The sequence below is a fragment of the Methanobacterium subterraneum genome (assembly GCF_002813695.1).
Lineage (GTDB): Archaea > Methanobacteriota > Methanobacteria > Methanobacteriales > Methanobacteriaceae > Methanobacterium > Methanobacterium subterraneum.
Window position 1 is genome coordinate 576,716 of sequence record NZ_CP017768.1, and the last position, 57,671, is coordinate 634,386.

The following is a 57,671-nucleotide window of genomic DNA, read 5'->3' on the forward strand; positions in this document are numbered from 1 at the left end:
AAGATTGTGTTTTGGTTTTTAAAGAAATCTAAAAAAATAAAAAATCGCATATTCAAGATATGCGGAATTGAATCAAATATCTATTTCATTAGAATCTCATCAGGCCTACAAATTGAAATTCCTTTGTTTTCGCCCAATTCTTCGATCTGGATTATCCAATTTGTGTTTTCATCATGATATCGGAGGTTATCATGATATTGGAGTTTTAATCCATTGCATAATTCCGTGCATATTCTGCTGGTGATTTTTTCTGGGAATTTTATACCCCTTAATTTGCTTCCATTCGAACTTAATCTTAGTGTGAAAGATTCTTCTTTATTTATTTTCACTGATGCTAGTTCTAGGATGGTGGTAATCAAATCATCACTAGCTGATGATACCACAGAATCAAGGGGAATTATTCTTTTAATGGCCGTAGTTGGAGTTTGCCTGAATTGTTTTATGACTGGCAATGGTTTTTCATCCATTTCAACAGTAACTGTATCATAAAACTCAGATTCCATAATATAAAACCATATTCCCATAGCTTCCATCACTTTTTTTAACTCTTTTTTTCCTTTGATTTCTGGATTAATTTCTTTAAATCCATTGTTTTCAAATTTCTCATTGTTTTCAAATTTTACCAGTATAACAGACTTATTTTCTCTTTTTTCTATCTTCTGATTTTCTTTCATATGAACCCCCTTCCCACACTACGTGGGATAAGTCATGGGATAAGTATTAATAAGAGTATGATATTAATAAGTTTATGGGTTCAACTATTACTGGTGATCAGATAGCAACAGTTAGCATCGATTTTGTGATCTCCATGTTCCTCCTCATGGTCATATTAGTCAGCATCTTAAGCCTTGCTGAGGGTCGGTTAGAAACTGTGGGAAAAGCTGAAGAAATGGTACAGGCCCGATCCATATCTGAAAAAGTTGCTTCGGCCATTGAAGAAACTTATTCGGGAGGCGAAGGTCACGAAGTGGAGATCCAAATGCCTTTGGATATTAAAGGGTCTTATTACCAAGTCTATGTTAATCAATCTGGTGTTATGGTGGAAGTTGGGGGTTGGAATGCTCATTCATATTCCTTTCAAAAAAAGATATCTAACTATAGCTCCAATCAGTCGAAAGTTACTATGTTGCCCAATAGAACTTACATTATTCGAAATGTCAAGGAAGAATGCAGAAATATGGTGGTAATATTCGGAATTGGTTAATCTTTATCAGGTTTATCATTTTCAATCCACTATTAATCATTAGTAATTTCAAGGTTGAGACATGGATAAACATCTCCCAATTAATTATAATTTGATTATCATTATTGTTTAATTATATTCTGTTAAATTTGGATTGGGTGTAAAACATATGGATGTTAAAGGTCAGCTCCCTATTGAATTTTTAATGATTATGGGGGTAAGCATTGTGTTTTTAATCCCTTTTGTTATGGGCTTAACCAATGCTAATGAACTCAATCAGGCCATGAGTGCAGCAAGAACCGGGGCATTACAAGGCGCAATTTCTGACAGTTTAGCTGTGTATCCTCATGAGTCTTTCCAAGATTATTCCACTGAACACCCGACACTACTCCATTCTTCAGGAGTTAAAATTACTGGGGTCAGCTACTTAAACCAGGGATTTCATCAGGGATATCAGAAAACCAAGATTCAGCTACGAATACATGCATCATCACCATCAGTCACTGGAAAAACAGATAGGAACCGTTTGGGTGATCGGATCAATTTTAATGCTCGGAAAAAGATAACTGAATCATTCAATACAGAAAATATTACAAATAAACTCTATAATCCTGCATTTTCTGATAAATATGTATTCACCACTGCAGATGTTTATTGGGACTGATTTATCCATTTTTTACAATTAGAAATAAAAATAACTTCCATCTATAAAATTGTTAATAACCTATTTTGGGTAGTATTTCACAATTTAGAAATTAGACTATACACTAATATTACCAAATTGATATATCCAAACTTTAATAGGTGTAACTCCATGTCAATTATTAATTCATATTAGAAAATATAAAACCAATTGAAGAACAAATTAATTAATAGGATTTTAGTAACTGGATCCAAAATGAAAAATGATATTTATTCAGGGGTGGTGATGATTGTTCATACCGGGATGGTGTGGGAATGAATATTTTTGAGTTTAATATAACTATAAATAAACAATTCGTGATTTAAATTGTACGGCCTAACTAGAGTGTAGAGCCGAAACAATATGGGGGAAATAAATGGCTAAAACTAAAAAGGAAGAACTGGATGATGTCTTAACAACCCTTATGCAGGTGGGGCAGATAAAGGCATGTGGTATAGTTTCCAAAGAAGGACTGTTAATTAACTCCCGAACCCCTCCGGATGTTGATGCTAGAATTTTCTCTGCATTGTGTTCCACCATTATGGGAGCCGCAGAAGCCGCGTCTGGCCAGATGACTACCGGTGCAGTTAGTCAAATATCAGTTAAAACAGAAAAAGGAACAATAATTTTAATTCCAGCAGGTCAAAAGGCTATATTGACTGCCTTAACAGAAACAGAAGCCCAATTGGGATTGATATTCTTTGAAATGGAGTCAATTGCCCAGGAAGTAATCCAGATCATGGGTGGGATGTAGATGAAAAAAACTCACATTCCCAAATTGGATGATTTTCTGGGAGGTGGGGTACCTCCCGGATCATCGGTGTTATTCTATGCCGATCCAGGAGTTGAATGCGAGGCTTTTGGTTATCAAACCCTCCAGGGCAGACTGGAGGAGGGAGATCAGGGGTTTATATTCACCAACGTTACTGAACCTAGTTCTATAATTTATGAATTTGAGAAATTCGGATGGGATCTTGAAAAGAGTATGAATGAGGGAAAGGCATTCTTTGTAGATGGCAGCTCTTATTTCATTGGAGCTCCAGTAACTGGTAAATATGGGATAGAAGATTACTCCCAAATTGAAGAAGTTGTTCTAAAGGCTATCGCCGATGTTCCTGATGGTTTAGGAGTTATAAATAATCTTTCAACGCTCATCGATTATATGGATGATGAAGAGACAATTCGTATCATAAATAAATGGAACCAATTTGCTAAAGAGCAGGACACTATTTTACTCTATATATTTACGGAGTGGGATTATGAGGAGGATTTGATTGAAAAAATCAAGAACTCCATGGACTGTTTAATTAACCTTAACACCATTGAAGAAAGGGTTATTATTGGACAGGGCTTCATGGTTACCGGAGCTTCTTGGGTGACACCATCGGATAATATGGTTCTTTTTAATATTCAACGTCCTGGTGGAGTGAAGATATTCATTCCAAAAATCCTGGTCACTGGACCATTTAATGCCGGTAAATCAAGTTTTGTTAAAAATATCACCACAGATTCTGTTTCTGTAGATCGAATGGCCCTGGGTCAGGTTCCCACCACTATTGCCATGGATATTGGCCACATGGAATATAAAGGTTTTACTGCCGATGTTTTCGGAACACCAGGCCAGGAACGTTTCGACCTCATACTGGATGTATTATCCAAAGAGGCTGTGGGAGCATTTATACTGGTTGACTCCACCGCCCCCAAGACATTCCCTCGGGCCAAGGAAATGATGAAAAAATGTAAAGCTGAGGCCATACCTCGTGTTATAGTGGCTAATAAACAGGATCTCCCGGATTCACTTTCACCAGAAGAGATAAGAAAGGTTATGAATATGGGTCAGAACATACCTATAATTCCTGTGAGTTTAATGCGTAATGAAGGAATTGAAGAAGCACTGGATGCTCTTTTAGAAATATTGTATAGGTGACTTTATGATCGTTCGTATTGCTTCTGGAATAACTGGATTTGATAGTCTGACCACGGCTGGAGATGATCTTGGTTTGGGGTTAGGAGGAATCCCCGAGAATACAGTCACCCTTATTTATGGCCCTCCAGAGGTGGGCAAATCCAATTTTTGTTATGGTTTTGCTTACTATGGGTTAACACAGGATGAACCTTGCCTTTACCTGACTACAGATATGGGGATAAATGAAATTTCACAAAATTTTAAGGACATGGAACTAGTTTTAGATGAATATCTGGAAAATAAAATGTTATATGTTGTTGATGCTGTTTCTAATGACGATGAATCAGCCCCATATGATTGGCATCAGTCCGTTTCAGTCCGAAATCCTACTGATATATTGGTTAAGGTAACCAGTGGAGCACGTTCTATATCTCAAAAAAACCCTAGGTTAAGGGGAGTTATAGATTCTTTAACCACCATTTTAGAATCAAACAATGAAATGTTGATAGTAAGAGTCTTAAAGACCTATATTTTACGGTTAAAGGAAGCCGGGGCCACTGCTGTAATCACCTACACTGAAGGTTCATCTGATCCAAGAACAGAGATACTTATTAAATCAATGGTCGACAATATCATTAGATTAAATGGTAAAAAAATAACTATTGAAGCCATGAAAGGTATAGGTAGAAAAGAAGCTCATTACCAGATAACTGAAAGGGGAATTGTTATTGATGGTAATGATGATTAAATAGTTAATAAACCGTTAAGGGTAAAATAATCTCTTTAACGACTTAGTACTTTAAGAAAGTGTGATAAGATGAGTATTGAATCAGGCATACCTGGATTGGATGAATTTTTGGCATCTGCAGGATTTACGGATGGTTTCCCGGAGAATACCACCACTTTAATATACGGACCGCCAAAGGTGGGTAAATCCATTTTTTGTTATCAGTTTGCTTATCATGGGATGAGTATTAATGAACCTTGTCTCTATGTTACGGCTGATGAGGGGATGAAACAATTACAACAAAACATGATCGATTTCGGATGGTTTTTGCAAAGTTTCATGGATGAAGAGCTTCTTTATATTATCGACTCAATATCTTCACTTTCTGGAGTCCCCATTGAAAATACTAGTACCTATACTTTATCCAAAATCAATGACCCCACAGATTTAATGGTTAAAATTGGCCTGGGGACTCGGTTTGTATTTAAAAAATCAAACGAATTTCGTTCTGTTTTTGACTCATTAACTACACTATTTGCCTTTAATCCCGAACCAATGGTTATCCGGTTTTTGAAGACATATCTGCGCAGGTTAAAGGAAGCCGGGGCAACAGTCATCGTCACTTATACTGAAGGAGTTACTGATGAACGCACTGAAAAAACCCTTAAGTCAATAGTTGATAATCTTATAATGTTTGATGGTAATTATATGACATATAAATCCAATTTAGGTTTTATAGGAACTGTTGAGTATGAAATCACTGATCAAGGTCTGGTTTTAGGTAAAGGGGAGATCCTGTGATCATTTTTCCAATGGTGGGGAAATAAATGGGAATTTTTAGTGGTGAAAAGGACTACAGTACTTCCCTGAAAGAGCTTCTAGAGCAACTATGGGAATATCAGGAAGCCGAAGCCAGTTTAATGGTGGATATTGCAACCCTTCAATACGAGAATGGAGATATAAATGATGCATTAGGATTTTTAGAAAAATCTGTGAAAATTTATCATGAGTTGGGGTTTGCTGAAGATGAAGCAATCATTTTAGATTTAATTGGGGATGTATACATTGGCACTGATGATATTCCAAATGCCCTTGATTATTATAATAGGTCTTTAAAACTTTGTTTATCTTTGAATATGCCATTAAAGGCAGAAGTTACTGATAAAATTAAAAAATATGGTGAATATCTTCAAATAAATGAAGATGGGGTAAATAAGGGAAAACTTGGTTTTGATGATGAATCATTTCTATCTCCTGATGTTGATGTGGATTATTCTATTGATTATGTAAATATTGGAAAAAAACTTGATGATATCATCAGCCTTCTGGATGAATCTGCTGTATACAGCACGTATCAGGAATTTAGAAACCCGATGGCTCAGTTAGAGGAAGCTTATGAAATGGCTCATAGTATTGGGGATGAGAATGGTGAGGGCGCTATACTTCTCATCATGGGGGACTTATCTCTAAAAGACGAAAAAACAAAAAAATCTCTGGAGTTTTTTAAAAGATCTTTGAATTCATATCGAAAAATAGGGGATATGAAAGGACAGGCCATATCTAAATTGATGATTGGCACTGCATTATTTTTATTGGGTGAAACAGAAGAAGGTTCTGATTATCTGCGTAAATCAATGGATATAATTAAAGATTTAGAAGATGTGAACATTGAAAAAGCTGCTTTAGCACTTTTAAAATCTATCTACGGCGATTAATCTCCTAAATATCTTTTTTTAATTTTATAAATTCATTTTAGAAAAATTTTAAAGATACGTAGTGTATATAAGATATGCTCCATTTTTGTAGTATTAATAAGATTTTTTCTTGGATATACAGATTAATAAAATTTATTGTTATATCAGTATAACAAAATTTTGTTATATTGGTATGAAAATAAAGATAAATATGGGTTAATTAAAACATCCTGGCTTTTAAAATATAAGCCAGTATTATTCCTACCGCTCCGAAGAATATTCCAATGAGCCACACAATTATTACCACATTTTTTTCTTCCATGGGACGTTTTAATATCCACCGTATAAGGGAATTAAAGCCGGTTTCAGGGGCCATCAGTTTTCCATCTACCCCTACTTGTGTGGGTTGGTGTTGTTGTCTTTCCATTACACCGGCACTGTATAGCTTAAGGATCATATCTATTATATTGGGTATTAGTACGATAAGGGCAATGATCCTCACCCTACCAATAAAGGCCACAACCACAATTGTAGCCCCGATGATCAGTGTTCCCACATCTCCTGGGAATACATTGGATGGATGGCGGTTGTAGTAAAGGAAGGCCAGTAATGCTCCTAACATGCACATGCTGATTACCGCTACATCGTACTTGCCCATGATGATGCAGGCAATACTTAGGGATGTCATGGCAATGGCACCTAAACCTGATTCAATTCCATTTAATCCAGCTAGCATGTTGGTTAGGTTAGCTGCGATGGAAACCGCGATTGGAACCATTAAAATGTAAATTAGGTCTACGTTGGGTGGTGCAATCCATATGAGTGGTAAGCCTGCCAGCCAGAGTAGTATGAGTTTTTCCTTGGATGATAACATAACCAGATCATCTACCATCCCCACTATTCCCACCAGGAGGATTACCAGTAAGGTGATGGTGAGCTGGAATTGAAGTTCAGGATAGAAATAGATACCCAGGAATATTCCGATGATGAATCCAAAAAGGATACCAATACCACCCATTTCTGCCACTGCGGGTTTGGATGGTTTGTGAATATCTCTTCCAACTATATCTGCGTCTTCCAGTTTTTTAATAAGACGAGGCATACTCAGGAAGGTTACCAAAAAGGCCACCAGGGCGCAGATGGCCGAGGTTAAAAACAGGTTTTGGTAGGGAAGTATAAGGTTAGGTTCCATTTTTTATCACCGTTTCAGAAGGGAGTAAACAGTTCTAAGGGGGATTTTCAAGTCTCTGGATATGTCCTTAGCTGGAACTCCATCTGTATAAAGATTTTTAACTTTTTTAACTTTCTGGGTGTTGTATTTCATCTTTCGCCCACGTTTAAGGGGGGAATCTTTAAGATAATAAACTGTTTTTAGGGGTATTCCAATGGTTTCTGAAATTTCCCGTGGAGATGTACCTGTTTTTATTAGATGTTGAATTCTCTGTGTATCATTTTCATTATATTTTTTTGGACGTCCTTTCTTTTCCACTGATACAACAGTCACTCCCAGTTCATTCAGGGCCTCAAGATACTTTGGAGAAATTCGCGAATATAAACTGGGGGGGCAGCTTATCTTCTTCAGATCAGGGTACTGGTCCAGGAGTTCCATGATACGGCTGAATGATAATGGTTTGTTCACATATATTTCATTGGCCACAGTAACCACCCTCAGAAATAATTTTGATATATTTGTTTGACACTTTAAATTTAATTCACATATCTTATCTTAAGAGGTTAATTCATTAAATTTTTCTCTACATAACGAATTTTCAACCTTCTTATTATTTACAAATCTTTTTAATTCTAATTTCCACAAATCTAACCACTGCAAATACCCCATCACTTTCCCTATAGGCTACCTACTTCTTCATCATGGCCATAAACTGCCTTGCCTTGGAGCTAGCAGGTTTTTGAAGTGTTTCAAGGGTTTCCTTCTCCTTTTGAACTGCTTTAGGGGTAATGGAGAATAATTCAGCAGTTTCCTCAACGGTTAAATTTCCTTCAATGGCAACTATGGCGGCACCCAGGGCCGATCCCATTTGCAAGTGAAGACCTTTCATCTTCTTTTCAACTGAGAATTTACTGAATAAAACTTTGCCCATGCCAGGTATAAATCCTATCTTCTCACAGAGGTGCTCCTGTATGATTTCCAATACATCCTTTTTAAAGTCCTGAAAAGCTTTGATCTGATTTGAATCCAAACCCGGGCGGAGGTAAGGGAATGGCCCCGAATGTTTATTCCTACGATCGTAGGAAGTGGTTAAGTAATAGCGTAAGAGATCCCACAAAATGTATATACGGGGGATTTCCTGGAAAAGATTTTTTTCAATCAATTCTTTATTTTTCAGGTCTTGTTGGATGGTTTCATTGAGATTCCCCTCTTCATCCACAATATCCTTTTCTTTTAGTTCCTTTTTTAAGAAGAACTTCTTAAGGTCGTCCTGATCATCACCATCATCATACTTATTGGCTTTTCTCTCGGCGACTTCCAGGGATTCCTGGTATTCTTTCACTTTCCCGAAATCATGGAGAGATTTTTCCAGTAAAGCTGGTAAAAACTGGAGTATCTGGGTTTCTGCGTACTTAACATACCCCAGTGAAAGTGCGGTTTGCACCTGTTTGTCGTTGATAATGGAAGGTTTCTTCCGATGAAACTGCATCATCTCGATACGGGCATTGGAACCATACTGACTGCGAATCTCCTTTTCATAGTTAGCTTCATCCTGGGCATCAATGGTAACTCTCTTCCTTACCCATCGACCATCTTCCATAACCTTGATCACCAGGGACACAGTTTTAACAATTCCCCTTTTTTCCTGTTTTAAAATCCGAACAATACTACGAAAAGCCTGTCGACTCCTGGGACTCAGTTCTGAGAGTTTAACCATGTAATCCCCTGAGAGGGGAAGGAAGGGAATGATTTCAAGGCGATAAACTCCCTCGGTGTTCACATGTAATTTCAAACTCCCCCCACATTGACATTTGTTCAACTTAATGAGGGCTATTTCATGACCCTTATATTTCCGTTGGCAGCAAGTGCATTCTAAGGTTGCGAACTCCTCCAAGTGTCCAATGGCAATACGATGGGAGCTCATGGCAGATTTAACACGATCCAGAATGTTCTTTTTAGCAGCAGCATTCATCCGGAAGTACTGGGTGTGACGGCTGACATCATACATATCTTCAGCTTTGGTTTCACCGGTTAGTGGGCGGCCGTACTTGTTTATAGAACGATAGGGGGCAGTGTAACCTTTAATTTCCATGGTTTCCCGCATATCCTGCAGAGTATCCATGTTCTGTTTTAAATAATTGTAAAGTGTGAGGAACTTTTCCGGGCTTTCAATATCACTTAATGAAATATCATTCCTCTTTATCTGGTCCAGAAAACGTTCTGATTTTCCAATGAGTACCGATTCGTTCATTGTATTCCTTCGTTAAAGTGTGTATATTTTTTTAGCCCGGTTATGATGGAATAAGGGTTTTGGTATCTTTTTATTATCCTATTACTCCACCCTTCCAATAATTCTATTTCTCATCATTCCAGTTTCATTATTAAATTTTACCTAACTATCTTATGCCTTCACCTACACCGGCATCAGGAGCTGTTAGAATACAGGAACTATCCCCAGCAGCCAGCACCATACCCTCAGACTTTATTCCGAAGAGCTTGGCAGGTTTAAGGTTAACCAGGATGATAACCTTCTGATTGAGCAAAGCCTCTGATGAATATTTAGTGGCTAAACCGGCTACAACCTGTAACTGTTTGTCCTTAACATCCACCATTAACTTCAGTAACTTTTCAGAGCCTTTAACTTTCTCTGCGCCTATAATTTTACCAACACGTAAATCTAGTTTAGCGAAATCTTCAATACTGATTAGATTATCCATAGTTTCTGTCTCCTCTAAATTTGTATAAAGTGCATTTTTCTCTTTTTCAATAGTTTCATCATCAATTTTAGCAAATAATGGTTTAGCTTTAAGTAGGGAAGTACCGGCTGGTATGAATTGGGTGGAATCTTCCCATTTCAGAATATCATTTTTATCATGACTTAAACCAAGAATTTCTCTCATCTCACCAGCTTTAACTGGGAGGTAGGGACTTATAATAACACTGATCACTTTTGCCAGCTGATTACACAGATAAAGAGTAGTAGCTGACCGATCTCCTTCTTCTTTAACAGTTTTCCATGGTTCCTGGTCATTGAAGTATTTGTTTCCCAGTTTGGCCAGTTTTATTATCTCCTTCAGACCTTCCCGGAAATCAAAGCTCTCTATATATTCACCAACCCTCTTCGGGGTGGCTATTATCTCGTCTTTAACTTCCTGATCATAGTCATTGAAGGAACCCGGCTGGGGTATTTCGCCCTGGAAGAAACGGTGGGTGAAGGAGAAGGTACGGTGTAGGAAATTCCCCACCACATCGGCCAGTTCATCATTGACTCTCCTCTGGAAGTCATCCCATGAAAAGTCAGTGTCCCTGGTGAGGGGTGCATTGGCCACCAGGTAGTACCTCAATAAATCAGAGTCGAATTTCTCCATAAAATCAGCTGCCCAGATCACCCAGTTCTTACTGGTTGACATTTTAAGGCCCTCAAGGGACAGGTATTCCCCGGCTACGATGTTGTAGGGTAATTTACAGCCGTAAGCCATGAGCATGGCTTGCCAGAATATGCTGTGGTGGTAGATGATGTCTTTTCCAATGAAGTGCACTGCCCGGTCATCCCAGTAAGGCTCCCATGGAGTGTTTTCACGGCGGGCCCACTGTGCTGCTGATGAAATGTAACCCAGGAATGCTTCACCCCACACATAGATGATCTTACCCTCAGCATCATCCAGGGGTACTGGTATACCCCAATCCATATCCCGGGTTAAAATCCAATCCTTCAATCCCTCATTAATCCATTGCATTGTATAATTACGGACATTGGCGGGTAATTCAGGGTTATCCTGAATACATTCCTTTAATTGTTCCTGGAAATGGCTTAAACGGAAATAGTACTGATTGGACTCCCTAATCTCCGGGTTTGACTGGCAGATTAGACATTTTGGTTCCATCAGCTGCACTGGTTCCAGGTGCCGGCCACAGGTCTCGCAATGATCACCACGGGCACCTTCTCCACTACAATGGGGGCAGGTTCCCTCCACGTAACGGTCCGGGAGGAACCGGTCACAATCACCACAGTATAGCTGCTGGATGGTCTTGGGATAAATACAGTTCTTCTGGTAGAGATCCAAAAAGAAGTTCTGAGAGATCTCATAATGAAGTGGATCAGTGGTTCTGGAGAAGTTATCAAATGAAATATCTGATAATTCCAGATCCTTACGGATCAACTCGTAATTACGAGTGGCAATATCCATGGGAGATATTCCTTCCTTTTCTGCCTGAACAGCTATTGGTGTTCCGTGTTCATCAGTGGCACACACAAACAGTACATCAGTACCTTTCATCCGATGGTAACGGGCATAGATATCAGCCGGTATGTAAGTGGAACGCAGATGTCCCAGATGGCAGGGGCCATTGGCGTAGGGTAGGGCGCAGGTGATAAATAATTTACTCGAATCTTTATTCAATGATATTCCTCCTATAATAACCTTGTTGAGAATGATATTCCTTATCTGGACTTAGATATCTATTTTTAAATATTTATTAACCATCATAGGGTAAAAACTCACTTGGAGTTAATGATAAACAATAATATCTTTTTTTATCTAATTTCTATATAAGATTTATCCATTTGATCAATCCCCCTCCAATAATCAACAAAAACCAAATGGTCTTAAAATCATCATTAAACCGATTATTGGAAAGATTTGAGAAAGATATAATAAGTTAATTAAGTCCAGTAGTATATCAATTATCTGAATAGCTCATCAATAAATTTTTTTAAGCGGATATACAACAGTTAAACTATGGTTTCCATCTCTTTTTTAAACCCACTATCACCTGAGGGAAAAGACATAGTAAGGGAACTGGGTAGCTTTGAAGGCATATCCCAAGATATCCCTGAACTTAGAAGAATAGTTACTCGTAACCCTTCCCAGGAAATTACGGATGATAAGGAAATACCCTCTAACTATTTGGAACTGGCCCTTAAAAGGATGGAATGGTATATAAAGAAAAAACATGACCGGGAATTTAACATCCGGAGATATTCATTTCTATCTGATCAGGCCATAACTCGTTATGATATTATCTCATTCTATCTTTTATGCCAGGCTATTGGAGTTAAATTTGGACCCAACTCACGGGAAACCCGGGTCATGGTTGAAGCCCAGGGAGATTTGATTCAGGAGAGACTGGGAAAACTACATACTGAGGAAAGAAGATTAATAGTAGATGAAGCTCTGCAAATGTTAATTAAAGGTGATAGGGTTCACTGGACATTTTTCCAGGAATTATTAGGTACTCGTAAGATACGTCTAACTGACCTGGTGCTGGATAAAGGGGAATTAATCCTGGAACGTGAGGATTTCATTGATCGATTTGGCCCTCGGATAAATCACCGGAATCCCAACAGCATGTACCAGTTGTTGATTGGTGATGAACTGAAGGAACTAATCATGGTTAAGATGATCATGCAGGAAACCGAGGATTACATTAAACAAGTCCATGAAAAGGCTCGTATCATGGTGGAACCCAACCCTGTACTCCTTGAACTGGCCGATGAGGTGGCTGAGGTACTGGCCGAACAAATGCAACACTATGGTTATGGAACTGGTCGGGGTGGTGGCGGACCCATGAAATCCGGACCACTGAACCATCTGGCATTCCCACCCTGCGCGAAGAAAGCATTGGAAGGAATAAAATCAGGGGGAAGGAATGATGCCATTGTACTATTCATGACTCCATTTGTATCCTATGCCCGACTTTACCCGGATGTTTTCCGAATGAACATCTCCAAGCGAGTATCTGATCAGGACCCCCAACTGGAGATCACTGAAAACGAGGTCCTGCCATTGATCTACGAGGCTGCCCAACGATGTGTTCCTCCATTATTCGATGACCAGCCCCAGGAAAAGGTTAATATCAATGCCAAACTTGGTTTCGGAATGCACTCTACCCTGAAAATGGAACACGAAGGTGAAACCACCTGGTACACCCCTATGAGTTGTGAGAAGATCAAGCTGCACCTACCCCATCTTTGTCGACCTGATGATACCTGTAAAAAGATAGGAAATCCTCTGAGTTATTATAACCGGATGATATGGGAAGTACGGAATTTGAATCAGGAAGATTCTAATTCTACTGATTCAGGCACAGTTAATGAACATTCTAATGTACCAGTTGAAGGTAAAAATTCTAATACGGTTAACTGTGCAGAGAATATAGAAGATGAAAGTATGGTTCCAGAGAAAAGCGGCAAATCTAATGATGATAGTTCAGAGGAGGTCTGATTTACTGTGGATCTAAAACCAGCCACCCCCAATGAACGCCGCAAGTACTACCGGGAAGAATGGAATGTAAAAGATATACCAGATTTCATTCTGAACACTCTAGCCCAGAGGGAATTTGGATTTGACCATATGGGCAGAGGGCCCAATGACCGTTATCGTGTATTCCAGAATCAAGATTATCTAAGAAAGTTCATGCGATACCGCACACCCTTTGCTGCCTACTCTTCAGTGGCATTTTATCAGAAACCTCGGCGCAGGGATGGATGGATAAAGGCAGAGCTGGTCTTTGATGTTGATGCCAAGGACATACCTATAAGAACATGCGGATGTGAAAATGTCTGTGAGATATGTTTGAATCAGGCCAAGGACATCGTCCATGGACTGATAGACACCTTAAAAGGTGATCTGGGTCTTTCTGATATTCGTGTGGTTTACTCTGGCCGAGGTTATCACATCCGAGTGCTGGATGATGGAGTGATGGGTATGGGTAGTGATGTACGTAGCCAAGTCGTTAAATATATAGTGGGTTCTGAAGTGCCACGAAGTGAATACTCCAGCCACGGGATGAAATACAAACTGGAACACTTCACCATCCCCTTTGCCTATCCTCAGGTATTCACCGAACGGGTGAAACAGGCTCTTTTTGCAGTAAACCTGGACACTGAAATTGATGATGTGAGTAGGGATATAAAGAAAGCAGTGATTAAGCACCGGGAATTATTAACCAATGATCAATGGGGATTATTCCGAAAAGAAATAGGGCCAATGAGGTATGCCAGACTGGTTAAAGGTATAGCATCCCTAAATCTGACTTTAGTGGATGCCAAGGTCTCCATTGACCTTAAAAGGATATTAAGATTACCATCATCCTTACATTCAGGTGTTAGTATGAAATCCACCCTAATTAAAAACCTGGAAACATTCGATCCCTTCCAGGAAGCAGTTCCTAAATTCGTCTACGAAAGAACGGATTAACCATTTGGAAATATTTCAATTTAGTATCCCTAAAGACAGTAATAAAAAGAAAAATAAAATTCAAATTGAATGCAATAAGAACCAGTGAAGAGAGTTTTATGGTTTGAAAACCTTAATCACGAATTAATAGTTCATTTTTGTGCAGATAAAAGTGTAAGAATTTAAGTATATCTTCATCTACATCCCTGGCAACTAAAAGGTCCAGAACATCCACTAAATTATATTTTTCCAGGATTTTCTTCTTCAGATGTTTTCCCACTCTGAGGTTTTTGATCCCCCCTGGAGTGAGTGTTCCCTGGATCAGGGACTCTGCATCCGGATACTGGCGGGGAATCAGGGTTACCCACTGATCACCTTCTATCCAAGATTCAGGGTGTTTATCGTGGAATCTTTCACTGTTTTCATGGTCCCATGCTGTTGGCCCAGAATGTTTTTTAAAGGGAATAAGATGCCAGGTGTCCAATTCTAAGAGTATTAATCCTCTTTTATTTTCATCACTCCAGTAATCACTCCCCATAACCTTAAAGTCATCATTTTCCAGGATTTTCACCAGTGATTTTTCAGTTTTCTGGATCTGGGGGTGCAGGGCATCGGCAGGAATATTCGGTGTGGGGAAGGCCAGCATAACTAGATGGGTTTTCCTTTTTTTAAATTTATCTCTCAAGGCCTCCCGATTATATTGGATTTTTTTGGGGTAAAAGTATGATTTTTTCGGATTTTTCAGGAAATTACCCGCAGCAACACGAAATTCTGCCATTTTTTGTAGTGTTAAGGCTGCAGAAACATTCCGGTTTCCATCAGTAGGATCCACCACTACCAGGGGATCCTTGAAAAGGTGTGCTGTACTGTAATTCATGAGATCGATCTGGTAGCCGGGTTTCCACTGGTGGAATGCTCCTTTAAGAACATCCAGAAAGGAACCATAATGAATTACCAGTAATTCACACAGATATCCGGAGAAACCACCCACTTTGAATTCAGATCCATAGGTTCCCACCATCTTCATGAAACGCTTCAGAAGACGTACTTCCTGGGCCTGGCTTGGTTTCAAGTTGGTTAATATATACTGAGTGTGGAGAAGGGTGCGATCCACTGCTGATTTCAGTTCACTGGAATCTTTAATATCATAACAGGGAACAAAATCAACAGGATAACCTTCAATATCACCGGTTAGGTAGGGATGTGATGCGTAACGCTCTTCATAGGCACCATTCATAGTTTTTATACATTTTTTGGCTAATTCCAGACCCTGATTCTTCAGATCATCCAGGGAGGTGGTTAGTGGAAATTTGATGAAAATATCAATGTCCAAATCTTCCTTATCTCCGGTGGAAATCCAAGTATTTTTGGCCACAGAACCAAGGAGGACAGCTTCAGCATCAATACCCTCCTCTTGAGCATCATGGTTAATAATTTCAATTAATTTTAAAGACAGATCATGAACTTTATGTTCCTCTTCCTCGGAGGGTTCTATGTCATTTAGGATAGGCTGAAAATCAATCACTTATAATACCTCAAAATATTTTAATAGATTTTTTTTTTTTTAAGTTCAATAATTTTAATATTCAAATGAATTATTTCATGTATAATTTTAATTGGTCTTGAATCATATTTAATTCCCATTCATCTTCATTCATAGCTCCATTTTTTATTCATATTGGACCTTACTATCTTTATTTATCTTTAGATCTGCGTAAATATATGAATTTAGAGGGTTTTGAATGAAATTCCTTACCTTAGATGAAAAATTCCTTAACATCAGTGTAGATGGGGCCCACCGGGGTGAGTTCACTCTTTTTTAGGACCAGTTTTTCCACGGTCATATGACCAATTTCTATTTCCTGCATTTTTTTAATGGTCTCTGCCAGTATTTCCTTGTTCTGGGGACCTTTAACCCGGGCTATGGTAAGGTGGGGGATGTAACTTCTCTCCTTTTTAAACCCCATTTTCACGAATTCCTGATCAAGATCCATTTGAAGTCTAGAAAAACATTGCGGATCTTCAATTCCCAACCAGATAACCCTCATATATCCCATGTGAGGGAACACACCAGTTCCTTTGATGTGCAAGGGGAATGATTGGTAATTTTCCAGTTTATCCTGAATAATACTGGTGATAACATTGGCTTGGGAGGGAGAAATATCGCCGAAAAATTTCAAGGTGAAATGCAAGTTATCAGGTTCAACTATTTTCAATGGTGCATCTGTTTTTTTAAGCTCCCTTTGAACTTCCTGAATTTTACGGGATAATCTGCTATCTAAATCAACTGCCATAAATGCTCTCACAAGAATCACCTGTAAATTTTGTTATATTCAATTTAAATCCAGAATAATCATTTTGCTCGATTGAATCAATAAATTAATTCTGATTTTACAGTTCTGGATTTATTTTTCCCCTTCTTGGTCTATTTCATGATTATGAAATATATTTTGAATCATTTAATCTCAATATTAAATAATTAATCTTAACAGTTTTAAATTATCTATTATTTATCGTATTATCAAATAACAAGATTTTTTATCCTTCTCAAACTTTCCAGGGGAGTTTCAATGGTGTTTAATAGATAAACATCTACTGTCTGAAATAAATTCTGGAAGAAGGTCTTTCTAATGTGAAGTTTCCGCTGGTCCCTAACCAATTGGTGTGGATTGCAGAAATCATTCTCCACCATAAAATTAAGAGCTTCAACCGGGTCCAGTTTCCGGAAGGGAGGATTAGAATTATTTCTTTCCAGTAGAACCACACTTTTTAGGGTGCTGGTTTCCCGAACCCTTCCCTTGAAGAGGGTGTTAACATCGGCGATTCCCCGTCCCTTGTTATCCAGCTTCACACGATTAACTTCTTCTGAAAACTTCTCCCAGACTTGGGCCAGGTCGTCACGGATGTATGAATTCTTTTCTGAAGAATATATGACAGCACCATTGTTGAATAAGCGGGTGAAGAACCAGTCATCGGATATGTAATTAAAGTCATCATACTGGAGGAGTCCGTAGGTCAGGGTGGTTTTACCAGTTCCAGATGGTCCGATGATGGCCAGGGAATGACCACCACAGTCAACTGCAGATCCATGGGTAGAATAACGTCGGTGTTCAGAGTGATATTCCTCAAAAAAGTCAGAAATAGCTGCCAACGCTATGCTTTTTATCCAACCATAATAATCACAGTTTTTAATAATGCAGGTTTTGGATATGGGTTCGTATAACACCTGTAGTTGGCCATCATCCTCAACTGAGAAGATCTTGGCATGGGGTCGTATATCTTCATTCATGAACTTGAAATTATCTTCCCATTCCTCTTTATAATCTTCATTATCAGTTAGGAGTTTAACACAAGCACCATGGATATTGGCCTTTCTTTCGAACTTAACTTTACTCTTAAGTTTATTGAACATCTCATCCTTAATATAAGGTGTCACTAATTCCACTTTGTAAGTTGACATTCAGTTAACCCCGTTATTATCCTAATATTTTAATAACCGTTATATATTATGGTGTTAATGGGTCTTTTAACTTTCTCTGATTTTCTTTAAATAAATTACATGTTTGTAGAAGTTATATAAGAAAATATTTTTATTATTGATGGGACAGGGGGGGTTATTGTTCTAACTGGTTGATCACGTTTTGAAGTTGGGTTTTCAAGTTTTCCATGGCAATGTTATATTGTCTCAAATTGTGGGTCAGCTTTCTCAAGTCTTCGGCATATGCTTTGGTATCTCCCTTTTCAAAATCAGTGTACAATTTCTGATTTATAGCCTCGGTTTCATTATTCAAGCGGGAAATTTCCTCATGGGTACTGGTGATATTCTTTATCTGGCTGGAGATATCTCCACGTAAAGCAAGATCATAGGCCCAAATCCTATTACTGTAAGATTTATTATATTCAACCATATTCTGATTTATAAATACCATGGGTATTGTATTACCCATCCTCATTGAGTTTGCCACTTCAGTTCTCTCTTTCTGAGAGACATAACTCAGTGCAGATGTTCTTTCCATATCAGCTGCTGCAATTTCCAGTTCCGCAATGCTGGATTCATTGTTCATCGGGACTTGTAAAGTATTCAATTCTGCTTTAAATGCATTGGCATCCATGGGCATTAAAACAGTTGTAACCGCAGCATAAAACAGGCCATAAACTCCAACAATAGCTATTAAAAAAATAAACAATCCTAAAATCTTTTTATTAATCTTTTAGCCCCCATTATATTGATTATTAATTACATACTTCTTGTAACGGATATGTAAGAAAGTAATATTTAAAATTTTAGTTTAGATGGGGTTTTCTATGTGTCTAAAATCTTAATTTACCAGATCCACTAATTAAGAAGGTGATTAAGTATTAAATAATGATTTGAGAAGATAATATAATTATTATTTCTAAAAAAGTTATAAATTTTCAATTTAAGCTCTTAAAATTAATTATTTTAAATAACTTTTGGTGTTTTGGGGGATGAAAACAAAAATTTAAGAGATAAAATTTTAGAGTTTTATTTTATCTCCTCTTAGGGTCATGTATTATTTTTCAATTATACTCTCTTCAATGGCCATTCCAAAGTGCCGGGCATTGGGGTCCAGGTAAATCATAATTTTATCCCCAACTTTCAAATCAGCTACAGAAATAGGTTTTCCATCCTCACTAACCAGTCGAATGGTTTCAGCGTTTTGGAGGAGGGTGCGAAGTACCACGCCTTCGTATTCTCCTTCAACCAGCATCAATGGACGTTTTTCGATTTTAACCCGTCCCACTATGGCTACTTTGCTATTACCTTCCTTGTCCACAGTTAAGACTTCATCCCCAGTTTCCAGTTCCGAGAGATATTTGGTCTTGTTACCAGGGGTCATGACGTAGGCGTGCACTGGGCCTGCGTTAACCCGGAAGGGTCGTGAAGCAACATATTCACTTTCCATGGACTCGCTGTGCACCAGGAACAGTCCCTGGGAGTAGGATCCAACCAGCATGCCTTCACCCAGTTGCATCATGGAGCAGGTGTCCACACACACCCGGTCTCCAATACCCACTGGTTCTACCTTGGAAATGGTGGCTGCTTTAAGCTCATAATTTTCGCTCTGTATCTTCTCCATTAACTCGGCCACCTTTTTTATCTGACTTATTTCATGGGGGCAGAGGAGCACACCATCGGTTCCATGTTCCATGGTTTCCAGGGCCAGCTTAGCCTCATCATAATCTGCGACTGCGGCAATGATCTTGACTTTCTCACCCTGCAATCCAGCGATTATGTTTTCCAGAGGGATGACTTTCCAGTCACGCCCCAATAAGATCAGGTAATCCGCATCTTTCCCCAGTAATGCGGCCAGTTCTTCGTGTTTTTTGGATAGGATCTCCACGTAGGCTGCTACCTTTTTATCCCTTCTTTTCAACCTATTTACAGCTGCAAGATCCTTGGATTCTCTGAGATCATCCGGTATGATGAGAGTTCCATCTCCTTCACTGTTTCGACCCACCAGCACCACATCAGAGCCTTCAATGTCAGAGATGAGTTTTAGGTTACCAAGTTTGCGAATGTTGTCCACATCGGTAAAATCAACAATGTGATCTATTCCTGATTCCAGTGCAGTGGTAATGAATTGCTTTTTTTTATCCCATACATTCCCTTCGGCCATTATCCATGCAAATTTCATAGGTTTAACCTTCTAAATGGATTGATAATTCTGTTAATTACTAAAGTAGTTTTTTTAGTATTTGGGTTTTTATTTGCCATTGAGAATCTTCAGAGCTTCATCAATATCCAGGTCATTGTGTACAATCTCTGCTATGGCCCGGGTTGTTTTCTGTGGTGATCTGGCCTGGAATATGTTCCTACCTATGGCCACACCGGCTCCACCCATATCAACCGCGTTTTTCACCATTTCCAGTAGTTCTCGGTCAGTTTCAACCCTGGGGCCTCCGGCAATTACTAGGGGCACTGGGCATCCATCGATGACTTCTTTGAAGGTGTCCGGGTCTCCAGTGTAGTTGGTTTTAATGATATCCGCTCCCAGTTCAGCACCGGCACGAGCTGCCAGTTTCACCACTTCAGCATCGTGTTCATTGTCGATTTTTTTGCCTCTAGGATACATCATGGCAATAAGTGGCATCCCCCAATCATCACAGATCTCGGAAATACTTCCCAGGTGCATTAACATCTCGGGCTCCATCTCGGATCCAACGTTTACATGCACTGATACTGCGTCTGCTCCCAGTTGGATGGCTTTTTCTACTGAGGTCACCAGTACTTTATGATCTGGGTCTGGTCCCAGGGCAGTACTGGCCGATAAATGAATAATCAGTCCGATGTCTCTTCCATATCCATGGTGTCCTGTGCCGACCATTCCCTTATGCATTATTACAGCGTTGGCTCCACCACTGGCGACTTCATCAATGGTTTCTGCCATTTTAATTATTCCCTCCACCGGTCCTATGGAAACACCGTGGTCCATGGGTACAATAACGCTTCTCCCAGTTTTTCGGTTGATTATCCTTTCAATCCTGATTTTCTTTCCTATCATAAATACCCTCCATTTTATAGTTTAGGAGACCAGAGTTTAAGTTCTTTTAATCGCGGTGGGATGCCATCATCCCCACAGGACTCCAACCACCCATGATTGGATCTGATGATCTCAGAACTGGTTGATGAGTGAATGAAATCTAAAAGACCTCTATTTCTAATTATAGTTTCCCGAGGTTTTAAAGTTGATGACCAAATGAAGAAAACTTTAAAGGTAGTGTCGGGATGATAACCCCCACCCAGATCCACCGATAAAACATCACACCCACCTAACTCATCCACTTTTTTGGCCACTTCTTCCAGGGTTTCATGAAGACGCACATCACTTTGGATAAATTCAATGGGGGTTGTGACTTCTTTTTTCAGTTCATCTAGTTTCTCATTGGATTCAGTGCCTTTATCCAGTGCTATTATTTTTCCATCAGGTGCCAATTGGGATATGATTCGGGTGGAATTGCCTATATGACAGCCCAGTTCCACCACCACATCATCCTCTTTAATGATATCTTTTAGAACCTGTCTATAAACTTTAATATCGTATACTACATTGATCATGGGTAATCAGTCCTTTTTTTAGGATAATCAATGATTTGCATCTAAAAATTAATATATGGCAATTACTATAATATCTTTAGTTAAGGCAATTACCACAAATATCCATAGAAATATGGGGTTTGGGGATGCAGTGAACTTAATTAAAAGTCATAGGTGGGGATTTATTATGGCTTCTGAAGAAGTAAAAGAGTTGGAAAAAACTGTTGATGAATTGAATCAACAACAAGTTGATCTGGAAAATGAGATCAACAATTTAAATCTCCTGAAGATCGAGAAATTAAAATCCATTAATGATGAACTTGAAATCAAGATTGAATGGATGGATAAAGAAAGAATAAAGGCTACTAAAGAAAGGGATAACCTCCTACGTAAGGTTAGGCATTCCAATGAAAAAAGCTGGAAGAATGCCTTGAAAATGATTGGTATTTTGGGATTTTTGGATCTGGTGGTGGTACCAGCCATAATCATAGTACTGTCCATACCCCTGCAGTGGATATTTGTATCCCTGGGCCTGGTTACCTTCCTGGGTATGATGCTCATTGTAAATTACATGTCAGGAACATCACCCTTCAACACCGGTGAAATCCGGAAGGCCATAACCGTATCACTTATAACAGTGTACTTGGCCTTCGCTCCTTTAATGGCCTTTGGTCTGGTGGTATTCCCCATGGGAAGTTCAGCACAAACCATTGTAACCAACTTTACCTGGCTCATTGGCGCAGTAATTGTACTCTATTTTGGCACTCGGCCGGTAGAAGAGTATATTAAGAATAGAAAGGAAGGGTAAAAGGAGAATTAGATTTTTTAAATTTATTTTCGCTCATCTCCCGGAAAGTGTACAAAGGTATATGTAGTTTGCAGTTCAAATAATAATGTATGAAAGATCGAAGTTTAGCATGCGAGTTGTCGGTTCCGGACGATGATAAAGCTTTACAGGTTTTCAGATGCATAAGATGGTCTGATGGGGTTTATTGTCCGAAATGCAAGTCTTTTGAAGTGTACAATCGCGGATATTTGAATAAAACTCACATTAAGCGATATTCTTGTAAGACTTGCGGGAAAAATTTCACTGACTTTACTGGAACCATTTTTTCCAACAAAAAATTACCTCTGGGTGATATGTTCTACATAATCCTGAACTTAGATAAAAAAAGCATTAAACGTTTAGCTGATGAATCAGGACATAAATGGGACAGCGTTTATAGATTAGCTCAGGAGTTCAGGGAATGTTTGGTTGATGAAGCCAAAGATCCAGTTTTGTCAGGGGAAATTGAATTTGATGAAATGTACCAATCAGCAGGCACCAAAGGTTTAAAAAAAACATCCGAGAACTAGAGGACTTAAACAACGTGGAAGAGGCACTTATGATAAAGATAAGCCCCCAATAATCTCCATGATTGAAAGAGGAAGTCGAAACACCATTTTGGTTGTTGAAAAGAACCTTTCCAAGGTTTTAATACATAGAAAGATAGAAACTCACTGTAATGGGTCCATTAAGGCCTTTACGGATGACTATACAATTTACAGTGGACTAGAAGAACATCCGCAGGTCATAGAACACCATATAATCAACCATTCTGCAAAAGAATATGCTGATGGTGACAATCACGTGAACAACTGTGAAAACCGACATTCACTAATAAGGCCCTATTTGAACATTTTTAGAGGCATATCCAAGAAAAAGCTAAACACCTATGTAAAATTTTATCAATTCACTTTCAACAATGGAATAAACTGGTTTCAAAAAGCACTTGCAACCATTTTATAAAAATGTACACTTACAGGGAGATGAGCGTTTATTTTTAATGCGAATTATGTTAGTTTCTATTTTTAATTAGAATTAGATCTAGCTTCTATTTTTAAGTGTTGATGCTCGGCTGCCAGCAACATATCCGGTTGAAAAAGCCTGTTGAAGGTTATAACCTCCCCTTCGACCACATCCTGCTATTATTTCCCCTGCAAAATATAATCCATCAACCAGTTTTGATTCCATAGTTTGGGGATTTATTTCTTTTTTCGTCACACCACCACAGGTGACCAGGGCTTTGTTCAGAGGAAGATGTCCATTTATGGTTAAAGGGAGGGCTTTTAATGTTTCCTGTAGGTGTAATCTCTCTTTTTTAGTGATCTGATTCAACTTTTTATGAGGATCAACTGAAATGGTTTTTAAGATGGGGTCAATGGTGCTGTTAGGAAGGTAGTTCTTCAAATAAGTTTTCAAACTCTTTTTACTGTTATTCTGGAAATCCTCCATCAACTGCCCTCCCAATCCATCCTGTTTGATTTCTGGTAGAAAATCAATGTATAGCTTCAGATCCCCATGTTTATCCATTAGTTCCACAATCATATGGCTCATATCCAGGATAACTGGTCCAGAAACACCGAAATGGGTTAAAAGAAGGTTTCCTTGGGGAAATGCTATTTTTTTCCCTCCGTATCCTATCCTTAATCCCACATTTTCCAGAGTAACTCCCTTTAATTGATGCACCCATTCCTCTCGCACCCGTAGTGGAACACCCCCTGGTTTTAATTCGGTTATATGGTGACCTAATAATTTTGCAATGTCCAGTCCATCTCCAGTGGAACCTGTAAATTTATAGGTAACTCCACCAGTTGCAATTATAACTTTATGGGCAGTAATTAACTCATGAGCCGCTGAAGATAGTTTAAAAACTTTAGATATCTTTTGTAATTGTTTCATACGATAATTATAAAGAATTTTAACTCTGTATTCATCCAGTACCTTTTCTAAAACATCCACTACTGATTTGGCATTTTCGGTAACAGGGAATACACGTCCTTCTTCTTCCACTTTCAATTCAAGTCCATTGCTTTTGAAGAAATCCATAAGATCTTGGTTGGAAAACTTAGTGAAGGCGTCTCGGTAAAATGCACCTTTTTTTCCAAATTTTTCCAGGAAAACTTTCAGATTAGCAGTATTGGTAAGGTTGCATCTGCCATTACCAGTTAAAAGTAGTTTATGGCCTATTTTTTCATTCCTTTCCAGTAAAATTACTTTATTGCCCATTTGCGCCCCCTGAATAGCAGCCATACACCCTGCAGGTCCTGCTCCGATGACCGCAATGTCGTAGATTTTCATTATTATCATTTCCAGATATTTCTGAATTGAATGTGAGTGTTCCAGTTATAATTATCCGTAATGGACTTCAGTAATGTTTACATTTTTAAGAAGTTACATTAAAGATAAATCTTTAATTTATAATTAATTTTAATCATTCATGTTATTATTTTAAAGATAGGTTAAAAACAGGGAAAATTAAAAAAAATATGGATAAACTTTTTATCAACCTTACTAAAAGGTTGGATTATGGGGCCAACCTTCTTCTGTCCCTGGGGAATAATACAGTTTCTCGGATGTTTTTCATTCCGGTGATGCACATGGTGAACCTTTCTGCTCCTAGGCCCCATCCTGCATGTGGTGGCATTCCGTACTCGAATGCAGCCAGGTAATGCTGGAATGAATCAGGGTTAAGACCCTGCTTTTTGATCCGTTCTACCAGGAGGTCATGCTGGTGTACCCTGGTTGCCCCGGAAGATATCTCCAGGTCCCGGTACATCAGGTCAAAGGCGTAACTTTTTTCAGGTGCATCCTCGTGGGGTTGGACATAGAATGGTTTTATGTCACTGGGCCAGTTGGTTATGAAGTAGTAACCTTCCATTACTTCTCCCAGTGCCTTTTCAGCAGCCCGTGAAAGGTCTTCCCCGTGACTGAGGGGCACTCCCTTGGAGTTAACAATGTCAATAACTTCATCGTATTCTAAACGGGGGAATGGTAGTTCAGGTACTTCCAGTTCCACACCAAGGTCTTCCAGTTCTGCCTGGCAGTTTTCCTTCACTTCTTTAATGGCATTGTGTACTAGTTTTTCCAGGAGGGTCATGGCGTCTTCCTGGTTAGCAAAGGCCAGTTCCGTGTCAATGGAGATAACCTCGTTCAGGTGGCGGAGAGTGTCATGTTCTTCCGCCCGGAAGATGGGTGCAATCTCATAAACTTTGTCCAGTCCCGTGCCCATCATCATCTGCTTGTAGAGCTGGGGGCTTTGACCCAGGAATGCTTCCCTTTCAAAGTAGGTAATAGGGAAGAGTTCTGTACCACCTTCGGTGGCGGATCCCACCAGTTTGGGGGTGTTAACTTCCATGAAACCGTTTTCTTCTAGGTAAACTCGTACGGAGTGTAACATTGCACTTTTTATTTTGAATATGGCACTGATGCTGTGTTTTCTCAGGTCAAGGTAACGAGAATCTAGTCTGGTGTCAATTTCTGCCCGCACTTTCTCGGTTGGATCCATGGGTAATGGCTGTTGGGATTCGTTTAAAACCTTCACTTCTACGGGTATGATTTCCACACCGCCAGGTGCTTTCGGTGATCCCTGCACAGTTCCTTTAACTGCAATCACTGATTCCTTTTTGAATTTCCTGATCTCCTCCAGTAATTCAGGGGTGATTTTTTTACTGGGAGCGGTGATCTGGGTGATGCCGTTCCTGTCACGCAGAAGTACAAATATAATACCTCCCAGGTCACGGATCTCATGAACCCAGCCCATGAGAGTGACTGATTCGGTGTCCATTTCTTCGTCAAGTTCCTGTGAGTAATGTGTTCTTTTCCAGTTTCCTAATGAATCTGTCAATCTAATTCACCTCGATTATTATAATTTAAAGGGGTTAATCTTTTTATAAGTGATAACTCCTTCTTTTGAAATCTAATTAATTTTAATATCAGTCAGATATTAGTCATAAAATCTTTTAAAAAGTTTTTATTTAATTCAGATTTTAGATATTTAAAATTGTAGAATACCATTATTTAATTGTAGGTAAATGAACTGTACATAAAAAATCTCAACTAATCCATTGCACCTATTGAAAATGATAATCTTATAATTTATTTACATCCTTACTATTATTAGATTTACTCTTCCTTAACTACTATCCTTGAAATCCTATATATTTCATTTAACCTTGGCTGGGTTTTAAGACCAGTAGTTAAATGAAAAATGTACATTAAATCATGAACACATTTAATCTTGGTCAAGACGTCTCTTGAATGATTCGGCGTGGGCATATAAACCTTCATATTCTGCTAAAGGAATAACCACATCTTTCAGGCTGTTCAGACCTTCTCGGGAAAGTCTCTGTACCGTTGGTTTTTTAAGGAAGGACTCGGTGGAAAGTCCAGAGTACATCCGGGCACAGAAGGAGGTGGGTAGCACGTGGTTGGTACCGGAACCATAATCACCCGCAGCCACAGGGGTTAAATCTCCCAGGAAAATACTACCTGCATTTTTAATACCCTTAACCCGTTCTTCAGGGTCATGGGTCATGATGATCAAGTGTTCAGGTGCGTATTCATTGGAAAAACTAACTGCTTCATCCATTGTACTCACCACGATTATAGATCCGTTTTCCTCAAGTGAATCGCTAATGATTTCTTTTCGCTTCATTGTGGGTAACTCTTCAGTGATTTTTTCGTTCACTGCAATGGCCAGTTTTGGGGATGTAGTCACCAGTACTGATGCTGCCTGGGGGTCGTGTTCGGCCTGGGCCATGAGATCCAGAGCTATGTAATCAGGATTACCAGTTTCATCGGCTATGATCAGTACCTCGGAGGGGCCTGCTGGGAAATCAATATCAACCTGACCATATACCATTTTTTTAGCTGCAGTCACGAATATATTGCCAGGTCCGACTATTTTGTCCACAGCAGGTATGGTTTCTGTTCCGTAGGCCATTGCTGCAATGGCCTGTGCTCCCCCTACCCTGTAAACTTTATGGGCACCAGCGAGATAGGCCGTGGCGAGTACAATATCCTCTACTTTCCCATCAGGACCCGGTGGTGTGCAGCAGATGATCTCATTTACCCCTGCCACCTTAGCTGGAATAACTGTCATGAGAATGCTGGAGGGATAAACTGCCCTTCCCCCGGGTATGTAACATCCCACCCTTTCCAATGGGCGGATTATCTGGCCGGCAGTTACACCATTATCCACTTCCATGGACCAGTCATGGGGTAATTGGGCTTGGTGAAATTTACGAATATTGGATGAGGCCTTTTTAAGACTGTGGATTAAATCCTTGTCAATTCTTTTGACACTCTCTTTTAGTTCTTCTTGAGAGATGAGAAAATCTTTCAAATAAACTCCATCAAACTTTTCAGTGTATTGGCGGATTTTTTCATCCCCAGCATTCTTAACATCGTTCACAATGTCAGTTACAATGCCTATAACTGAATCAGCGTCTATCTGTGACCGCTGTAAGAGTTCCTTTATGTTGTTATCTTCAAGTTTTACGGTTTTCATTTTTTTAACCAATTATTGAGTAATTGTATAAGATGTAGGGGGAGTTGTTGTGAACTAATTAGTATTGTTTAATAGATCAGTCAAAACCTTTATTTGTAATCATAGGTAAACATTATTTTACCTACTATGCCCAGCACTGTTTAATACTTTATACCTTATGCTTATGGTTTTTCTGGGTATAGCTTTTGGTAAAAAGTTATATATGCATGTTGGTCGAATCTTAATTACTTAATTGTAGGTGTCTGGTAGATATGTACAAAGATGAGCTTATACAGTTACACCAATTTTTGGTATACGTTTTAAAGCATCTGGACCATGAGTATGAGGTGAAGGATGAATGTAAGGAGTATTTGTGCCTTAACATTAGCCCTCATCACATACACCGTACTAAAGCCGAACATAAATATGCTATTTTTGTTTTGTCAAATTCTATTTCTGAGATCATTGCTGCAAATAACGTAGGAACTTCTTCTAACATTTCCAATGGACTCTCAGAATTGGTTAAACGGTCGCGGAAAGAACTCATTAGGTTCCAGAATGAAGATACTTTAGCTGTCCAAAAAATCAAGATGTAATTAAAAAGGAACCCCTGGCTGGTGATACTAGATGAGTGCTTTATTGAAGATGGTATGCTTGATTGATGGTGAGCATTATCTCCCGGTTACGAGATCAGCATTAAAAACCCTTGATAACATTGAACACATTGAAGTTGTGGCCGCAGTATTTATTGGAGGCACAGAAAAACTGAGAGATGCCACCCCAGACTCAATCGGTGAAAAACTGGGGGTTAAAGTTTACTTTGGTCCTGATCATCATAAAATTCCTTACGATCTTATTGTTGAGGTTTCAGTGAAACACCAGGCAGATGTAGTCATGGATCTTTCGGATGAACCTGTTGTTGATTATTCTAAACGTTTTAAAATAGCCTCAATGGTCTTAGAGCAGGGAATACTCTACGAGGGGCCTGATTTTTCATTCCAGCCATTGGATGAATACAACGTTCTCAAAAAACCATCCCTTAAAATATTGGGGACGGGTAAACGTATCGGTAAGACTGCAGTTTCAGCTTATGCAGCACGTTTAATCCATAAGGGTGACTATAATCCCTGTGTGGTAGCAATGGGTCGTGGCGGTCCTGAAGAACCGGAGATAGTTCGTGGGGATGAGATTGAAATCACACCCCAGTACCTTATGGAACAGTCTGATAAGGGAATTCACGCTGCTAGTGACCACTGGGAAGATGCCCTAATGAGTCGCATACTCACCATAGGTTGCCGCCGTTGTGGTGGGGGAATGGTGGGACAGGTGTTCATCACCAACATGAAACAGGGTGCCCAGATGGCCAATGAAGTTGAATCCGAGTTTGTGATAATGGAAGGTAGTGGAGCAGCCATACCACCCATTAAAACCGACCAACACATTGTACTAGTGGGTGCCAACCAGCCCATGATCAACATTGAACGGTTCTTCGGCCCCTACCGGATTAAACTAGCTGATTTGGTGGTTATCACCATGTGTGAAGAACCATTGGCCAGCCCAGGGAAAGTGGAACGCATTGAAAAAGCCATAAAAGAGGTCAACCCTGAAGCCATGGTTATTCCAACAGTTTTCCGACCTAAACCACTGGAATCCGTGGAGGGTAAACGGGTCCTCTTCGCTACCACTGCCCCGGATTCTGTTAAGGATGTTCTCATAAATCACTTGGAAGAAGAACATGGTTGTAAAGTGGTGGGAACCACTCCACATCTATCTAACCGACCATTACTCCAGAAGGACATTGAAAAATATATTCATGAAGTTGATGTCATGCTCACTGAACTCAAGGCCGCTGCAGTGGACGTAGCCACTAAGGATGCCCTTAATGCTGGTCTGGAAGTTGTATACTGTGACAACATACCCCTGGTTATAAGAGAAAGTGATGACTTGGATTCAGCAATACTTGCTGTTGTGGATAAAGCCATTCAGGAACATAACTGTTGTGGATAAAGCCATTCAGGAACATAAGAACAAATAAGCATAAACTATCGTTTTTACATATAAAAAAATAGATAATGCTGTTTTTTACCTTTTTTTATTGGATGTTGGCAAATTTATATTCTTTTCCCAGGCATTGTAATGAACTTAGAATGAATTTTTAATCATTTTACTATTGGTGGTTATTTGGAATCTACAGAATATGATATATTGAATTATGATAAACTAAAAAAACAGCTTTCTTTCAATTTTGCTGAAAATAAAGCCATAAATGATCTTAATATTAAACCGGATGCTTTTATACCAGTATTATTCTCCCTTAAATTCGGCGGAGACTGGAGTTTTAAAACCAGTGAACTGGAAGCTATGGCTGTGAAAGAGAAAATAACCCGTTACAATGAGAATACAGGGGAAGGATACACCTTGGAAAGAGTTACCCTCTTTGTGAATCCCTGTTTAATCTCCAATGAGGGTAAGGTTTTACGATTGGAAAAATGTGGGGCTAAAAATGAGCGTGAACTGGTGGAAAGACCTTTCAGGGTGAAACTCGATGCTGAGGATATAGTGCAAGCAGAGCTAAACCCAAAAATCATGGAAATAAGTCTTAAAAGGATTAAAGGCCCGTTGAGTTTTTCAGGATCCGCTGCTTATGGTGTTTCCCATGAAATAGAGCACTTGGCGGGATGTGAACGCACTGGCAAATTCCTATGGGAGTTTAAATATAGGGTGCAGGGATAAATTTTTCATTTTTAGAGGAATTAAATTGTTAAAAAAATTATGTCAATGTCCAAAAAGATTGTTTGGATATAAAGAACATTTTTTGTAATTTATCAAGATGAAAAATTTTATTAAAATCAGTATGAGATCAAAATATTATGGGAAAAAATCGACCTTTTTCAGGTTATCCAGGATATAAGTTTTTACCGAAGCTTTCCCTTTTCTCTATCTTCCCATCTTCATTATGGATAAATACTTCAACGTTGTATCTTTTCCCCTCTTCCTCGGCAAATTCAATTGCTTTTTCTTTGCTGTCAAAATTTCCAGATGCCTTAACAGCCCCATCTCTTTTAACATCCCAGCCCCCTCTTCTACCAGTCACTACATGAATATTAGCAGCCATTTTTTCACCTCTTGATATCCTCTAAATACTTAATTAAGCCGTACTTTGCCTAAAATATGTATTATAACATTTAAATAGATTGTCTTTTTTTTAAACATATTTGAGACAAAATCTGATGGGTTGAAAGCAAACTCAAATGTACTATCCTTATTAACTCAAATGTACTATCCTTATTAACTCAAATTGTATTATACTTACAAACTCAAAATGTACCTCCTAGTTAATAATGGTGAAAAAATCTGACATCCGCAACATATTTATATAACCTCTAACCCACTGATAAATTACCATTTGAGAAAAAAAGGAGATGATTAATGTGGCACAATTAGGTGGACAAGGTGGACAAGGACAACCTATTATTATAATGCCTGAAGGCTCTTCAAGAGTTTTAGGAAGAGACGCTCAGAGAATGAATATCATGGCTGGGAAAGTTCTGGCTGAGACAGTTAGAACCACTCTCGGCCCCAGAGGAATGGACAAAATGCTGGTAGATGGTATGGGAGATATCGTGGTGACCAACGATGGTGTGACCATCTTACGGGAAATGGACATCGACCACCCAGCCGCTAAGATGCTGGTAGAAGTAGCCAAAACCCAGGAAGATGAAGTGGGAGATGGAACCACCACTGCAGTTATTATTGCTGGGGAACTACTTAAAAAGGCAGAAGAACTCTTAGAACTGGAAATACACCCAACCACTCTGGTAATTGGTTACCGGAAAGCAGCAGCCAAGGCACAGGAATTACTAAACCAGATAGCAATTGATGCCAGTGACCGTGACACCCTCCAAATGGTGGCCATGACCGCTATGACTGGTAAAGGAACTGAAAAAGCACGAGAACCACTGGCAAAACTGGTAGTAGATGCTGTACTGCAAGTGGCTGAAGATGGTGAAGTAGATTCTGACCATATTAACATCCACCGTATACAGGGATCAACTGTCCATGACTCACAGATCGTCAATGGAGTGGTTATCGACAAAAGTAGAGCTGTTAATTCCATGCCTAAGGATTTAAAAGATGCCAGCATCGCTCTTTTGAAATACCCAATAGAAGTCAAAGATCTGGAAACTGACGCCAAGATCAAACTCACTGACCCTGCCCAGATGCAGGCTTTCATTGAACAGGAAGAACAGATGGTCAAGGATATGGTGGACAAAGTAATCGAAAGTGGTGCCGATGTTATCTTCTGTCAGAAAGGAATAGATGACCTGGCCCAGCACTTGTTGGCCAAAGCAGGAATCCTGGCAGTTAAACGTGTAAGAAAATCCGATATTGAACGCTTAGGAAAAGCAACCGGGGCACGTCTGGTAACTAACGTTGAAGAACTCACTGCCGAAGACTTGGGGCACGCTGGACACGTCTACGAGGAGAAAGTCTTTGACGAAGTACTGATCTTTGTGGAAGAATGCGATGATCCCAAAGCAGTATCCATCATCCTACGTGGAAGTACCCGACACGTGGCCGAAGAAGTGGAAAGAGCTGTAGAGGATGCCATAGGTGTAGTTTCAGCCACATTAGAAGATGGACAGGTAGTTGCTGGTGGGGGTGCTCCAGAAATAGCTTTAGCCAAAGGACTCAGAGACTACGCTGACACCATCAGTGGCCGTGAACAGTTAGCAATCGCAGCTTTTGCTGATGCACTGGAAATCGTTCCAAAAACCCTGGCTGAAAATGCTGGAATCGACCAGATCGATGCAATAGTGGACCTTCGGGCAGCCCAGGAAAACAGTTTCTACATGGGACTGGATGTCTTCAACGGTAATGTCACCGACATGAAAGAAGCTAAAGTAATCGAACCCAAACGGGTTAAAAAACAGGCTATCCAATCTGCAGCCGAAGCTGCCGAAATGATTCTGCGAATTGACGACATGATTGCCTCTTCAGGTTCAAGCGAACCAGACATGGGTGACATGGGCGGTATGCCTGGTGGAATGCCACCAATGATGTAAGTCCCCGACTTACATTTTTTTTATTTTTAAAAAATTTAATCTAGATTTTAAAATTATTCTCATTATCATGTTATTCTCATTATTTGCCCCTTACATTGAGGCACATTCTCCTTTCATTGTCACAAAATGTCAAAGAAGTTTGTATTATTTTTCCAGGGAGACCAGATCATTAATCTAACTGTCATTAAGAACCTAAATGTAAAAAAATCTTCTTAGGTAATCCTAACTTTTATATAGTAATAAATCCACAGTATTTTAGGTGGCCCTAAATGTCTTCTGAAAAATCATTAAGTGAAAATGCTGAAGAATACCTTGAAGTTTTATACAAGCTCTCGTTGAAAAAGCGTCCGGTGAAGACTACCAAAATATCTAATATGTTAAATATATCCCCGGCTAGTGTTACCCAGATGATAAAGAAACTTGAAAAAGATGGTTATGTTCATTACTCTCCCTATAAGGGTGTCACTCTTACTGAGGAAGGATATAAGATAGCTTCCAATATAACCAGAAAGCACAGACTTCTGGAGAGATTCCTTCACGATGTGCTTAAAATAAAAAAGGAAAAAGTTCATGATCAGGCTTGTGAAATGGAACACGTGCTTTCTGATGATGCTGAACGAGCACTATGCCAACTTTTAGAAAATCCTGATGAGTGCCCTGATGATGAAGAACTCATACCAGTATGTGATTTTCAGTTTAAAACCTGTGAAGAATGCCGCATGCGTAGACAGGAAGAAGTCAATGAAGTGGGAAAACGTGATAAAAACCTGGTTTCCATAACTGATATGAAAAAAAAGGAAAAAGGCAAAGTTTCATTCATCAGGGGCGATTACAAAGTTATCCGGAGATTAATGGATATGGGAATCACTATGGGTGCTGAGATAAGCATCCTTGAAGTTGCTCCATTTAAGGGTCCTGTAGAACTACTGGTACGTGGATCTAACCTTGCCCTAGGGAGAAATATTGCTAAAAACGTTTTCGTAGAGATCATCCACGAAAACACACCAGAATCCAAAGGAGCAATAGCGCATGGTTAAACTCCCTGAGTGTATTGAAAAATCCGATTACGAAAAAAAGATTCCAACTCTTGACAAAAATGAAATACCATCCTCTGGTGATGTTACCATAGCCCTTGCTGGGAATGCTAACGTTGGCAAAAGTGTTATTTTTAACTATTTAACTGGCGCTGACCAGGTAGTTGGAAACTGGCCTGGAAAGACTGTGGATCGTGCTGAAGGAAATTTCCAGTATAATGGTCAGAAGGTCCATGTAATCGATCTACCCGGAATATATTCATTTTCAACTTTTTCCATGGAAGAAATTGTATCCAGGGAGTACATAGCCAATGAAAAACCAGATGTGGTCATAAATGTAGTAGATGGATCAGTACTGGAACGAAATCTATTTTTCACATTACAGCTAATGGAAATGGAAGTTCCCATGGTGGTTTGTGTTAATCAAATGGATGTTGCAATGTCCAAGGGGTTTCAAATTGACACAGAAAAATTAGAAAAAGCATTGGGAGTTCCAGTAGTTCCCACTGTTGCAATTCGTGGTGAAGGTTTACAAAAACTGATAAAAAAGGCTATAATTAGTGTTAATGATAAAAAAATACCTAAAACATCCAATGAATACGGTGGTGAAGTTGAAAAAGCAGTCAAACAATTGCACTATTTCCTGGAAACAGAAAAATTAGATGTTGGATATTCCAACCGATGGGTGGCTATTAAACTTTTGGAAAATGATCCAGAAATCAATAAAAAGGTTGAACTTTTATCTGAACGTTCAGTTCAGTTTGCCAATCACTTGGCCCTTGAGCTAGAGCGTATTCATGATGAACCTTCTTTTTCCATCATTGCCTCTGAAAGATATGCCCTAGCTAACAGAATAGCAGCAGGCGCTCAAAAACAATCAGAATATAAAATTACATTATCTGAAAAATTAGATAAAATTCTAATTCATCCATTTTATGGTTATTTTACCTCTGCAATGGTAATATTAGGACTTTTAATCTGGACTTTTGTTCTGGGTAACTTCATATCCGAATTAATCACCAATGCAATGAGTTTTTTCCAACCAGTGGACCCTACTCTATCCGGTCCTGTGCTCGCTGTCCTATGGAATGGTGCATTTGGAGGTTTGGTTGCAGGATTAACTCTAATAGTGCCCTTTGTAATTCCATTTTATATCATGTTATCCTACATTGAAAATTCAGGCCTCCTAACCCGTGTAGCCTTCATGATGGATAGTTTCATGCAGAAAATCGGTTTACACGGCAAGGCACTGATACCTCTTATATTAGGTTATGGCTGTAGTGTTCCTGCTATTGACAGTACTAAAATTCTCGAAACAAGAAGAGAAAGATTACTGGCGGCATTTGCCATAACCTTTGCACCCTGCTCTGCCAGAACCATAATTATCCTCAGCCTTGTGGCTATTTTCGTCAGTATCTGGTGGGCTTTAGCCCTTTATGTTTTGGATTTGTTGATAATCTTTATCATGGGTAAATTGGCCCTTAAAGCCATGCCCGGAGAATCAACCAGTTTGATTATGGAAATACATTCTCTGAGACTGCCCGCCTCATCAGTAATTCTTAAACAAACATGGAACCGTACAAAATCATTAACCTACCTTGTGTTCCCAGTATTCATTGCCGGTAGTGCATTAATTCAGTTATTTTATGTTTTAGGCGTATTGGAACCTATAAGTAATTTCATGGCTCCTTTAACAGTAGGATGGTTGAAACTCCCCGCATTTGCCGGAATATTACTTATTGTAGGTGCAGTTCGTAAGGAGTTTGTACTATTAACCTTAGTTTCATTTGTAGGGACTGATCTCTCCCTGGCACTAACGCCGGTCCAGTTCATTGTACTGGCCTTAATAGGCATGTTGTACATTCCATGTTTATCTACCATTAGCATACTTATCAGGGAATTTGGAGTGAAAGCAGCTAGTGCTATTTCCGCTGCAAATTTAGTGACTGCCATTGTGGTGGGTGGGATTGCGGCCCATGGTTTATCGTTGTTCATGTAATCTTCCAATGTATGAATATCTTATCTTTTTAGGATTATAAGTTTAAAATTGTTGAAAAAATGAAATAAGTAAGTATAAGCTTATCAGAAAGATCAGTTGAATAATAATTTGTGATGTAAATAGGTGATAATAAAATGAAATGGTCGTTAGTAGCAATTGCCCTATTAGTGGTAATTGTAGGTTATGCTGTGATCACTGTTTCTGGTGGTCCTTTCACTCCTTTAGGTAGAGTTGCGTTCGTTAAATTAGGGAACCCTGATTTTTATCCGGGGCATCCTCACTCTGAACTTTTGTCCCAATATGCAGAGGATAGAGGCTCTAAATGTGCGTTGATATGTCACTTTGCCGGGAGTTCCAATTACCGTAGTTACCAGGATGGTAATGTGTTCATAATTGAATTAGCACTTATTGATACCCAAGGTACTGGTGCTGCTGACCCTACCAACTACTGGGATTCCTTCCAACTGGCTTTGTTCGGTGCTCCTGATGGCCGATATAAATATAAATCTGATGGAATGGTTTTTGACACATATGAAGAAGCAATGGAACATGTGTTCACCCTTGCTGAGAAACACGGGCAGGAGGGCCCTATCCCTATTGCCTGGCATGGTAATGCCCGACAGGGAAATGCGGTGTTTATACAAGGATGTGGATTTCCCCTTTACTTCCATATAATGCAAAAAACCTATGGAATGCTACCAGCCTACATTTACACATTTGCGGGTATGATTTTCCCCTATATGAATAACCCCTACCGGAATTTTGAGTTGGGGCACGCTACAGAACTTCAGGAGCTTTACCAGGGTGGTGATTTGGATTATACTTAAATTCTAGTTTTTTGAAGGATAAAATAATTCTTTTTTCATCAAATTAATTTATAATGATTAATCATAATCTATAATGATTAATAATAGTAATATATATATAGTAAGAACAACTTACTAATATACAGTCTTAAAAACACCATAAATTGCTAAAAAAGGGCGGATGAAAAATGGTACGGGATACAGCAGTCCTTCTTGATGAAAAAAGGGTTTTTGAACCAAAAAATGAAATTTTGGAAAGAGCCCATGTGAAAAATTGGGAAGAAGAAATTGAAAAAGGGAAAAATTTGGAAAAATACTGGTCCGAAAAGGCTGAACAGTTCGAATGGTTCCAGAAATGGGATAAGGTTCTGGATGATGATAATAAACCTTTTTACAAATGGTTCACTGGAGGTAAGATCAACCTTGCTTACAATGCTGTTGATCGTTGGATTGAAACTGAAAAACGTAATCAAGTGGCTATTCTCTACATTAACGAACGTGGAGAAGAGAAAAAAATCACTTATTACGAACTCTACATCCAGGTTAACAAACTGGCCAATGCCTTGAAAAACCTGGGAGTTAGAAAGGGAGATACCGTTTCCACCTACATGCCCATGTGTCCTGAACTCTTAATTGCCCTCTTGGCTTGTACTAAAATCGGGGCTATTCACAGTGTGGTCTACTCCGGATTGAGCGTGGGTGCATTTGTAGATCGTATCAACGATGCCAAGGCCAAAGTACTCTTCACCGCAGATGGAACCTACCGGAGAGGTAAAATCATCGACCTCAAAGCCATTGCTGATGAAGCCATCCTCCAATGCCCCACTATTGAAACCATAGTGGTGGTCAACCATACCGGAATACCCATCCAGATATCAGAATTATCTGGAAGGGAAATATTTTACGAAAGACTGGTTGATGGTGAACCCGCCTACTGCGAACCAGAATGGATGGATGCCGAAGACCCACTATTCATACTCTACACTTCCGGAAGCACGGGAAAACCTAAAGGAGTACTGCACACCACCGCGGGTTACATGGTGGGAGTAGCCACCACCCTCCGCAATATTTTCGACATCCATGATAATGACCTCTGGTGGTGCACCGGGGATATTGGATGGATCACCGGACACAGCTATGTTATCTATGGCCCATTACTCCTGGGAACCACTACAGTAGTCTACGAAGGAGCGCCGGACTACCCTGATCCAGGGGTATGGTGGAAAATTGTTGAAAAGTATGGTGTTACCAAGTTCTACACCGCACCAACCGCAATCAGACACCTAATGCGATTCGGAACCAGATACACCGACCTCTACAATCTGGAATCACTCCGCATACTGGGAACCGTGGGAGAACCAATAAACCCCGAGGCATGGATGTGGTACTACCAAAATGTGGGTAAAGAAAAATGTCCCATAATGGACACCTGGTGGCAGACTGAAACCGGGATGCATCTCATATCTCCACTACCGGTTACACCTTTAAAACCTGGATCAGCCACACTACCATTCCCGGGCATTGATGCCGATGTGGTGGATGAAGAGGGTAACCCGGTGCCCATGGGTAAAGGAGGTTACCTGGTTATTAAGAAACCATGGCCAGCCATGTTCCGCACATTATACAAAGATGAAGATCGATTCCTTGATGTTTACTGGAAAGAATATTCAGGATGTATTTACAAGGCCGGGGACATGGTTCGTAAAGACGAAGATGGTTACTTCTGGATACAGGGACGAAGTGATGATGTTCTAAAGATTGCCGGACACCGTATAGGTTCAGCAGAGGTAGAATCTGCCTTTGTAGGTCACCCTGCAGTAGCTGAAGCCGCAGTAATTGGAAAATCAGATCCTATTAAGGGGGAAGTGATCAAGGCCTTCATTATCCTCCGTGAAGGATACGAACTTAAGACCCAACTCATTGAAGATCTGAAAAACCATGTTCGATACGAACTGGGGCCAGTGGCAGTCTTGGGTGAAATTGTGCAGGTGGATAAACTTCCTAAAACCCGGAGTGGTAAAATAATGCGCAGGATCCTGCGGGCACAGGAAATGGGTGAAGATCTGGGGGATACATCAACCCTGGAAGAATAAGCATCAGCACTGGAAGAATCTTCCTTCCCTTTTTTGGGTTATAACTCTTTAGTAAATTAAAAGTTCCCAACTCGATAGGAATTGGGTCAAATAAAAAATAGGAGTGATTAAATAAATAAGCCCTCCATGGGTGTGATATTATGGGAGAAAACAAAAAAAATGTCCTGATAGAGGATTTAACTGCCAACCCGGCACCTCTTGGACTGCTGGGATTCGGTTTAACCACTGTGCTGTTGAACATACATAATGCAGGCTTTTATCCCATCAACAGCATGATACTGGCTATGGGAATTTCTTATGGTGGAATTGCCCAGATAATGGCCTGTGTCATGGAGTACAAAAAAGGTAACACCTTTGGAACAGTTGCTTTCGGATCATATGGTCTATTCTGGTGGAGTTTTGTTCTCCTACTGGTTCTCCCCAAAATGAATCTGGCAGCAGCCCCGGATAAACTATCTCTAGCTGCATACCTGTTTATGTGGGGATTGTTCACCTTGGTGATGTTCATTGGAACCCTCAAACTCAGCCGTGGATTGCAGGTAGTATTCCTGGCACTGGCAGTGTTGTTCTTCCTACTGGCACTGGGAGATATAACTGGTAACAGCACTATAACTTTAATTGCAGGTTATGAAGGTATATTCACAGGATTCAGTGCAATATATGTTGGATTGGCACAGGTCCTTAATGAAACCTACGAAAGAGACCTGTTACCCACCTGAAAAACATTCTGTTAAAGAATATCAATTTTATTTAAATAGCTAACCGCCTCCAGCTATTTGAATATGTCGGCTTTCTCTGGTAATTTACCAGTGGAAGTCTTTTCTTTTTCTGGGATTGCTTTGAATTGTTATTTGAATATATTTACAGATGAAGATCTGCCCTTGTTTTTAATACATATCATATTATTTTGTTATATTGGTACAACAATATAATATTTTAATCTTCTATTATGATTTTGGGATAAATTAACCGAATAATTGATATTATTGTATCAGAAATGAAAAGTAAAGTAAGAAAATAAGCTAAAACAAGAAAAAAGGTTATACATCTATTTTAAATCAAAGGGCCATTTTCTTTTTATATTCTGAAGAATATCCTTTACGAATTTCAATTTTAACAAGCAGACACATTTTATTAAACCTCTCGGTATTTACTTTAGAATTTCGTATTTTATCTACTGTTTACTATCCATTAATCTAAATAATTAATTCATGTTCTGATCTTTTTATGAAAAGATAACAATACTCCAAATCTTTCCAAACTGTGTCAAATCCATAGAAGCTGTGTTCGATGTGAATTTTGTTCTTAATTAATATTAAATATTTTATTTTAAACCAAAATCTTTATATAGTCTTGTTGACTACCAGTTATATAACTGACTAATAAGTCATAAAATTGAAGGGACAGTCATGATTGGTTATCAGTTATGGTGTACGGGTGAATCATATGTCACTAACAAAATGGAAGGAAAGAGAAAAGGAACAACGTCGAAATGATATTATCAAAGTTTCAAGGAAACTATTTGCTGATAAAGACTTTGATAAAGTTTCAATGGAAGATATCGCAAAAGAGGTTGGACTTGGCAAAGGGACGCTTTATCTTTATTTTAAAAATAAAGAATCATTGTACTTTGCAGTGGTCTTAAAGGGTATTCAAATTTGGGCTGCAATAGTTAAAGAAGAGGTCAAAAAAGATTATAGTGGCTTAAACAGGTTAATATCATATGGAAATGCAAATAGGGGATTTTCCAATAAATATCCTGATTATTTCCGGTTGTTGTATTCTCCCACTTCAATCAAAAAACAATTTGATATGGATAAAATGACGAGTAGTGAAGAATTCCAGGAAGTAAGGGAATTATTCAAAGAAATAATGTCCGTAGGAATAGATTCAATACAAAAAGGTATAGATGAAGGTGAAATCAGGCCCGATGTTGATCCAACAGAAGCAGCTATTCTCCTATCAGTAATATACAATGGTAAGGCCAATATGGGTGACTGGGCTAAAGAGCTACTGGAAAATAAGGGAATTGATGAGGAGAAATTTAGCAAGGATATTGGAGATCTATTCCTGCACATGCTAACTAAATAGAAATACCCTGGTCGAAATTCATGGAATTACTAGATTAGCTAATGAAAGTTATTTATTATTGTAAAGAGGCGTTAGATATGAATTATAATGAATTGGGTGAAAAATTAAATGAACTTTTAAAATTGGAAAATACACCGGTAGCCATAAAATGGTCTGTTAAAGAACCCAAAAATATTGAAAAAGAAGAATGTAAATCAAGATTCTGCAGTAAACTTGAAAAAGCCATGAACGGTGAAATGTTCTATTCCACCTTAGACGAAGAGGAATGCATGGGTGGTGCAAGATATTCAGGACTTAAAAGTATGAGTGAATACCCTCCAAATGTACAAAGCGGGGCATTCATGGTTCCTAGGGGCCTTTATAAGAACATCCCTGCAGTGCAACGTTCAAGGAAAAATGAAACATACATAAACCCCGGGATTTTCCATGCAATTATCTTCGCCCCCCTCAATAAGGCAGAATTTGAGCCAGACGTGATATTAATGGTCTCTAATGCAAAACAGGGGATGGAAATACTTCACGCCAATGCCTATGATTCAGGAACACATGGAATAGGTGCGGATGTAGCTCCAATATGCAGTTCAATGGCTGCAACTCCGTACATGACTGGAAGAGTCACTTATGGATTTGGTGATGTTGCTTCAAGGCAAAACATGGGTATCAACCAAGAAGACATCATGGTTAGTATTCCTGGAAGCGAGTTGTGCCGCATAGTTTCTAATTTAGAAGAAATGCGAACTAAAGTGTTATTTAAGGAATGATTTTTAAGAATCATTATTTCTTTTTTTGAAATCATTCAAAAATAACCCATATTCCAAAATTAACCGAGATTTTAAACCCTTCGTTTAACTCACTAAAAAACTGTTATAATTGTAATTTGCCCTGCAAGTGATAACCATGAATCATGAAAGTCATTTTACTCTAGTTAAAAATAAAATAAATCTAATAATGGCAGGATTAATGGTTGGCCTTCTTGTAGCTGCCTTTGATTATTCAATCATGGGAACTGCTATGCCTAAAGTTATTAACAGTCTCCAGGGAATGGAATATTACACATGGCCCTTTACGTCTTACATGTTGACCTCAACCATCGCCGTAATTCTCTTTGGTAAATTATCCGACATTTACGGTAGAAAACATGTTCTAATTGCAGGGATCATCACATTTGTCATAACTTCCGTAATGTGTGGTCTGGCCACCAGCATGTTTCAACTAATTATATTCAGAGGGATTCAAGGAATTGGAGGGGGAATCCTACTTTCTCTCCCATTTATTGTGGTTGGGGAAATTTTCAGCCCCCGAGATCGGGCCAAATACATGGGAATACTTGGATCGGTATTTGGGCTTGCCGACGTAATGGGGCCAATTCTTGGTGGTGTAATTACTGATACTTTGGGTTGGAGATGGGTGTTTTTTATAAATGTTCCAATTGGAATCACTGCAGTAACCATAATTTTTTATTCTCTTCCAAATTTCAAACTGCCCGATGTTAAAAAAAACATTGATATCTCGGGGATTATAACCTTTACCTTAGCTTTAAGTGCCCTTTTCCTGGCAATAACACTTGCCGGGAATATTAATACCAGCCCATTAGTTGAAATAGTAGGACTCCTGGTATTTTCAGGGGTAATGCTGGTATTGTTTATCTCAGCCGAGAAAAGAGCTGTAGAACCTGTTCTACCCCTACGTCTTTTTAGAAATTCAATATTCAATGTATCATCAGTAGAAAGCTTTTTAGCAGCTGCATTAATGTTTAGTGGCATAATTTACATTCCATTATTTGCACAAGGTGTTTTAGGTATGAGTTCTACCAATTCTGGGTTCATTATGGTGCCCATGTTGTTTAGTCTGACATTGGCTTCAATAATCACTGGAGAAATCATATCCCGGACTGGGAAATATAAAAAGTTGGTTATCGCCGAATTTATTATAACCGGGTTAGGAGTTTTGCTGCTGGCTACAATGAATGAGAATACGCCCTATTATATGCTGATATTATATTCGACAGTTCTGGGTGTTGGTTCAGGAATGGCTTACAATATATTCAATGTAGCAGTGCAGAATGCATTCCCAATGCGGGATATAGGTGTTGTAACCGCTTCCATGCGGTTTTTCAGAAATGTAGGTACAATTGTCTTCGTTCCAATATTTGGGTACATAATGAACTTCACACTGGGAAGTTCAACTGCAGTTACTGCAAGTTACCTTCAAGCTTTAGCAATTTCTATCCAGAATATTTTCCTTACAGCCATAATACTGGCATTTGTAGGATTGATTATGGCGTTCTTCCTCCAAGAAATACCATTAAGCGGAGATGAAACTACTAACTCATGATCTAACAAATTTTTTAAAGGGAGTTTTTGATAATGATTAAAGTTGCGTTAACAGGTGCAAATGGGATAATAGGTTCAAAAATAATTAAAACCATCCTTAAACAGGAAGATATGGAAGTGGTGGCAGCAATAGGATCACCGAACACTCCACTGGAAGGAATGGATATAGGTGGAGTAACAGGTGTGGGAAATATTGGTGTCCATGTAAATGGTGCGCAAAGGCTTGCTGAGGTTTTAAAGGAAAGAAAACCTGATGTTCTCATTGATTTTACCATTGCAAATGCAGCTGTGGACATAATCAGAACTTCAGCAGATTGTGGAGTTAATCTAGTTGTGGGTACAACCGGAATAAAGGACGATCAATTGATTGAAATAAAAAAATCCATCCAGGAAAATAAGATAAAGGCAGTTATTTCTCCTAACATGGCAGTCGGTGTGAATGTGTTCTTTAAAATCGTTGGAACACTAGCCAATATCCTTAATGATTTTGATATTGAAATAATAGAAACTCATCATAATCATAAAGTGGATGCACCTTCAGGCACAGCTCTTAAAGCATACGAAATTATAGCTGAGGTGCTTGGAAGAAATAAAGATGAAACTTGTGCCTATGGTAGGCAGGGAATGGTACGTGCACGAAATACTGAAGAAATAGGAATACATGCAGTACGTGGTGGGGATATAGTTGGAGATCATACTTTACTATTTTCTGGTGAAGGAGAGCGAATTGAAATTGTTCACAGAGCACATAGCAGACAGTCATTTGTCACCGGGGTGATTAAGGCAGTAAGATATGTTGTTGGAGCTCCTGAAGGAAAAATAAGTGATATGGGAGATGTAATGGGCGTAAAATAGGAATGAAGGGTTATTTTTTCTTTAATATTTTAACCTGTTACTTGAACCTGTAACATTAATAAAAAAACGATGCCAGATAATTAAATATTTATCTTATTGTTTAGTGGCATTAAATCATCCACAGCCCTTAAGATCTTTAACATATTGCATTTCCTTTTTAATTTGTTATTCGTTTTTGAATTATTCCTTGCTTATGTGTTTGGCCAGTTTTTTGGCCAGGGCCAGGATGGTGAGAACTGGAGGTGCACCAGGTGCCCTTGGGAAAACACTGGCATCGCACACGTAAAGACCCTCAACTTCTGTTTCCAAATTTTTATCAACTACTTCTCCAATGGCAGCAGTTCCACCAGGGTGTGCTCCCCTGGCTGGGGTTGAAACAAGTGTGTCAGGGTCAACACCGCCCTCAGTGAGTATGGCACCGGCAAGAGAAGATCCTTCTGCCAGTAATCCCATATCATGGGAGGTGTTATTTTTAACAACTCCTTTTTCATCCACCCTGCCCGATGATTCGTCCCTGATTTTGACCATAATTCCCAGGATATCCTTATCCTGGAATCCAAGGTGACTGAGCTTTGATAGAAGTATGCTGGAATAATGGGGAGCCAGTATGAATCCATCTTTCTTAAGCAATCCATTCATGGATACTTCTTTATAAAACTGGATGTCTGGCAATGTTCCACCCACCGTGACAAAGGTGTCCACAAAAAGATGTTCACCTGCCACTAAACCTGCAGATCTAAGTAGTAATGGTGTTTCCACAGCCCCAGAACACACTATAACTCTGTCAGCATCATATTCTTCTTTAACACATTTTTCAGGGTTAAAGACTTCCACTCCCTTCAACTGACCATTACTGGTTATAACCCGGGTTACCTCGGTGTTGTCTATGATTTGAAGACCTTTTTTTCGTGCTTCAATGAGAAAATCAAGAGAACTCCACTTGGCATTGCGGGGACAACCCAAAGCGCATTTACCACAGGGGATACACTCTTCTGGGTTGATGAATTTTGGCATTTTCTCCATATTCAAACCAAGGGAAGAAGAAGCTTCCATAATTTTCAATGTACCGACTCCATAATGAGTGTCTGGAAGTTTTCCAACATTTAATTCCCCTTCAACCTCTTCAAATTCATGGTAAAGGTCTATTCCCATTTCTTTGAACTCTTTCTGACAGGTTCTCACTGCGTTTCCAGCGGTTACCAGGGTGGTCCCTCCCAGACAAGAGGTTTTAAGGAGTTCCACCCCAACATTCAAGTTATCATAACACTGGAAAGCTTTATCAGGAGTTATATATTCTCCTTTTTCAATTAGGGTAACTGATACTCCCTTCAGGGCAAGTTCTCGGGCAACAGTTGCCCCGCCAGCTCCAGATCCAATCACAATAACATTTTTCATTATATCAAACTTCAAAGAATAATTTATTTGAATTTTGAAGTATTCCCCATTGACTTTCAGAATACAGTATATTTGGAAATACTATTAATATTATTAAAATACTCTATAATGGATATTATAAACATACAGTGGTTGAAGTACACTTTGTTTATTAATACGTAATAAAATACTCAGATTTAATCTAATAACTGTTATTAAGAGTGTTACTTCCCTATTTACGATAAAGAGTTCTTCTTTGGGGTTTTGATTTCCTTTTTATGATCCTTTTGGGGGCTTTGCTGATTTTTGGGTTTTTAGGTTTATCCTGGGATTTAAAGAGTTTATCAGCAAAATATCCCCCAATAGCTCCCATTAAACTGTAAATTATCAAACTAACAATCAACCCCATAATAAGGGTGAAAATACCATCAAATGCGTAGCCCACCCCAATCACCACTGCATTGGGCAGTTGGTATGGTAAAACTGGTGGAGTGAACAGGCACACCACGAAATAGAGCAGGCATAGTAAAGCAGTTGCCAGTGCACCAACCTTATAATTGGCTTCTTCATCAGGGGTTAGGTAAACTGCCACAAATCCAACTAAAACCAGAGCAAATATTCCTCCAATATTGAAAAAAGCCAGAATAAGGCCTAATATTATGCTGGTTAAAATAGCCATTTCCATACTAATATTTGGCATGCTCCATGTTCCTCTTTTGATTTATAAACCTAAGGTTGGCATTGACTTAAACTTCACTCACTTCTATCATTCGTTTTAAATCAATCTAATCTATAATAGATTTTATAAGTATATTGGAGTTTATAAGGGTTTTCATTAGCTTTACTTCCATTAAGCATAATCTACAAAAAAAATACACCAAGCCCCTATAAAGGTCATCAATAAGATAAAGTTAATAGAATAAAAAAACAATATTAGATTAATGTCTGTTAATCATATGAAGATAACCCGTAGTGTGGAAGATTACCTGGAAGCCATGTATTCGCTGGAGCAGGAACAGGGAACAATCCGGGTGAAAGATGTGGCCGAAACACTGGGAGTAAAGCCACCCAGTGTGGTAGAAGCTGTTAAAAAGCTTTCTAAAATGAATATGGTTTCCTATGAACGTTACGGTACAATTAAGTTAAAAGAGGATGGACTTAAAATTGCCAAGGAAGTAAACAGCCGTCATCAACTCCTTAAGAATTTTTTGCTAATTATGGGAGTGGATGGTGAAATAGCTGAGAAGGATGCCTGTGCCATGGAACATGTGATGGATGTTTCCACCATTAGTAAACTACGAAAATTCGTAGAATTTAACAATATCTTCCCCAATACCTACAAATTCATGGAAAAATTCAGAGAATACGCTGAAAAAGACACTATCTCTTCAAGTGATGACCACTAATTTATGGAATTGCCTAACTTCTAGTAACTGAAGAAAATAAATCTTTAACTAATTCCAATAACTTTCACTCAACTCAATTACAATTTCAATATCATAATATTTAACTCATTTCAAAATTAAGAAACTCAAATGGGGATTAAATAGGGGGTATTTGAAAAATGAGCATCTTTAATGGAAGTTTCAACCCTGATGTGGAAAAACTGGAAAATGAGGGTGATGTTAACGGTCTTATTAAAACACTGCAAAAAGGTGATAATCAGCATCAAGTTGAAGCTGCCCGGGCATTGGGAAGATTTAAGGCTGATAAAGTAATTGAAGTTCTTATTGAGGCATTAGAAAATGAGGATGGGGATGTTCGGTGGAATGCCGCTAGTTCCCTTGGAAAGATTGGTAGTAGTGATGTCACACCATTCCTTCTGAAAACACTTCGTGATGAGAAATGGTATGTTCGCCTGCAAACTGCCGAAGCATTGGGCGAGATTGGAGACGAAAGGGCCTTATTGCCACTTTTAGAATCATTGAAGGACCAAAAGATAAGGAATAATGTTGCTATTGCCCTGGGACATTTAGGAGATGCCCGGGCAGTTGATCATTTAATTGAAGCCTTAAAGGATGATGATTTTAGTTTTCGCAGTGCAGCAGAAGAAGCACTGGGTATGATCGGCGATGAAAAAGCAGTCCCAGTCTTAATTGAGGCTTTAGACGATAAAAATGTTAGTGTTCGCCGACATGCTGCTGGGGCACTAGGTAAAATTGGTGATGAGCGGGCAATAAAGCCACTTTTAAGTGCCCTGAATGATGAGAAATGGTATGTGCGTCTGCAGGTTGAGGAGGCAATACAGGAACTTAACGCGCGTTTAAAGGAAAATGAAAAGTAAACATGGTATATGATGGGATTATATTGGGATAAAATTTCTTTTTTTATAAATATTCCCTTATTTTTTCAGCAATTCGCTGCCGGACATTATAGGATATGTTTTTTGGGGGTCGGGGTCGCATGTAACCGAAATGGGGATCTTCAAAGGTGTGACCTGCAAAGTTTACCGGATGATTGTAGCGAGGTATGAAATGCCAGTGTAAATGTGGCTCAGGAGTGTCTTCCAGGTAAAAGGTGTTCATTAAACACCCCCAGTTAAAAAGGGTGGCACCAAATGCAGTTTTAACTGCCTTTTCCATGCTTTCCAGGAGTTCAATAAAATCATCCCATTCTTCCTTGGAAAGCCCAGTTAAGGTTCGTTGGTCGCGTTTTAATGCCACCACACAGGTGGCCAGATTACTCTGATTGGGAGCCAGAAATACAATCCAGTGTTCAGTCTGGATAAGAGGATCTCCAAAGTCATAATCAACCAGCTTTTCACAATAAGGACACTCAATACTCATAAATCCAATTCTCCCCATATTTAATCCATAGTGTTTATCTTAAATGTTTAATTTATAGTTTAAATTAAGTATTATTTCTATGTATATAGATGTAATGGTGACTGGAGTTTGAATTTAGGGGTTGAGTTATTGTCAGTGATTTTCTAGGGGAAAGTGTACCATGATTTCATTTAGAAAGGGTAAAACAAAGTTCGGGGATCACGGGCCAGTGGAAAGATGTGCCCTGGTTCTGGTAGTTATTGGATCATTCCTAATACCCTTCATGGGTTCTTCCCTCAGCCTGGCCCTTCCCTTAATACAGAGAGATCTATCAGTTAGTATACTTATCTTAGGTTGGATCCCCACTGCATTTACCCTGGCCAACGCTGCCCTGGTACTGCCCTTTGGAAGACTTGCTGATATATACGGTCGGAAAAGGGTTTTCACCATTGGATTTGTGGTTTACACTCTGGCATCATTACTAGCCGTCTTTTCCACGTCTGGAATTATTTTAGTCCTTTTCAGTTTCCTTCAGGGTTTGGGTTGTGCCATGATATTTGCCACGGGGATCGCACTTTTAATCACCATCTTCCCCCAGGAAAAAAGAGGCCAGGTTTTAGGCATATACCTTGCTGCCGTGTATTTGGGTTTATTCATGGGTCCTTTGCTGGGTGGGTTCCTGGTTCAAAACTTCGGATGGGAGAGTATATTCTTCATAAATTTACCTATTGGCTTATTTGCTATTTCACTTATACTGTTGAGGTTTAAAGGGGAGTGGAGAGGATCTTCAGGAGAGAAATTTGACATATCTGGATCAATTATTTATGCCCTGTCCCTTTCCGCAGTGATGTATGGAGTTTCGACGCTAACTGATTTCCAGGGTCAGCTGTCACTTTTAACTGGATTAGTCGGAGTGATGATTTTTTACAGATTAGTTAATGGATCTAAGACACCGATTATCCCTCTAGAAATATTCAAAAATAGGTTAACCAGTTTTTCAGGTTTGGCTTTGTTGTTACTTGCAGTTGCCACCTCCGCCATGTGGACTCTGCTCAGCCTGTATCTTCAGGATCTACGAGGACTGGATCCGCTGACCACTGCCCTTATTCTGGCTGTACAACCACTTACAGTTGCCATCCTGTCACCACTAATTGGGCGCTGGTGGAATGAAAAAGATGATCTGAGCATAACCATTATTGGGCCAGTATTGTGTGCAATTGGACTTTTCACATTTACTCAACTGGATGTGAACACATCATATCTCCTAGTGGTAGGTGGTTTACTTTTGATAGGTATGGGTATGGGACTCTTTTCAGTACCAACCAACCAGAACTTCCTGGGATCATTCACCCGACAGTACTATGGTGTGGGTTCAGCTACCCTTTCCACCACCATATTTATTGGTCAGACTGTGAGTCTGGGCTTTCTATTGTTAATCCTAACTGGATTTATGGGTAACGTGGAGATAGAACCTTCAAATTATCAACTATTACTGGAAGGACTTCGTGTGTCCTTCATGATTTTTGCAGTTTCAGCTGCCATTGGTGGGGTGGTCTCCTATGTTATCCGTGTTAAAATATCCAAGTAAACACTAGATGGGATGATTTAGGTTACATATTTAAGATGTTTTCGGGTCAACCATTCCCAGTCCGGGAGTTGATTAACTTTTTAATAAGCAAGAACAATAAGTAGATCAACATTTAAGTTAACAATAACATCAGGTGGGGGAACATTGAAAGGAACATCAAGTGATGAAAAAGGTAATGGAAAGGATTTCGTAAAAAATTTATTGAAGGAAAAGGAACCTAAAACATCGGAATTTGTATTTGCCATTATAGCCAATATTATCCTCTTATACGTTGTAAACAGCCTTATTTCCTGGAATCTGAGCTTCATCGCACTTTCATTCCAGGAGGTTTTATGGATATTTAATATATCAATAGCAGCAACCATAATCGCGAACATAATCTTTCTAATCTACCATCCGGGATGGTTTAGAAGTATAATCAAAATAATACTGAACATACTAGGATTTCTGGTGGCTTACTACTTATACACAGTATTCCCATTTTCATTAAGCAATGGATGGGTTATATTTTCCGTAAAATTCGCCTTAATAGTGGTGATGGTGGTACTGGTAATTGCAAATATAGTTGAAGTTGTAAAATTAATATTGAAAGCTCTAAACTCACTATAACAACTATTTCAACATTTCTACCTAAGTTAACCTAATAATGTAAAATCCAGTTTAAAAATCTAAACCAGTCTGAATAGTAGCTGGTATCTGTAACTATTCTTTTATCAAATATTTTTAAAAATAATGTTTATGGGCTCCCTAATCAGTCACATTCATCTTCAAAAAAACGTTCAAACGGTGCTTAACTTCAAGTTTAACAGCCTTTATAAGTTCTTCCAGGGGTTCATCTTCCCATGGCTCGGCAATACTTAAAAATGTATTAAAATATATCACGGGGGCGGTGATATCCACCTGAAAATCCTCTATATCCTGTAGATCATCGATTTTAATATGGGAGAATTCTTCATCAGTTAAAATAGTTTTAATCCGAATTTTCCATCCTTTCCCTGATTTATTAAGAGAATCAACTTCAACCTTCATGATTAGACATCCTTAAAAACTGATTAATCATTTATTCATTTATGATGATTTAAACAATAAATTAATTTTACATGTTCCAATAGTCAATTATCCTTATTTTAAGGTTTTTTCCATGTATACCTATTATTCATTAATGGTTATAGGCCCAGTGTACGTTTGAAACCATCAACAACGTCCTTAGCGGATTTTAAGAGGGGATTTTTAACCTTAACCGGGGTTTTCATACCTTCCAGGCGGTCAATACGGAAGTAGATCGGGGGATGGGGATCAAAGTTTATCCAGGAGGGAAGTCTGGTTGGTGAAATCCTTTCGGCATGAAGGCGCTGGTAACCAATCTTACGCAGAGCACTGGCCAAGACTTGGGGGTGACCGATTTTCATGGCTGATAAAAGATCAGCCCTGGTTTCAAAGAACTTGGCCACAAAGAAAATAAACCCTAAGGCCACAATCAAGTAAACCAGTGGGGATATAACCACCAATGGGAATAAAATGGTGAATCTAAGAATGAACTCTGCTGATATTATACTGAAGAGGATTATGGGATCCCTCCCTGACAGGTGGCCCATTTCATGACCTAACACTGATAATATTTCGTCTTCCTCCAGTTGCACCAGTAAACCTGTGGTTATTAGCACCAAACCCCGATTAGGGCTGGGACCTGTGGCAGCGGCATTGGGGATCATGGTATTACTCAATGCCACCTTGGGCATGATGATGTTAAATTTACTGGCAGCTTCTTTCACAATACTGTAAACATCAATTACACGGGAAACCTTCAAATCAGACTGGCAGTGGAAACCGTATTCTCGGAATACATCCTCACCCAATTCACAGGTAGGTTCCAAGCCCAGGGCAAGGCTCTTCTGGTAAATTTCATCCTTCATTTTAATTATAATATCTTTATCGAATTTTTCCTGAAATTTCTGGAACTCTTCCAGTGGTAACTGGTACTCCAGTATATGCACCCGGGGATTTTCAGGAGTGATGATCCAGTCACTGGTCCGAAGTAATATACGGTCTGAGAAGAGCACTATCACCAGTTGGAATAACAGTATGGCCATAATAGCCAGGACTAATTCCAGTAGGATAAAAATAATAATATTAATTCCGAAAAAGAGGAGGTAGATCATTATCATGTTACTTCCAAAGATACGGAAAGAAACTTTTTTACGTCGGGTAGGGGGTGCTTCTGGTAAGATCTCTTCTCCCTCCACCCATGCAAAGTAGAGGGTGGCCTGGCGGATAGCATCCTCAAAGGCCTGGATTGCAATGAAAAGCTCCTCCTCCAGAAGGTCAATTTGGGGAGAGATATCAAAATCAGGTGGAGTTGTTAAAGGGATGATTTTAACAAGGAATGGATTTTCAGCCTGGATTTCAATTCGAACTTCCCATCCTTCCTGATTATTGGTGGCAGTGTAACTTAAAACACCAGCACCATCCATTATAGTTCTGGAAATATTTTTAAATGAATCTGGTTGGGGTAGGAGATAGAAATCTCGTAAAAAATCCAGAGCTTCTTCCAGGTGCCCAGAAGAGAGTTCGGTGTCGATAATGAAATTCTTTTCCAACATTGGTCTCCCGTTGCATTAAAAAAATCTCTGAAGATTTTTCATAATTATTACAAGCAATAAATATTGTTGTAAACCCTACTATATATCTCAATTTTAATAAATTCACTGGTAACTAAATCAGGGGTCAAATTGCAAAATCCAATCCTCAAGTATGATAATTCATCTTTATTATTTCTTTATTATTTCTGTGAAGTGATTATTTCTCTTTATTTTCATATAAAAAATATTAAAATTATGTTAATTATTAATTATGGCTCTTATATTATGATAACAGTGAATTATTTTTATTATAAGCTCTGAAATTCATATCATGAAATTGGTGGAAGAAAAAAACCCAGATACTCAACGAGTACTGGAAATTATCAATGAAGGATTATCAAAAAGGGCAGTTATTACTATCATGGCCTCGTGCCGTGTTTATTATGATGGAAGGGCTGTGAGCCGCCTGGAATTAGGTGACAGGATCATCATGATTAAATCAGATGGTTCGTTCATAATCCATCAGGACCGTAACCTGGAACCCGTGAACTGGCAACCACCGAAAACCAAGGTTGCAGCTGACATTTACCAGGGAATGGTGAAGATAAAAGGAGTAAGAAGAAATCCCCATGAAAAACTGGAAGTGGAAATATTAAACACTCACCTGGCATCATATTTCATTGGTGAGGACTCAGAAAGCCTTGAACTAGCAGGATACGAGGCAGATATGGGTGACCTTATATTTAAGGATCCTGAAGTTATAGAAAAAGGTTTCAGACCCACATCACGGGAATATCACACTACCCAGGGTTTCATAGACATACTGGGCAAGGATCAAAATGGCAACCTAACTATTCTGGAACTAAAAAGTCGAAAAGCAGGTACTAACGCTGTCAAACAGTTAAGACGATATGTAGATTGTTTCAGTGACCATAAAGAAGAAGTTAGAGGGGTTTTAGTGGCACCTTCCGTCACCGATGATGCACGGGAGTTACTGGAAGAACAGAAAATGGAATTCAAGGCATTGGAACCTCCAAGAGAACTGGGTAAGGATAAAGTGGTTACACTGGAAAGTTTCTTTGGACGTAGCAGTTCTTAGTAAATCCAGTTACTTTTATTACCTTCCTTTTTTCCATTCTGACACTATTTTTTTAATTTTAATTTTTAATTATAAGTTAAACCTAGTATCTGGTTTATTCAGGATATTTAATTACATAAAACCAATAAAATATTATCATGAATGGGCAGGGGGTGGACGTGATAAAATTACCACGTCAGGGCATTGCATTAATTGCCGGGGATCTTCATGGAAACATGGAAGATTTCAATAAACTAATGGAAATATGGGGTGAACAATCAACTAAAGATAATCATCTCATTTTAACCGGTGATTTCATCCACGCCATGGGGTCTGAAAACGACAAATCCCTGGAGATACTGGATAAAGTTCGCGCTGATTGTGAAAAATTTGAAAACTTCCACCTACTCCTGGGAAATCATGAATGGGCAACCATAACCAAACTCACCCTTTACAAGGGAGGCGTCAATCAAAGCCTGAATTTTGAGGAACTCTTAAAGGGAAAATTCGGTGGGCAATGGAAGGAAAAACTAGTAGAATACACAAATTTTTTCAAAGAGCTGCCTGTGGCTGTAAAAACTGCTAACAAAGTCTTCATCAGTCACGCGGGCCCACCAAAAAATATAAACTCACTAACTGAAGTGATGAACATCACCAGGAAGGGATACTCCAACAACCTACCTCTTTACGAACTTCTCTGGCGTCGATACGGGGATTACAGCAAAAAAGATGTGGACCAATTCCTGGAAAATATTGGGTGCAGGGCTATGATCGTGGGACACACACCTGTTGATGGATATAAACTCATTGGAAACCAGTTAATCATATCTTCAAGTTACACCAAGGGTAAAAAAGCATATGTGGAGCTTGACCTTGAAAGGGAAATCCATAATGGTCGGGATCTTAAGAAAATGGTAAAATACTTCCAATAATTTAAACAAGTAAAATTATATATAAAATTTGATCATTTCTCTAAAAAGGTGTTAAGATGGAAAATGCCAATATTGAGGACTGGTGTGTGGTGTGTAGAAACACCAAATGCAAACATCATTATCCTATTACTCCAGAAACTCCGCTAGAGTGGAAGATCAGAAAATTTAGGGGTTTATGTGGTCATGGTGAAGATACAATTTATCCAGAATTAATTGAACCCGTGAAATGTCCAAAATGTGGGGAAAAAAGTTTCAGAGTTATTCCCCGACATTTAAAGAGTAAAATCTGTTCAATTTAACACATTATTGAAAAGTTTTGAATTAAATCGAATGAAACTCGAATATATTTCTAGAATTAATTAATAATTCAATAGAAATAATTATTATTTTAAAAATTTTAGGTATTCCTTAAGAAGTTTAGATATCCCTTACCAGAAGGGCTAGTTGATTGAGATTGCGAACTTCATGGATCATGGCACCTGCATCCCGGTAATGGGAAACACAGCTATCCACCACATCCCATTTTTTACGATCCTCTGGATTGAATATCAAAACTTTCCGGCACTTACGGCTCATTTCCTCCACCAGACGTGCGCTTTCCGGCACTCCATCAACCTTGGGACCCGCCCAATCCCTGCAATCAGTTAAAATCATCAGTGTTGATCGTCGATTGAGTTGAACTTTTTCCAGGAAAGATTCAAAGGCCTGGAACATGTTACTGGTACCGTGGACCATAAGATTTTTCTGCCGGATATCCCGTACTTTGATAAATGCATCCAACATACTAGTCTCAGTCATGGCGCTGGTGGTTTCAGCAACTCGGTGATCAAAGTCAAATACCCTCACTCTCCTGAAAGAGTTCTGAGCAGCGTACACCAGGCAGAAAAACCAGTTACTGATCCAGTCACAGGATCCACTTACATCATTCAAGAAGAAGTGATGATTCTTTTTTATACGGGGCTTACTTTTAACCAGGTCAATGAGTGCCCCACCATTTTGAAGATTTTTACGTATGGTACGCCTGACATCAGGACGCATGATCCTGGCCTGACGCTGCCTCCTGCTTCTAACCATGGCGATCTTTTTACCCATCTTATGACATAACAGGAAAAGTTCCGGTTCAAATGAATTTAGGGTGTTTATATCACGGTTAAGCAGTTCTGATTCAATAGGCGATTGTTCATGATCATTCAGAGGGGGATGATAATTAAATTCATTGTTTTTTATTTCAGGGGCCTTAAAATTACTATTATCATCTTCATGATGGGTTATAGTCCATTTCTGGGTGCTTTTAGTAGACCAAACATTCTTTTTGGAAGATACTGATGTTCCATCATCCTCTCCATCATCTGAATCGGCAGTAACTCCACCAAAGAACTCATCAAAGGTTTGATTAAAAGATTCCCTTTGTTTTTGTTCCTTAACATATACTGCAGCCATAGCATCTTTAAAAAGAGGATCATCTTCTTTAAAGAGTTTTGAAACTTCTTTACCAGAGTAAGTACTTCTAATACTAACTGGGATGCCATTTTCCCTCAATAAACCAGAGAAGGTAACAATTCTATCCATTACTCATCACTCAGCACCTTAAATTTCTATTTTATCTATAATTTATCCTTCAGTATCTAAATCTTCAGAGTATATGGGAATAAAAACCCTGAGTAACTGGATTAAAATCCTCGATGTAACCGGAGATGATTTCCAGGGTTTATTTAAAAATCTACAATGAACTATTGGAGTATCCTTTATTTGAATATCCGGGTTTCTACTTTTTCCCGGTCTTCCTCTGTTTTTAAGACTACTCTAACTGTTCTCTCCAGGGACTCATCACCGATATCCTGCCCATCCTGGGTAACCAGCAGTGTTCGAACCCAGTCAACAGAGGCCCTTATGGAAGGTATTTTAACGAGATCCAGTTTTCTTATCCTCTGGATCAGTCCCACCACCCTCTCAACCAGTTCATGAGGTGCATCGGGTACCAGTGACTTAACAATCTCAACTTCCCGTTCAGCAGTGGGATAATCAATGTACAGGAAAAGACAACGATCACGGGTTTCATCCAGCAAGATCCTCTGGGAATTAGAGGTTAACACCACCAGAACATCATTTTTCAGGGTGAATGTCCCCAGATCATTCACTGTGATCTCTTTTTCACCCAGTGCTTGGAGGAGAAAGCTTTCAACCTCTTCATCAGCCTTATCTATTTCATCAATAAGCATTACCGAAGGTTTATGGTTAATAAATGACTGCAGTAATGGTCTTTTAATGAAAAACTCCTCACCAAAAACATCCTGATCTGTTTCTTTCAGACGGGACATCTCCAGGTGTAATAACTGTTTCTGATAATTCCACTCCCCCACCATCTGTTCGAAGGTTATCCCCTCGTAACATTGCACCCTGAAAAAATCACTGCCCAGAGCCCTAGCAATGGCCTTGGCCAGTTCAGTTTTCCCGGTTCCTGGCGGTCCCTCAACCAGTATGGGTTTTCTCAGTTCAAGGGAAAGGAATAGAATGGTTATAATATTATCATCAGGGATGTAACTGGCATCAGTAAGGGCATTTTTTATATATTCTGGACTAAAAAAAGTATCTTTCTTTGAAATAGATTTATCAGGCTTAATGAAGATAACCTCCCCTAAATAATGGGTAAATTATATGTATCCATCGGACATTTGGTAATTTATACACCTTTATCTGCCATTAATATATAAACTAGGTTACATAAAAAATGAACCTACAATTTGTAACAATAGAATATTAGACATAAAAGATGTCAATAATTAATAGAAACGTCTGTATTACATACAGTTTCAAGGAAAAAGCTTAAATGACTTATTATTTAAAATAATAAATTGATTTATATGCCTTACTTAATTTGCCAGAATTGTGGTGGTTATTACCATCTGGATGATGATGAATCACCGGATGACTTTGATCGTTGCCAGTGTGGAGGTAAACTGATCTACTCAGAATATTTGGAGTACAAACCCCGAATGAGTAGGAAAAAATTTTACGGTGCATTATCAGTCATAGCTATTCTAACCATCCTGGCAGCAGGTTACATTGTTTTTTTACCCCATTTCAATGAAGTTTCAGCCACAAATCCGTCAGTAATTGCCACAGATTACCGTGGATCAGTGGGAAAGGAGATCATAACTCCTTCCAA

Annotated in this window: 55 protein-coding genes and 1 pseudogene (1 of these 56 cut by a window edge); 33 read left to right on the forward strand and 23 right to left on the reverse strand. The window is 39.0% G+C overall.

Annotated features, from left to right (window positions below; translation table 11 throughout):
• Positions 1 to 80: 80 nt before the first annotated feature.
• A complete protein-coding gene (locus tag BK009_RS02760; protein ID WP_100908960.1) occupies positions 81 to 674 on the reverse strand; it encodes an RNA-binding protein in 594 nt (197 codons plus the stop codon).
• A gap of 74 nt (positions 675 to 748) precedes the next feature.
• Here BK009_RS02760 and BK009_RS02765 point away from each other — a divergent pair, with 74 nt between their 5' ends.
• From BK009_RS02765 to BK009_RS02795, 7 genes are all read left to right on the forward strand, one after another.
• On the forward strand, positions 749 to 1,204 hold the full coding sequence (locus tag BK009_RS02765; RefSeq protein WP_100908961.1) for a hypothetical protein: 456 nt from the start codon (positions 749 to 751) through the stop codon (positions 1,202 to 1,204).
• Between the two features lie 148 nt (positions 1,205 to 1,352).
• Entirely contained in the window at positions 1,353 to 1,847 is a 495-nt protein-coding gene (locus BK009_RS02770; protein WP_100908962.1) for a hypothetical protein, read from the forward strand.
• 394 nt (positions 1,848 to 2,241) lie between these two features.
• Positions 2,242 to 2,619 carry a roadblock/LC7 domain-containing protein gene (locus BK009_RS02775; protein ID WP_100906415.1) on the forward strand — a complete coding sequence of 126 codons (378 nt, stop codon included), beginning with the start codon at positions 2,242 to 2,244 and terminating at the stop codon, positions 2,617 to 2,619.
• Positions 2,620 to 3,792, forward strand: a complete 1,173-nt coding sequence (locus BK009_RS02780) for an ATPase domain-containing protein (protein WP_100908963.1) — start codon at positions 2,620 to 2,622, stop codon at positions 3,790 to 3,792. It abuts the gene before it with no gap.
• Positions 3,793 to 3,796: 4 nt separating this feature from the next.
• Complete coding sequence (locus BK009_RS02785; RefSeq protein ID WP_100908964.1) at positions 3,797 to 4,519, forward strand: RAD55 family ATPase; 723 nt, start codon at positions 3,797 to 3,799, stop codon at positions 4,517 to 4,519.
• A 69-nt stretch (positions 4,520 to 4,588) separates the two neighbouring features.
• Entirely contained in the window at positions 4,589 to 5,299 is a 711-nt protein-coding gene (locus tag BK009_RS02790; protein WP_100908965.1) for an RAD55 family ATPase, read from the forward strand.
• A 119-nt stretch (positions 5,300 to 5,418) separates the two neighbouring features.
• Positions 5,419 to 6,213, forward strand: coding sequence for a tetratricopeptide repeat protein (locus tag BK009_RS02795; protein WP_236951017.1), 795 nt, complete (start codon positions 5,419 to 5,421; stop codon positions 6,211 to 6,213).
• Positions 6,214 to 6,412: 199 nt separating this feature from the next.
• Here BK009_RS02795 and BK009_RS02800 read toward each other — a convergent pair whose 3' ends face one another.
• The 4 genes from BK009_RS02800 to metG form a co-directional block, all read right to left on the reverse strand.
• Positions 6,413 to 7,384, reverse strand: coding sequence for an MraY family glycosyltransferase (locus BK009_RS02800; protein ID WP_100908967.1), 972 nt, complete (start codon positions 7,382 to 7,384; stop codon positions 6,413 to 6,415).
• Positions 7,385 to 7,390: 6 nt separating this feature from the next.
• Positions 7,391 to 7,849 carry a helix-turn-helix domain-containing protein gene (locus BK009_RS02805; protein WP_100908968.1) on the reverse strand — a complete coding sequence of 153 codons (459 nt, stop codon included), beginning with the start codon at positions 7,847 to 7,849 and terminating at the stop codon, positions 7,391 to 7,393.
• Positions 7,850 to 8,051: 202 nt separating this feature from the next.
• Positions 8,052 to 9,614, reverse strand: coding sequence for a DUF530 domain-containing protein (locus BK009_RS02810; protein WP_100908969.1), 1,563 nt, complete (start codon positions 9,612 to 9,614; stop codon positions 8,052 to 8,054).
• A gap of 145 nt (positions 9,615 to 9,759) precedes the next feature.
• Entirely contained in the window at positions 9,760 to 11,763 is a 2,004-nt protein-coding gene (metG, locus tag BK009_RS02815; protein ID WP_100908970.1) for a methionine--tRNA ligase, read from the reverse strand.
• Between the two features lie 339 nt (positions 11,764 to 12,102).
• Between metG and BK009_RS02820 the strand changes: the two genes are divergently transcribed.
• Positions 12,103 to 13,587 (forward strand): DNA primase, encoded by a 1,485-nt coding sequence (locus tag BK009_RS02820; protein ID WP_100908971.1) that lies wholly within the window; start codon positions 12,103 to 12,105, stop codon positions 13,585 to 13,587.
• A gap of 6 nt (positions 13,588 to 13,593) precedes the next feature.
• A complete protein-coding gene (gene priS, locus BK009_RS02825) occupies positions 13,594 to 14,562 on the forward strand; it encodes a DNA primase catalytic subunit PriS (RefSeq protein ID WP_100908972.1) in 969 nt (322 codons plus the stop codon).
• 112 nt (positions 14,563 to 14,674) lie between these two features.
• Here priS and cca read toward each other — a convergent pair whose 3' ends face one another.
• The 7 genes from cca to BK009_RS02860 all read right to left on the reverse strand — a co-directional run bounded on the left by cca (position 14,675) and on the right by BK009_RS02860 (position 21,622).
• Complete coding sequence (cca, locus tag BK009_RS02830) at positions 14,675 to 16,066, reverse strand: CCA tRNA nucleotidyltransferase (protein WP_100908973.1); 1,392 nt, start codon at positions 16,064 to 16,066, stop codon at positions 14,675 to 14,677.
• Between the two features lie 232 nt (positions 16,067 to 16,298).
• Entirely contained in the window at positions 16,299 to 16,847 is a 549-nt protein-coding gene (gene thpR / locus BK009_RS02835) for an RNA 2',3'-cyclic phosphodiesterase (RefSeq protein ID WP_100908974.1), read from the reverse strand.
• A gap of 215 nt (positions 16,848 to 17,062) precedes the next feature.
• Entirely contained in the window at positions 17,063 to 18,001 is a 939-nt protein-coding gene (locus BK009_RS02840; protein WP_100908975.1) for a phosphoenolpyruvate carboxykinase (ATP), read from the reverse strand.
• 154 nt (positions 18,002 to 18,155) lie between these two features.
• On the reverse strand, positions 18,156 to 18,728 hold the full coding sequence (locus tag BK009_RS02845) for a hypothetical protein (protein ID WP_100908976.1): 573 nt from the start codon (positions 18,726 to 18,728) through the stop codon (positions 18,156 to 18,158).
• A 348-nt stretch (positions 18,729 to 19,076) separates the two neighbouring features.
• Positions 19,077 to 20,201 (reverse strand): 3-dehydroquinate synthase II, encoded by a 1,125-nt coding sequence (locus BK009_RS02850; protein WP_100907710.1) that lies wholly within the window; start codon positions 20,199 to 20,201, stop codon positions 19,077 to 19,079.
• A 69-nt stretch (positions 20,202 to 20,270) separates the two neighbouring features.
• The gene (locus BK009_RS02855) at positions 20,271 to 21,068 is read right to left on the reverse strand and encodes a 2-amino-3,7-dideoxy-D-threo-hept-6-ulosonate synthase (protein WP_100908977.1); all 798 of its coding nucleotides are present in this window, start codon (positions 21,066 to 21,068) and stop codon (positions 20,271 to 20,273) included.
• Between the two features lie 14 nt (positions 21,069 to 21,082).
• Positions 21,083 to 21,622 (reverse strand): SAM-dependent methyltransferase, encoded by a 540-nt coding sequence (locus BK009_RS02860; RefSeq protein WP_100908978.1) that lies wholly within the window; start codon positions 21,620 to 21,622, stop codon positions 21,083 to 21,085.
• Positions 21,623 to 21,788: 166 nt separating this feature from the next.
• Here BK009_RS02860 and BK009_RS02865 point away from each other — a divergent pair, with 166 nt between their 5' ends.
• The 3 genes and pseudogenes from BK009_RS02865 to BK009_RS02875 form a co-directional block, all read left to right on the forward strand.
• Positions 21,789 to 22,409, forward strand: coding sequence for a hypothetical protein (locus BK009_RS02865; protein WP_100908979.1), 621 nt, complete (start codon positions 21,789 to 21,791; stop codon positions 22,407 to 22,409).
• Between the two features lie 89 nt (positions 22,410 to 22,498).
• Positions 22,499 to 22,957 carry a transposase gene (locus BK009_RS02870; protein WP_100905792.1) on the forward strand — a complete coding sequence of 153 codons (459 nt, stop codon included), beginning with the start codon at positions 22,499 to 22,501 and terminating at the stop codon, positions 22,955 to 22,957.
• A 13-nt stretch (positions 22,958 to 22,970) separates the two neighbouring features.
• Positions 22,971 to 23,390, forward strand: a pseudogene (locus BK009_RS02875) (IS1595 family transposase); the annotation flags it as partial.
• A gap of 78 nt (positions 23,391 to 23,468) precedes the next feature.
• On the opposite strand, the gene BK009_RS02880 reads toward BK009_RS02875, so the two are convergent.
• The 3 genes from BK009_RS02880 to hisD all read right to left on the reverse strand — a co-directional run bounded on the left by BK009_RS02880 (position 23,469) and on the right by hisD (position 27,933).
• On the reverse strand, positions 23,469 to 24,722 hold the full coding sequence (locus tag BK009_RS02880) for a BaiN/RdsA family NAD(P)/FAD-dependent oxidoreductase (protein WP_100908980.1): 1,254 nt from the start codon (positions 24,720 to 24,722) through the stop codon (positions 23,469 to 23,471).
• A gap of 226 nt (positions 24,723 to 24,948) precedes the next feature.
• Positions 24,949 to 26,268 (reverse strand): aspartate--tRNA(Asn) ligase, encoded by a 1,320-nt coding sequence (gene aspS, locus BK009_RS02885; RefSeq protein WP_100908981.1) that lies wholly within the window; start codon positions 26,266 to 26,268, stop codon positions 24,949 to 24,951.
• Positions 26,269 to 26,655: 387 nt separating this feature from the next.
• Positions 26,656 to 27,933 (reverse strand): histidinol dehydrogenase, encoded by a 1,278-nt coding sequence (gene hisD, locus BK009_RS02890; RefSeq protein ID WP_100908982.1) that lies wholly within the window; start codon positions 27,931 to 27,933, stop codon positions 26,656 to 26,658.
• A 251-nt stretch (positions 27,934 to 28,184) separates the two neighbouring features.
• On the opposite strand from hisD, the gene BK009_RS02895 reads away from it, so the two are divergent.
• The 3 genes from BK009_RS02895 to BK009_RS02905 all read left to right on the forward strand — a co-directional run bounded on the left by BK009_RS02895 (position 28,185) and on the right by BK009_RS02905 (position 30,645).
• The gene (locus BK009_RS02895; protein WP_100906394.1) at positions 28,185 to 28,508 is read left to right on the forward strand and encodes a UPF0058 family protein; all 324 of its coding nucleotides are present in this window, start codon (positions 28,185 to 28,187) and stop codon (positions 28,506 to 28,508) included.
• A 31-nt stretch (positions 28,509 to 28,539) separates the two neighbouring features.
• Positions 28,540 to 29,919 carry a 2,3-diphosphoglycerate synthetase gene (locus BK009_RS02900; RefSeq protein WP_100908983.1) on the forward strand — a complete coding sequence of 460 codons (1,380 nt, stop codon included), beginning with the start codon at positions 28,540 to 28,542 and terminating at the stop codon, positions 29,917 to 29,919.
• A gap of 174 nt (positions 29,920 to 30,093) precedes the next feature.
• Positions 30,094 to 30,645 carry a RimK/LysX family protein gene (locus tag BK009_RS02905; RefSeq protein WP_100908984.1) on the forward strand — a complete coding sequence of 184 codons (552 nt, stop codon included), beginning with the start codon at positions 30,094 to 30,096 and terminating at the stop codon, positions 30,643 to 30,645.
• Positions 30,646 to 30,808: 163 nt separating this feature from the next.
• Here BK009_RS02905 and BK009_RS02910 read toward each other — a convergent pair whose 3' ends face one another.
• Positions 30,809 to 31,027 carry a DUF2188 domain-containing protein gene (locus BK009_RS02910; protein ID WP_100906391.1) on the reverse strand — a complete coding sequence of 73 codons (219 nt, stop codon included), beginning with the start codon at positions 31,025 to 31,027 and terminating at the stop codon, positions 30,809 to 30,811.
• 307 nt (positions 31,028 to 31,334) lie between these two features.
• Between BK009_RS02910 and thsA the strand changes: the two genes are divergently transcribed.
• The 10 genes from thsA to dapB all read left to right on the forward strand — a co-directional run bounded on the left by thsA (position 31,335) and on the right by dapB (position 44,189).
• Entirely contained in the window at positions 31,335 to 32,978 is a 1,644-nt protein-coding gene (thsA, locus tag BK009_RS02915; protein ID WP_236951018.1) for a thermosome subunit alpha, read from the forward strand.
• 269 nt (positions 32,979 to 33,247) lie between these two features.
• On the forward strand, positions 33,248 to 34,015 hold the full coding sequence (locus tag BK009_RS02920; protein WP_100907716.1) for a metal-dependent transcriptional regulator: 768 nt from the start codon (positions 33,248 to 33,250) through the stop codon (positions 34,013 to 34,015).
• Entirely contained in the window at positions 34,008 to 36,011 is a 2,004-nt protein-coding gene (gene feoB / locus BK009_RS02925) for a ferrous iron transport protein B (RefSeq protein WP_100908985.1), read from the forward strand. The genes BK009_RS02920 and feoB overlap by 8 nt, the downstream gene beginning before the upstream one ends.
• A gap of 134 nt (positions 36,012 to 36,145) precedes the next feature.
• Positions 36,146 to 36,838, forward strand: a complete 693-nt coding sequence (locus tag BK009_RS02930) for a hypothetical protein (RefSeq protein WP_100908986.1) — start codon at positions 36,146 to 36,148, stop codon at positions 36,836 to 36,838.
• Between the two features lie 167 nt (positions 36,839 to 37,005).
• Positions 37,006 to 38,910 (forward strand): acetate--CoA ligase, encoded by a 1,905-nt coding sequence (acs, locus tag BK009_RS02935; RefSeq protein WP_100908987.1) that lies wholly within the window; start codon positions 37,006 to 37,008, stop codon positions 38,908 to 38,910.
• Positions 38,911 to 39,050: 140 nt separating this feature from the next.
• The gene (locus BK009_RS02940; RefSeq protein WP_100906386.1) at positions 39,051 to 39,629 is read left to right on the forward strand and encodes an acetate uptake transporter; all 579 of its coding nucleotides are present in this window, start codon (positions 39,051 to 39,053) and stop codon (positions 39,627 to 39,629) included.
• A 727-nt stretch (positions 39,630 to 40,356) separates the two neighbouring features.
• The gene (locus BK009_RS02945; RefSeq protein ID WP_100906385.1) at positions 40,357 to 41,001 is read left to right on the forward strand and encodes a TetR/AcrR family transcriptional regulator; all 645 of its coding nucleotides are present in this window, start codon (positions 40,357 to 40,359) and stop codon (positions 40,999 to 41,001) included.
• A 77-nt stretch (positions 41,002 to 41,078) separates the two neighbouring features.
• Positions 41,079 to 41,762, forward strand: a complete 684-nt coding sequence (locus tag BK009_RS02950; protein ID WP_100908988.1) for a DUF169 domain-containing protein — start codon at positions 41,079 to 41,081, stop codon at positions 41,760 to 41,762.
• 136 nt (positions 41,763 to 41,898) lie between these two features.
• The gene (locus BK009_RS02955) at positions 41,899 to 43,335 is read left to right on the forward strand and encodes an MDR family MFS transporter (protein ID WP_100907720.1); all 1,437 of its coding nucleotides are present in this window, start codon (positions 41,899 to 41,901) and stop codon (positions 43,333 to 43,335) included.
• A gap of 32 nt (positions 43,336 to 43,367) precedes the next feature.
• Positions 43,368 to 44,189, forward strand: a complete 822-nt coding sequence (gene dapB / locus BK009_RS02960; RefSeq protein WP_100908989.1) for a 4-hydroxy-tetrahydrodipicolinate reductase — start codon at positions 43,368 to 43,370, stop codon at positions 44,187 to 44,189.
• A 180-nt stretch (positions 44,190 to 44,369) separates the two neighbouring features.
• Here dapB and BK009_RS02965 read toward each other — a convergent pair whose 3' ends face one another.
• Both BK009_RS02965 and BK009_RS02970 read right to left on the reverse strand, forming a co-directional pair.
• Entirely contained in the window at positions 44,370 to 45,584 is a 1,215-nt protein-coding gene (locus BK009_RS02965; protein WP_100908990.1) for an FAD-dependent oxidoreductase, read from the reverse strand.
• Between the two features lie 211 nt (positions 45,585 to 45,795).
• Positions 45,796 to 46,263, reverse strand: coding sequence for a DUF5518 domain-containing protein (locus tag BK009_RS02970; protein ID WP_100906380.1), 468 nt, complete (start codon positions 46,261 to 46,263; stop codon positions 45,796 to 45,798).
• A 256-nt stretch (positions 46,264 to 46,519) separates the two neighbouring features.
• Here BK009_RS02970 and BK009_RS02975 point away from each other — a divergent pair, with 256 nt between their 5' ends.
• Positions 46,520 to 46,969, forward strand: a complete 450-nt coding sequence (locus BK009_RS02975; RefSeq protein WP_100906379.1) for a metal-dependent transcriptional regulator — start codon at positions 46,520 to 46,522, stop codon at positions 46,967 to 46,969.
• Between the two features lie 158 nt (positions 46,970 to 47,127).
• Positions 47,128 to 47,847, forward strand: a complete 720-nt coding sequence (locus BK009_RS02980) for a HEAT repeat domain-containing protein (RefSeq protein WP_100907721.1) — start codon at positions 47,128 to 47,130, stop codon at positions 47,845 to 47,847.
• Positions 47,848 to 47,890: 43 nt separating this feature from the next.
• On the opposite strand, the gene BK009_RS02985 is transcribed toward BK009_RS02980, so the two are convergent.
• Positions 47,891 to 48,349 carry an HIT family protein gene (locus BK009_RS02985; protein WP_100908991.1) on the reverse strand — a complete coding sequence of 153 codons (459 nt, stop codon included), beginning with the start codon at positions 48,347 to 48,349 and terminating at the stop codon, positions 47,891 to 47,893.
• A 160-nt stretch (positions 48,350 to 48,509) separates the two neighbouring features.
• On the opposite strand from BK009_RS02985, the gene BK009_RS02990 reads away from it, so the two are divergent.
• Both BK009_RS02990 and BK009_RS02995 read left to right on the forward strand, forming a co-directional pair.
• Positions 48,510 to 49,916, forward strand: a complete 1,407-nt coding sequence (locus BK009_RS02990) for an MFS transporter (protein WP_100908992.1) — start codon at positions 48,510 to 48,512, stop codon at positions 49,914 to 49,916.
• A 144-nt stretch (positions 49,917 to 50,060) separates the two neighbouring features.
• On the forward strand, positions 50,061 to 50,525 hold the full coding sequence (locus BK009_RS02995) for a hypothetical protein (protein WP_100907724.1): 465 nt from the start codon (positions 50,061 to 50,063) through the stop codon (positions 50,523 to 50,525).
• Between the two features lie 138 nt (positions 50,526 to 50,663).
• Here the strand turns inward: BK009_RS02995 and BK009_RS03000 are convergent, their stop codons facing one another.
• Positions 50,664 to 50,945, reverse strand: coding sequence for a hypothetical protein (locus BK009_RS03000; RefSeq protein ID WP_100908993.1), 282 nt, complete (start codon positions 50,943 to 50,945; stop codon positions 50,664 to 50,666).
• 137 nt (positions 50,946 to 51,082) lie between these two features.
• A complete protein-coding gene (locus BK009_RS03005) occupies positions 51,083 to 52,516 on the reverse strand; it encodes a M48 family metallopeptidase (RefSeq protein ID WP_100908994.1) in 1,434 nt (477 codons plus the stop codon).
• 310 nt (positions 52,517 to 52,826) lie between these two features.
• On the opposite strand from BK009_RS03005, the gene nucS reads away from it, so the two are divergent.
• The 3 genes from nucS (at position 52,827) to BK009_RS03020 (ending at position 54,804) form a co-directional block, all read left to right on the forward strand.
• On the forward strand, positions 52,827 to 53,594 hold the full coding sequence (gene nucS / locus BK009_RS03010; protein WP_100908995.1) for an endonuclease NucS: 768 nt from the start codon (positions 52,827 to 52,829) through the stop codon (positions 53,592 to 53,594).
• A gap of 158 nt (positions 53,595 to 53,752) precedes the next feature.
• Complete coding sequence (locus BK009_RS03015; protein ID WP_232728012.1) at positions 53,753 to 54,505, forward strand: metallophosphoesterase; 753 nt, start codon at positions 53,753 to 53,755, stop codon at positions 54,503 to 54,505.
• A gap of 56 nt (positions 54,506 to 54,561) precedes the next feature.
• Positions 54,562 to 54,804, forward strand: coding sequence for a hypothetical protein (locus BK009_RS03020; RefSeq protein WP_100906370.1), 243 nt, complete (start codon positions 54,562 to 54,564; stop codon positions 54,802 to 54,804).
• Between the two features lie 118 nt (positions 54,805 to 54,922).
• Here the strand turns inward: BK009_RS03020 and BK009_RS03025 are convergent, their stop codons facing one another.
• Together BK009_RS03025 and BK009_RS03030 are read right to left on the reverse strand one after the other, a co-directional pair.
• A complete protein-coding gene (locus BK009_RS03025; protein ID WP_100908996.1) occupies positions 54,923 to 56,074 on the reverse strand; it encodes a vWA domain-containing protein in 1,152 nt (383 codons plus the stop codon).
• A gap of 176 nt (positions 56,075 to 56,250) precedes the next feature.
• Positions 56,251 to 57,108, reverse strand: coding sequence for an AAA family ATPase (locus BK009_RS03030; RefSeq protein WP_394340077.1), 858 nt, complete (start codon positions 57,106 to 57,108; stop codon positions 56,251 to 56,253).
• Between the two features lie 258 nt (positions 57,109 to 57,366).
• Between BK009_RS03030 and BK009_RS03035 the strand changes: the two genes are divergently transcribed.
• Positions 57,367 to 57,671 carry the 5' end (the start) of a hypothetical protein gene (locus tag BK009_RS03035; RefSeq protein ID WP_100908997.1) on the forward strand. Its footprint extends 553 nt past the window's final position, so the window shows 305 of its 858 coding nt (coding positions 1-305); it begins with the start codon at positions 57,367 to 57,369; its stop codon lies off the right edge, out of view.

Excerpts from the sequence above, each read along its gene's own strand:
- BK009_RS02760 (WP_100908960.1), bottom strand. The coding sequence starts at position 674 with ATGAAAGAAAATCAGAAGATAGAAAAAAGAGAAAATAAGTCTGTTATA.
- BK009_RS02765 (WP_100908961.1), top strand. The coding sequence starts at position 749 with ATGGGTTCAACTATTACTGGTGATCAGATAGCAACAGTTAGCATCGAT.
- BK009_RS02770 (WP_100908962.1), top strand. The coding sequence starts at position 1,353 with ATGGATGTTAAAGGTCAGCTCCCTATTGAATTTTTAATGATTATGGGG.
- BK009_RS02775 (WP_100906415.1), top strand. The coding sequence starts at position 2,242 with ATGGCTAAAACTAAAAAGGAAGAACTGGATGATGTCTTAACAACCCTT.
- BK009_RS02780 (WP_100908963.1), top strand. The coding sequence starts at position 2,620 with ATGAAAAAAACTCACATTCCCAAATTGGATGATTTTCTGGGAGGTGGG.
- BK009_RS02785 (WP_100908964.1), top strand. The coding sequence starts at position 3,797 with ATGATCGTTCGTATTGCTTCTGGAATAACTGGATTTGATAGTCTGACC.
- BK009_RS02790 (WP_100908965.1), top strand. The coding sequence starts at position 4,589 with ATGAGTATTGAATCAGGCATACCTGGATTGGATGAATTTTTGGCATCT.
- BK009_RS02795 (WP_236951017.1), top strand. The coding sequence starts at position 5,419 with ATGGTGGATATTGCAACCCTTCAATACGAGAATGGAGATATAAATGAT.
- BK009_RS02800 (WP_100908967.1), bottom strand. The coding sequence starts at position 7,384 with ATGGAACCTAACCTTATACTTCCCTACCAAAACCTGTTTTTAACCTCG.
- BK009_RS02810 (WP_100908969.1), bottom strand. The coding sequence starts at position 9,614 with ATGAACGAATCGGTACTCATTGGAAAATCAGAACGTTTTCTGGACCAG.
- BK009_RS02820 (WP_100908971.1), top strand. The coding sequence starts at position 12,103 with ATGGTTTCCATCTCTTTTTTAAACCCACTATCACCTGAGGGAAAAGAC.
- BK009_RS02840 (WP_100908975.1), bottom strand. The coding sequence starts at position 18,001 with ATGTCAACTTACAAAGTGGAATTAGTGACACCTTATATTAAGGATGAG.
- BK009_RS02850 (WP_100907710.1), bottom strand. The coding sequence starts at position 20,201 with ATGAAATTTGCATGGATAATGGCCGAAGGGAATGTATGGGATAAAAAA.
- BK009_RS02855 (WP_100908977.1), bottom strand. The coding sequence starts at position 21,068 with ATGATAGGAAAGAAAATCAGGATTGAAAGGATAATCAACCGAAAAACT.
- BK009_RS02860 (WP_100908978.1), bottom strand. The coding sequence starts at position 21,622 with ATGATCAATGTAGTATACGATATTAAAGTTTATAGACAGGTTCTAAAA.
- BK009_RS02865 (WP_100908979.1), top strand. The coding sequence starts at position 21,789 with ATGGCTTCTGAAGAAGTAAAAGAGTTGGAAAAAACTGTTGATGAATTG.
- BK009_RS02870 (WP_100905792.1), top strand. The coding sequence starts at position 22,499 with ATGAAAGATCGAAGTTTAGCATGCGAGTTGTCGGTTCCGGACGATGAT.
- BK009_RS02880 (WP_100908980.1), bottom strand. The coding sequence starts at position 24,722 with ATGAAAATCTACGACATTGCGGTCATCGGAGCAGGACCTGCAGGGTGT.
- hisD (WP_100908982.1), bottom strand. The coding sequence starts at position 27,933 with ATGAAAACCGTAAAACTTGAAGATAACAACATAAAGGAACTCTTACAG.
- BK009_RS02895 (WP_100906394.1), top strand. The coding sequence starts at position 28,185 with ATGTACAAAGATGAGCTTATACAGTTACACCAATTTTTGGTATACGTT.
- BK009_RS02900 (WP_100908983.1), top strand. The coding sequence starts at position 28,540 with ATGAGTGCTTTATTGAAGATGGTATGCTTGATTGATGGTGAGCATTAT.
- BK009_RS02910 (WP_100906391.1), bottom strand. The coding sequence starts at position 31,027 with ATGGCTGCTAATATTCATGTAGTGACTGGTAGAAGAGGGGGCTGGGAT.
- thsA (WP_236951018.1), top strand. The coding sequence starts at position 31,335 with ATGATTAATGTGGCACAATTAGGTGGACAAGGTGGACAAGGACAACCT.
- BK009_RS02920 (WP_100907716.1), top strand. The coding sequence starts at position 33,248 with ATGTCTTCTGAAAAATCATTAAGTGAAAATGCTGAAGAATACCTTGAA.
- feoB (WP_100908985.1), top strand. The coding sequence starts at position 34,008 with ATGGTTAAACTCCCTGAGTGTATTGAAAAATCCGATTACGAAAAAAAG.
- BK009_RS02930 (WP_100908986.1), top strand. The coding sequence starts at position 36,146 with ATGAAATGGTCGTTAGTAGCAATTGCCCTATTAGTGGTAATTGTAGGT.
- acs (WP_100908987.1), top strand. The coding sequence starts at position 37,006 with ATGGTACGGGATACAGCAGTCCTTCTTGATGAAAAAAGGGTTTTTGAA.
- BK009_RS02940 (WP_100906386.1), top strand. The coding sequence starts at position 39,051 with ATGGGAGAAAACAAAAAAAATGTCCTGATAGAGGATTTAACTGCCAAC.
- BK009_RS02945 (WP_100906385.1), top strand. The coding sequence starts at position 40,357 with ATGTCACTAACAAAATGGAAGGAAAGAGAAAAGGAACAACGTCGAAAT.
- BK009_RS02950 (WP_100908988.1), top strand. The coding sequence starts at position 41,079 with ATGAATTATAATGAATTGGGTGAAAAATTAAATGAACTTTTAAAATTG.
- BK009_RS02955 (WP_100907720.1), top strand. The coding sequence starts at position 41,899 with ATGAATCATGAAAGTCATTTTACTCTAGTTAAAAATAAAATAAATCTA.
- dapB (WP_100908989.1), top strand. The coding sequence starts at position 43,368 with ATGATTAAAGTTGCGTTAACAGGTGCAAATGGGATAATAGGTTCAAAA.
- BK009_RS02965 (WP_100908990.1), bottom strand. The coding sequence starts at position 45,584 with ATGAAAAATGTTATTGTGATTGGATCTGGAGCTGGCGGGGCAACTGTT.
- BK009_RS02970 (WP_100906380.1), bottom strand. The coding sequence starts at position 46,263 with ATGCCAAATATTAGTATGGAAATGGCTATTTTAACCAGCATAATATTA.
- BK009_RS02975 (WP_100906379.1), top strand. The coding sequence starts at position 46,520 with ATGAAGATAACCCGTAGTGTGGAAGATTACCTGGAAGCCATGTATTCG.
- BK009_RS02980 (WP_100907721.1), top strand. The coding sequence starts at position 47,128 with ATGAGCATCTTTAATGGAAGTTTCAACCCTGATGTGGAAAAACTGGAA.
- BK009_RS02985 (WP_100908991.1), bottom strand. The coding sequence starts at position 48,349 with ATGAGTATTGAGTGTCCTTATTGTGAAAAGCTGGTTGATTATGACTTT.
- BK009_RS02990 (WP_100908992.1), top strand. The coding sequence starts at position 48,510 with ATGATTTCATTTAGAAAGGGTAAAACAAAGTTCGGGGATCACGGGCCA.
- BK009_RS03000 (WP_100908993.1), bottom strand. The coding sequence starts at position 50,945 with ATGAAGGTTGAAGTTGATTCTCTTAATAAATCAGGGAAAGGATGGAAA.
- BK009_RS03005 (WP_100908994.1), bottom strand. The coding sequence starts at position 52,516 with ATGTTGGAAAAGAATTTCATTATCGACACCGAACTCTCTTCTGGGCAC.
- nucS (WP_100908995.1), top strand. The coding sequence starts at position 52,827 with ATGAAATTGGTGGAAGAAAAAAACCCAGATACTCAACGAGTACTGGAA.
- BK009_RS03020 (WP_100906370.1), top strand. The coding sequence starts at position 54,562 with ATGGAAAATGCCAATATTGAGGACTGGTGTGTGGTGTGTAGAAACACC.
- BK009_RS03025 (WP_100908996.1), bottom strand. The coding sequence starts at position 56,074 with ATGGATAGAATTGTTACCTTCTCTGGTTTATTGAGGGAAAATGGCATC.